This is a genomic window from Sphingopyxis sp. GW247-27LB (assembly GCF_002277025.1).
Classification (GTDB): domain Bacteria; phylum Pseudomonadota; class Alphaproteobacteria; order Sphingomonadales; family Sphingomonadaceae; genus Sphingopyxis.
The window spans coordinates 295,311-350,747 of sequence record NZ_NIWD01000015.1 but is presented as its reverse complement, the minus strand read 5'-3'; the positions used below and the strand labels follow the sequence as shown (position 1 = coordinate 350,747).

The 55,437-nt window shown below is 61.8% G+C and carries 61 protein-coding genes (2 of these 61 running past the window's edge); 25 read left to right on the top strand and 36 right to left on the bottom strand.

Annotated elements, in window-relative coordinates:
• Positions 1-365, bottom strand: the 5' portion of a protein-coding gene (locus CD928_RS20785) for a TolC family protein (protein ID WP_255247288.1). It extends 754 nt beyond the left edge of the window; 365 of the gene's 1,119 nt are visible here — the first part of the coding sequence; its start codon is at positions 363-365; its stop codon lies beyond the left edge, outside the window.
• Here CD928_RS20785 and CD928_RS23940 point away from each other — a divergent pair.
• Positions 271-498, top strand: a complete 228-nt coding sequence (locus CD928_RS23940; RefSeq protein WP_255247289.1) for a hypothetical protein — start codon at positions 271-273, stop codon at positions 496-498. The two genes, CD928_RS20785 and CD928_RS23940, sit on opposite strands and share 95 nt — an antisense overlap.
• A gap of 53 nt (positions 499-551) precedes the next feature.
• On the opposite strand, the gene CD928_RS20780 is transcribed toward CD928_RS23940, so the two are convergent.
• The 13 genes from CD928_RS20780 to CD928_RS20720 form a co-directional block, all read right to left on the bottom strand.
• Entirely contained in the window at positions 552-923 is a 372-nt protein-coding gene (locus CD928_RS20780; protein ID WP_095388991.1) for a hypothetical protein, read from the bottom strand.
• Positions 920-1,366, bottom strand: a complete 447-nt coding sequence (gene cueR / locus CD928_RS20775) for a Cu(I)-responsive transcriptional regulator (protein ID WP_095388990.1) — start codon at positions 1,364-1,366, stop codon at positions 920-922. Before cueR ends, CD928_RS20780 begins: the two co-directional genes overlap by 4 nt.
• The gene (locus CD928_RS20770; RefSeq protein WP_217983797.1) at positions 1,363-1,566 is read right to left on the bottom strand and encodes a DUF2933 domain-containing protein; all 204 of its coding nucleotides are present in this window, start codon (positions 1,564-1,566) and stop codon (positions 1,363-1,365) included. The genes cueR and CD928_RS20770 overlap by 4 nt, the downstream gene beginning before the upstream one ends.
• Complete coding sequence (locus CD928_RS20765; protein WP_255247281.1) at positions 1,563-3,848, bottom strand: heavy metal translocating P-type ATPase; 2,286 nt, start codon at positions 3,846-3,848, stop codon at positions 1,563-1,565. Before CD928_RS20765 ends, CD928_RS20770 begins: the two co-directional genes overlap by 4 nt.
• Before the next feature lie 458 nt (positions 3,849-4,306).
• Positions 4,307-5,197 (bottom strand): hypothetical protein, encoded by an 891-nt coding sequence (locus tag CD928_RS20760; RefSeq protein WP_141237219.1) that lies wholly within the window; start codon positions 5,195-5,197, stop codon positions 4,307-4,309.
• A 41-nt stretch (positions 5,198-5,238) separates the two neighbouring features.
• Positions 5,239-6,198, bottom strand: coding sequence for a beta-ketoacyl-ACP synthase III (locus tag CD928_RS20755; RefSeq protein ID WP_095388986.1), 960 nt, complete (start codon positions 6,196-6,198; stop codon positions 5,239-5,241).
• Positions 6,199-6,215: 17 nt separating this feature from the next.
• The gene (locus tag CD928_RS20750) at positions 6,216-6,407 is read right to left on the bottom strand and encodes a hypothetical protein (RefSeq protein WP_095388985.1); all 192 of its coding nucleotides are present in this window, start codon (positions 6,405-6,407) and stop codon (positions 6,216-6,218) included.
• A gap of 68 nt (positions 6,408-6,475) precedes the next feature.
• On the bottom strand, positions 6,476-7,612 hold the full coding sequence (gene zapE, locus CD928_RS20745) for a cell division protein ZapE (protein ID WP_255247280.1): 1,137 nt from the start codon (positions 7,610-7,612) through the stop codon (positions 6,476-6,478).
• A gap of 91 nt (positions 7,613-7,703) precedes the next feature.
• Positions 7,704-7,901, bottom strand: a complete 198-nt coding sequence (locus CD928_RS20740) for a hypothetical protein (protein ID WP_095388983.1) — start codon at positions 7,899-7,901, stop codon at positions 7,704-7,706.
• 144 nt (positions 7,902-8,045) lie between these two features.
• Positions 8,046-8,498, bottom strand: a complete 453-nt coding sequence (locus CD928_RS20735) for a GNAT family acetyltransferase (protein WP_095388982.1) — start codon at positions 8,496-8,498, stop codon at positions 8,046-8,048.
• Positions 8,495-8,932 carry a DUF983 domain-containing protein gene (locus CD928_RS20730; RefSeq protein ID WP_095388981.1) on the bottom strand — a complete coding sequence of 146 codons (438 nt, stop codon included), beginning with the start codon at positions 8,930-8,932 and terminating at the stop codon, positions 8,495-8,497. The genes CD928_RS20735 and CD928_RS20730 overlap by 4 nt, the downstream gene beginning before the upstream one ends.
• 46 nt (positions 8,933-8,978) lie before the next feature.
• Complete coding sequence (locus tag CD928_RS20725) at positions 8,979-10,577, bottom strand: phosphoenolpyruvate carboxykinase (RefSeq protein WP_095388980.1); 1,599 nt, start codon at positions 10,575-10,577, stop codon at positions 8,979-8,981.
• 52 nt (positions 10,578-10,629) lie between these two features.
• Entirely contained in the window at positions 10,630-10,809 is a 180-nt protein-coding gene (locus CD928_RS20720; protein ID WP_141237218.1) for a hypothetical protein, read from the bottom strand.
• A gap of 354 nt (positions 10,810-11,163) precedes the next feature.
• On the opposite strand from CD928_RS20720, the gene CD928_RS20715 reads away from it, so the two are divergent.
• From CD928_RS20715 to CD928_RS20690, 6 genes are all read left to right on the top strand, one after another.
• The gene (locus CD928_RS20715) at positions 11,164-11,484 is read left to right on the top strand and encodes a helix-turn-helix domain-containing protein (protein ID WP_095388978.1); all 321 of its coding nucleotides are present in this window, start codon (positions 11,164-11,166) and stop codon (positions 11,482-11,484) included.
• Positions 11,481-11,684 carry a hypothetical protein gene (locus CD928_RS20710; protein WP_095388977.1) on the top strand — a complete coding sequence of 68 codons (204 nt, stop codon included), beginning with the start codon at positions 11,481-11,483 and terminating at the stop codon, positions 11,682-11,684. The genes CD928_RS20715 and CD928_RS20710 overlap by 4 nt, the downstream gene beginning before the upstream one ends.
• A gap of 86 nt (positions 11,685-11,770) precedes the next feature.
• Positions 11,771-12,967 (top strand): beta-ketothiolase BktB, encoded by a 1,197-nt coding sequence (gene bktB, locus CD928_RS20705; RefSeq protein WP_095388976.1) that lies wholly within the window; start codon positions 11,771-11,773, stop codon positions 12,965-12,967.
• Between the two features lie 156 nt (positions 12,968-13,123).
• Positions 13,124-14,377 carry an acetyl-CoA C-acetyltransferase gene (locus CD928_RS20700; RefSeq protein ID WP_095388975.1) on the top strand — a complete coding sequence of 418 codons (1,254 nt, stop codon included), beginning with the start codon at positions 13,124-13,126 and terminating at the stop codon, positions 14,375-14,377.
• Between the two features lie 160 nt (positions 14,378-14,537).
• The gene (locus CD928_RS20695; protein WP_255247279.1) at positions 14,538-15,215 is read left to right on the top strand and encodes a DUF1275 family protein; all 678 of its coding nucleotides are present in this window, start codon (positions 14,538-14,540) and stop codon (positions 15,213-15,215) included.
• Positions 15,216-15,245: 30 nt separating this feature from the next.
• Entirely contained in the window at positions 15,246-15,551 is a 306-nt protein-coding gene (locus tag CD928_RS20690) for an alkylphosphonate utilization protein (RefSeq protein ID WP_095388974.1), read from the top strand.
• Between the two features lie 12 nt (positions 15,552-15,563).
• Here the strand turns inward: CD928_RS20690 and CD928_RS20685 are convergent, their stop codons facing one another.
• The 6 genes from CD928_RS20685 to sdhC form a co-directional block, all read right to left on the bottom strand.
• A complete protein-coding gene (locus CD928_RS20685; protein ID WP_095388973.1) occupies positions 15,564-17,810 on the bottom strand; it encodes an NADP-dependent malic enzyme in 2,247 nt (748 codons plus the stop codon).
• 284 nt (positions 17,811-18,094) lie between these two features.
• Positions 18,095-19,273: an acetyl-CoA acetyltransferase gene (locus CD928_RS20680; protein ID WP_095388972.1), complete on the bottom strand. Its 1,179-nt coding sequence runs from the start codon at positions 19,271-19,273 to the stop codon at positions 18,095-18,097.
• A gap of 507 nt (positions 19,274-19,780) precedes the next feature.
• On the bottom strand, positions 19,781-20,560 hold the full coding sequence (locus CD928_RS20675) for a succinate dehydrogenase iron-sulfur subunit (RefSeq protein WP_095388971.1): 780 nt from the start codon (positions 20,558-20,560) through the stop codon (positions 19,781-19,783).
• A gap of 38 nt (positions 20,561-20,598) precedes the next feature.
• Entirely contained in the window at positions 20,599-22,392 is a 1,794-nt protein-coding gene (sdhA, locus tag CD928_RS20670; protein WP_095388970.1) for a succinate dehydrogenase flavoprotein subunit, read from the bottom strand.
• Between the two features lie 20 nt (positions 22,393-22,412).
• Positions 22,413-22,796: a succinate dehydrogenase, hydrophobic membrane anchor protein gene (gene sdhD / locus CD928_RS20665; protein ID WP_095388969.1), complete on the bottom strand. Its 384-nt coding sequence runs from the start codon at positions 22,794-22,796 to the stop codon at positions 22,413-22,415.
• Positions 22,793-23,203, bottom strand: a complete 411-nt coding sequence (sdhC, locus tag CD928_RS20660; RefSeq protein WP_095388968.1) for a succinate dehydrogenase, cytochrome b556 subunit — start codon at positions 23,201-23,203, stop codon at positions 22,793-22,795. The genes sdhD and sdhC overlap by 4 nt, the downstream gene beginning before the upstream one ends.
• Positions 23,204-23,382: 179 nt before the next feature.
• Here sdhC and CD928_RS20655 point away from each other — a divergent pair, with 179 nt between their 5' ends.
• From CD928_RS20655 to CD928_RS23160, 8 genes are read left to right on the top strand one after another with little or no spacing between them, the layout of a single operon-like run.
• Positions 23,383-23,724 carry a helix-turn-helix domain-containing protein gene (locus tag CD928_RS20655; protein WP_369679315.1) on the top strand — a complete coding sequence of 114 codons (342 nt, stop codon included), beginning with the start codon at positions 23,383-23,385 and terminating at the stop codon, positions 23,722-23,724.
• A complete protein-coding gene (gene hyfB, locus CD928_RS20650) occupies positions 23,725-25,749 on the top strand; it encodes a hydrogenase 4 subunit B (RefSeq protein WP_095388966.1) in 2,025 nt (674 codons plus the stop codon).
• Complete coding sequence (locus CD928_RS20645) at positions 25,746-26,711, top strand: respiratory chain complex I subunit 1 family protein (protein WP_095388965.1); 966 nt, start codon at positions 25,746-25,748, stop codon at positions 26,709-26,711. The genes hyfB and CD928_RS20645 overlap by 4 nt, the downstream gene beginning before the upstream one ends.
• A 1-nt stretch (position 26,712) precedes the next feature.
• The gene (locus CD928_RS20640) at positions 26,713-27,375 is read left to right on the top strand and encodes a hydrogenase-4 component E (RefSeq protein ID WP_095388964.1); all 663 of its coding nucleotides are present in this window, start codon (positions 26,713-26,715) and stop codon (positions 27,373-27,375) included.
• Positions 27,376-27,380: 5 nt separating this feature from the next.
• A complete protein-coding gene (locus tag CD928_RS20635; RefSeq protein ID WP_095389084.1) occupies positions 27,381-28,820 on the top strand; it encodes a hydrogenase 4 subunit F in 1,440 nt (479 codons plus the stop codon).
• A 13-nt stretch (positions 28,821-28,833) separates the two neighbouring features.
• Positions 28,834-30,348 carry a nickel-dependent hydrogenase large subunit gene (locus tag CD928_RS20630; RefSeq protein WP_095388963.1) on the top strand — a complete coding sequence of 505 codons (1,515 nt, stop codon included), beginning with the start codon at positions 28,834-28,836 and terminating at the stop codon, positions 30,346-30,348.
• A gap of 8 nt (positions 30,349-30,356) precedes the next feature.
• Positions 30,357-30,893 carry an NADH-quinone oxidoreductase subunit B family protein gene (locus tag CD928_RS20625; RefSeq protein WP_095389083.1) on the top strand — a complete coding sequence of 179 codons (537 nt, stop codon included), beginning with the start codon at positions 30,357-30,359 and terminating at the stop codon, positions 30,891-30,893.
• A complete protein-coding gene (locus tag CD928_RS23160; protein ID WP_141237217.1) occupies positions 30,890-31,390 on the top strand; it encodes a hypothetical protein in 501 nt (166 codons plus the stop codon). The genes CD928_RS20625 and CD928_RS23160 overlap by 4 nt, the downstream gene beginning before the upstream one ends.
• Positions 31,391-31,451: 61 nt before the next feature.
• On the opposite strand, the gene CD928_RS20615 is transcribed toward CD928_RS23160, so the two are convergent.
• Complete coding sequence (locus CD928_RS20615) at positions 31,452-33,257, bottom strand: bifunctional diguanylate cyclase/phosphodiesterase (protein WP_217983795.1); 1,806 nt, start codon at positions 33,255-33,257, stop codon at positions 31,452-31,454.
• Positions 33,258-33,574: 317 nt separating this feature from the next.
• On the opposite strand from CD928_RS20615, the gene CD928_RS20610 reads away from it, so the two are divergent.
• Positions 33,575-33,805, top strand: coding sequence for a helix-turn-helix domain-containing protein (locus CD928_RS20610; protein WP_095388961.1), 231 nt, complete (start codon positions 33,575-33,577; stop codon positions 33,803-33,805).
• Between the two features lie 96 nt (positions 33,806-33,901).
• Here CD928_RS20610 and CD928_RS20605 read toward each other — a convergent pair whose 3' ends face one another.
• Both CD928_RS20605 and CD928_RS20600 read right to left on the bottom strand, forming a co-directional pair.
• Positions 33,902-35,098 (bottom strand): MFS transporter, encoded by a 1,197-nt coding sequence (locus CD928_RS20605; RefSeq protein WP_095388960.1) that lies wholly within the window; start codon positions 35,096-35,098, stop codon positions 33,902-33,904.
• Entirely contained in the window at positions 35,091-35,489 is a 399-nt protein-coding gene (locus CD928_RS20600) for a helix-turn-helix domain-containing protein (protein WP_095388959.1), read from the bottom strand. Before CD928_RS20600 ends, CD928_RS20605 begins: the two co-directional genes overlap by 8 nt.
• A 69-nt stretch (positions 35,490-35,558) precedes the next feature.
• On the opposite strand from CD928_RS20600, the gene CD928_RS20595 reads away from it, so the two are divergent.
• On the top strand, positions 35,559-36,206 hold the full coding sequence (locus CD928_RS20595) for a cation transporter (RefSeq protein WP_095388958.1): 648 nt from the start codon (positions 35,559-35,561) through the stop codon (positions 36,204-36,206).
• Between the two features lie 43 nt (positions 36,207-36,249).
• Here CD928_RS20595 and CD928_RS20590 read toward each other — a convergent pair whose 3' ends face one another.
• From CD928_RS20590 to CD928_RS20575, 4 genes are read right to left on the bottom strand one after another with little or no spacing between them, the layout of a single operon-like run.
• On the bottom strand, positions 36,250-36,603 hold the full coding sequence (locus CD928_RS20590; protein WP_095388957.1) for a DsrE/DsrF/TusD sulfur relay family protein: 354 nt from the start codon (positions 36,601-36,603) through the stop codon (positions 36,250-36,252).
• Between the two features lie 6 nt (positions 36,604-36,609).
• Positions 36,610-36,957, bottom strand: a complete 348-nt coding sequence (locus tag CD928_RS20585; RefSeq protein ID WP_095388956.1) for an SHOCT domain-containing protein — start codon at positions 36,955-36,957, stop codon at positions 36,610-36,612.
• 50 nt (positions 36,958-37,007) lie between these two features.
• Complete coding sequence (locus CD928_RS20580) at positions 37,008-38,309, bottom strand: MFS transporter (protein ID WP_095388955.1); 1,302 nt, start codon at positions 38,307-38,309, stop codon at positions 37,008-37,010.
• Between the two features lie 2 nt (positions 38,310-38,311).
• Positions 38,312-39,052 carry an MBL fold metallo-hydrolase gene (locus tag CD928_RS20575; RefSeq protein ID WP_095388954.1) on the bottom strand — a complete coding sequence of 247 codons (741 nt, stop codon included), beginning with the start codon at positions 39,050-39,052 and terminating at the stop codon, positions 38,312-38,314.
• Between the two features lie 83 nt (positions 39,053-39,135).
• On the opposite strand from CD928_RS20575, the gene CD928_RS20570 reads away from it, so the two are divergent.
• Positions 39,136-39,795 carry a metalloregulator ArsR/SmtB family transcription factor gene (locus CD928_RS20570; RefSeq protein WP_217983794.1) on the top strand — a complete coding sequence of 220 codons (660 nt, stop codon included), beginning with the start codon at positions 39,136-39,138 and terminating at the stop codon, positions 39,793-39,795.
• Positions 39,796-39,810: 15 nt separating this feature from the next.
• Here CD928_RS20570 and CD928_RS20565 read toward each other — a convergent pair whose 3' ends face one another.
• The 4 genes from CD928_RS20565 to CD928_RS20550 are packed head-to-tail and all read right to left on the bottom strand — an operon-like array spanning position 39,811 to position 42,547.
• Entirely contained in the window at positions 39,811-40,266 is a 456-nt protein-coding gene (locus CD928_RS20565) for a hypothetical protein (RefSeq protein ID WP_095388952.1), read from the bottom strand.
• Entirely contained in the window at positions 40,266-41,093 is an 828-nt protein-coding gene (locus CD928_RS20560) for an FAD:protein FMN transferase (RefSeq protein WP_095388951.1), read from the bottom strand. Before CD928_RS20560 ends, CD928_RS20565 begins: the two co-directional genes overlap by 1 nt.
• A complete protein-coding gene (locus tag CD928_RS20555) occupies positions 41,094-41,645 on the bottom strand; it encodes an FMN-binding protein (protein ID WP_095388950.1) in 552 nt (183 codons plus the stop codon).
• An 11-nt stretch (positions 41,646-41,656) separates the two neighbouring features.
• Complete coding sequence (locus CD928_RS20550; RefSeq protein ID WP_095388949.1) at positions 41,657-42,547, bottom strand: DUF6662 family protein; 891 nt, start codon at positions 42,545-42,547, stop codon at positions 41,657-41,659.
• Between the two features lie 250 nt (positions 42,548-42,797).
• Between CD928_RS20550 and CD928_RS20545 the strand changes: the two genes are divergently transcribed.
• Positions 42,798-44,873 (top strand): TonB-dependent siderophore receptor, encoded by a 2,076-nt coding sequence (locus CD928_RS20545; protein WP_095389081.1) that lies wholly within the window; start codon positions 42,798-42,800, stop codon positions 44,871-44,873.
• A gap of 537 nt (positions 44,874-45,410) precedes the next feature.
• On the opposite strand, the gene CD928_RS20540 is transcribed toward CD928_RS20545, so the two are convergent.
• The 5 genes from CD928_RS20540 to CD928_RS20520 are packed head-to-tail and all read right to left on the bottom strand — an operon-like array spanning position 45,411 to position 49,390.
• Positions 45,411-46,316 (bottom strand): copper resistance protein B, encoded by a 906-nt coding sequence (locus CD928_RS20540; protein WP_255247278.1) that lies wholly within the window; start codon positions 46,314-46,316, stop codon positions 45,411-45,413.
• A gap of 56 nt (positions 46,317-46,372) precedes the next feature.
• The gene (locus CD928_RS20535; RefSeq protein WP_095388948.1) at positions 46,373-48,067 is read right to left on the bottom strand and encodes a copper resistance system multicopper oxidase; all 1,695 of its coding nucleotides are present in this window, start codon (positions 48,065-48,067) and stop codon (positions 46,373-46,375) included.
• A gap of 51 nt (positions 48,068-48,118) precedes the next feature.
• Positions 48,119-48,679, bottom strand: coding sequence for an RNA polymerase sigma factor (locus CD928_RS20530; protein ID WP_095388947.1), 561 nt, complete (start codon positions 48,677-48,679; stop codon positions 48,119-48,121).
• Positions 48,679-49,119, bottom strand: coding sequence for a periplasmic heavy metal sensor (locus CD928_RS20525; protein WP_095388946.1), 441 nt, complete (start codon positions 49,117-49,119; stop codon positions 48,679-48,681). Before CD928_RS20525 ends, CD928_RS20530 begins: the two co-directional genes overlap by 1 nt.
• Positions 49,112-49,390, bottom strand: coding sequence for a hypothetical protein (locus tag CD928_RS20520; RefSeq protein WP_095388945.1), 279 nt, complete (start codon positions 49,388-49,390; stop codon positions 49,112-49,114). The genes CD928_RS20525 and CD928_RS20520 overlap by 8 nt, the downstream gene beginning before the upstream one ends.
• A 138-nt stretch (positions 49,391-49,528) precedes the next feature.
• Between CD928_RS20520 and copC the strand changes: the two genes are divergently transcribed.
• The 6 genes in view from copC to CD928_RS20490 are tightly spaced (at most 18 nt apart) and all read left to right on the top strand, a layout consistent with a single transcriptional unit that may run on beyond the window.
• The gene (gene copC, locus CD928_RS20515) at positions 49,529-49,924 is read left to right on the top strand and encodes a copper homeostasis periplasmic binding protein CopC (protein ID WP_095388944.1); all 396 of its coding nucleotides are present in this window, start codon (positions 49,529-49,531) and stop codon (positions 49,922-49,924) included.
• 1 nt (position 49,925) lies between these two features.
• A complete protein-coding gene (gene copD / locus CD928_RS20510) occupies positions 49,926-50,795 on the top strand; it encodes a copper homeostasis membrane protein CopD (protein ID WP_095388943.1) in 870 nt (289 codons plus the stop codon).
• A 17-nt stretch (positions 50,796-50,812) separates the two neighbouring features.
• Positions 50,813-52,975 (top strand): heavy metal translocating P-type ATPase, encoded by a 2,163-nt coding sequence (locus CD928_RS20505; protein WP_095388942.1) that lies wholly within the window; start codon positions 50,813-50,815, stop codon positions 52,973-52,975.
• Positions 52,975-53,844: a class I SAM-dependent methyltransferase gene (locus tag CD928_RS20500; RefSeq protein WP_095388941.1), complete on the top strand. Its 870-nt coding sequence runs from the start codon at positions 52,975-52,977 to the stop codon at positions 53,842-53,844. The genes CD928_RS20505 and CD928_RS20500 overlap by 1 nt, the downstream gene beginning before the upstream one ends.
• Positions 53,841-55,100, top strand: coding sequence for a methionine adenosyltransferase (locus CD928_RS20495; protein WP_095388940.1), 1,260 nt, complete (start codon positions 53,841-53,843; stop codon positions 55,098-55,100). The genes CD928_RS20500 and CD928_RS20495 overlap by 4 nt, the downstream gene beginning before the upstream one ends.
• An 18-nt stretch (positions 55,101-55,118) precedes the next feature.
• Positions 55,119-55,437, top strand: the beginning of a protein-coding gene (locus CD928_RS20490; RefSeq protein WP_095388939.1) for an MBL fold metallo-hydrolase RNA specificity domain-containing protein. Its footprint extends 1,121 nt past the window's final position; the window shows 319 of its 1,440 coding nt (coding positions 1-319); the start codon lies at positions 55,119-55,121; the stop codon falls past the right edge of the window.

The window sequence follows — 55,437 nt, the reverse complement described above, 5'->3', positions numbered from 1 at the left end:
TGCAGATCGCCCAGGCTTTCGTCGAGCCGCTGGAGCTGCGCAAGCCTCCGCTTGGCATAGTAAAGGTCGATCCAGGCCAGTGCGGTCTCGAGCCGGACATTCTGCGTCTCGATCGCGAGGTCGCCCTCGGCAATGCCGATATCGGCCTGGGCACGCGTGCGTTGCGCGCTGCGCTTGGCGGGATTGGGGAACGGCTGTTCGACCCCCACGCGCGCCATCGTCATGCTCTCGCGCGTGAAGCTGTAGGCAGGCGGACCGGAAACGGGGAAGTTGTCGAGGCCGAGGTTCAGCGTCGGATCGGGCAACCGGCCCGCGGCGACCGACGCCGAACGCCTCGCCTCGACCCCGGCTTCGCCCGCGCGGATCGAAGGCGCGTCGCGTGTGGCGCGCTCGATCGCGACGCTGAAGGTCAGCGGCTCGGCGAGTGCTGTGCCTGAAACGGCCGCGAGCAGCGCCGCCGGTAGTATCATTCGCATGATCGCGAAAATCCCTGGTTGAACTGCGCCAAGGTACGCCGCGAACCCGAGGGCTCGCGGACGCACCGCTAGGGTTCAGCCAAGGATTGCAGGCGGTTCGGGTTCCGGGCCGGTGTCGCGACCGACAAGTGGCATCGTCGATGCCTGTGGCGGCATCGACGCACGATATTCGCCCGGCAATGCGATCGGGAGCGGCGGTAGCAGCGCCAAAGCCACCCCGCAGCCCATCTTCGCCATGCAATCGGGTGTCATCCCCTGGCACGGATCTTCGGGCTGCGTCTGTTGTTTGGCGAGCGCCATCATCTCCGCACAATCCGCGCTCATCTGCGGGACGTTGGCCGTTTGGTCGGCCTTCATGACCGGCATGACATCCGCAAAGGCAGCTTCTTGGCCCAGGAGGCCAAGTAGTGCTCCAAGGAGCAGCAGTAAGGAGAGCCAGCGCTTCACGTTTCTGCTTTCGGCTTGCCGGCGCATTCTGTCAAATCTCGTTCCGGTCGCTTACGCGGTTCGGCGAGGCCTTCCAGGATCGGGCAATCTGGCCGCGCATCGCCGCTGCATCCATCGACCAGCTCAAGCAGGGTGCGGCGCATGGCTTCAAGCGCCGCCGACTTGCGCGCAAGATCCTCGGCATGTTCGAGAGCTATGGCCTTCACTTCGCTGCTCGCCCGCGCACGGTCGTCCCACAGTTCCAACAACGCGGAAATCTCATCGAGTGAAAAACCCAGATCGCGGGCATTGGCGATGAAACGCAGGCGCTCGACCGAGCGTGGGGGATAGTCTCGATAGCCGTTGTCGCGCCGGTCGGGCGGCGGCATCAGGCCGATGGCCTCGTAGTGGCGGATCATCCGCTGCGACACGCCCGTCGCCTTCGAGGCCTGGCCGCTGTTCATGGACGTTCCTCGCCCGATGACCGGTTATGGCCATGATGATGACCGCCGTGGAAGAAGTGCAGCAACGGACAGGCGAACAGGAAGGCGTAGGGAAGCAGGCCGAAGAGATGCTGGCGATGCTCGGGATAGAACAGATAGGCCGCGATCAGGGCTGCCGAGACAGCCGCCAGCAGCCAGGACCGTTTATTGGCCATGTTCATAGCGCAAGCCTCCTCAGGCGCAGGGAATTGCCGATCACGCTGACCGAGGACAGCGCCATCGCCGCCGCCGCGAAGATCGGCGAGAGCATAAGGCCGAACAGCGGGTAGAGCGCGCCAGCCGCCAACGGGATGCCCGCAACGTTGTAAGCAAAAGCGAAGAACAGGTTCTGCCGGATGTTCGCCATGGTCGCGTGGCTCAGGTGGCGGGCACGAGCGATGCCGTTCAAGTCGCCCTTGAGCAGCGTGATGCCCGCACTTTCGATGGCGACATCGGTGCCCGAGCCCATGGCGATGCCGACGTCGGCGGCGGCAAGTGCAGGGGCATCGTTCACGCCGTCTCCGGCCATGGCGACGATCCGGCCCTGCTCCCGCAGTCGCCTGACGATCTCGCTTTTGCGGTCGGGCAGGACATCGGCCTCGATATCGGCGATGCCCAACCGCCGGGCGATGGCCTCTGCCGTAACGCGATTGTCGCCGGTCAGCATGATGACGTGAATTCCCGCCTCGCCAAGCGCCTTGAGCGCGGCAGGCGTGGTCTCTTTCACCGGATCGGCAATGCCGATGGCGCCAGCCACCTTGCCATCAACGCCCAGGAATATCGCTGTCGCGCCCTCGGCGCGCAGGCGGTCGGCACGCTCCGCCAATGCCGTGGTCGCAATGCCTTGCTCGTCGAGGAAGCGGGCGTTGCCCGCGACAAGCCGGTGTCCATCAACCAGGCCGGTAATGCCCTTGCCGACGGGCTGATCGACCTCTCCCGGTTCACTGATCGCGAGCCCCCTGACCTCGGCCGCTTTGACTACGGCAAGGGCCAGCGGGTGTTCGCTGCTGCGTTCAAGGCTGGCTGCGAGGCGTAGAACCTCGTTCTCGTCGAACCCTTCAGCCGTCTCCATCGCAACCACGGCAGGCTTGCCTTCGGTAAGCGTCCCGGTCTTGTCGACGACGAGTGTGTCGACCTTTTCCATGCGCTCCAGGCTTTCCGCGTTCTTGATGAGGATACCGGCCTGTGCGCCGCGCCCGACCCCGACCATGATCGACATCGGCGTGGCGAGACCAAGCGCACAGGGGCAGGCGATGATCAGCACGGCGACCGCCGCGATCAGGCCGTAGCCCATCGCCGGAGACGGGCCGACCAGCGACCAGACGACAAAGGCGAGCGCCGCGACGGCGATAACGGCAGGAACGAACCATCCCGAAACCGTATCGGCAAGCCGCTGGATCGGTGCACGGCTGCGCTGTGCGTCGGCGACCATCTGGACGATGCGCGCCAGCATGGTGTCGCGGCCGATTCTATCGGCGCGCATGACAAGGCCGCCGGTCTGGTTGATCGTGCCGCCGATCAGCTTCGAGCTTGCTTCTTTGGTCACTGGCATGGACTCGCCGGTCACCATCGATTCATCGACCGTGCCGCGCCCTTCGAGCACCTCGCCGTCGACCGGCACCTTCTCGCCTGGGCGGACGCGCAGGGTGTCGCCGACCAGGACTTGGTCGAGAGTGATTTCCTCGTCGCTGCCATCAGGACGGACCCGGCGCGCCAGTCTGGGCGACAGGTCGAGCAGCGCCCGGATCGCGCCGCTGGTGGTTTCGCGGGCGCGCAGTTCGAGCAATTGGCCGAGCAGCACCAGCACGGTGATCACCGCCGCCGCCTCGAAATAGGCCGGGACTGCACCATGCGCCGTCTGAAACGCCATCGGAAAGACGCCGGGCGCGAGCGCGGCCACCATGCTGTAGGCCCAGGCAACGCCGGTCCCCATGGCGATGAGGGTGAACATGTTGAGATGGCGGCTCTTCAATGACGCCCAGCCACGCTTGAAAAACGGCCAGCCTGCCCAGAGCACCACAGGCGTTGCGAGCGCCATCTGCAGCCAGTTCGACAACCGAGGGTCGATAAACCGGTCGAGCCCCAGCAGGTGACCGCCCATTTCGAGCACGACGACGGGCAGCGTCAGGATGAGGCCGATGACCAAGCGCCGCCTCATGTCGGCATATTCCGGAGATGGGCCGTCGTTCAGCGTCGGGGTCGTCGGCTCCAGCGCCATACCGCAGATCGGGCAGCTTCCGGGCCCGGGTTGTTGGACTTCCGGATGCATCGGGCAAGTCCAGATCGCGCCTTCGGGCACCGGCTCGGTCCGATGCGGTGCATCGCTCGCATATCGCGCCGGATCGGCGTTGAACTTGGTGAGACAGCCAGCGCTGCAGAAGTAATGATGGACGCCGCCATGGGTGGCGACATGCGTTGTAGTCGCCGGGTCGACGCTCATTCCGCAAACGGGGTCGGTTACCATTCCTGATGCTGAGGTACCCGAATGAGCGCAGTGTGTGTGATCGTGGTGCGACTCGGCCATCTCTTGTGCTCCTCAAGTCGCACCTTCATCAACCTTGACATAATGTCATGGTCAAGTCTTTTCCAACCGGCAGTCCGAGAAGGTCCAGCGTGCCCAGACGGGCGATCAATGTGCGTTTGCGCGTGCAGGGAGGTTCCATCCGCCAGCAGTCGTCTTGCGGGAAACCGGTGGCCCGGGACCGATTTTCTGCAGTTCCCCTCAGAAAACGAGCACATTGTCAGCGCCGAGGTATCGCAGTTTGGATAGCCGCTTGGATTTGCTTGGTTTCACCCAATGAAGAGCATTTGGCACAGGGCGACCGGCAGCAACCAAACGGATCGGAAGATTGCCCAGGGTTTCCATCCATCATCGATGGATCAGCTTGGGCCACCTAGCGGGGCGCGGTCAGGGCTGGCAGATTACCAGAGCAGGGTTTCCACCAGATCTGCCAACGGCAATTGATGTTTGAACTGCAGATTTCCCGCCGTCACTCGCAGCTTTTCGCGGTCAAATTCTAAGCGCTCGTCCCTGAACGCAAAAACGACGAGATTCATTCCGGCTTCGACCGTCACCGTGATAACCTCACCAAAACATTCGCGGAGCCGATGCAGCATCGGCACGTGCTTCCCAGGGTAATTGCACAGATTGACGACGAAAATGCCGCCAGCGTTTAGCCGGGCACGGCAAGCGCGATAGAAATCCAGCGAACATAGCTGGGCAGGTTGCCCACTGCTGTCGAAGCCATCGACAAGCAGAATGTCGGTCGTCCGCTCGTCCTTTGCCACGAAGTCTGAACCGTCACCCCAGATTATCTCGAAGCGATCACTGCCGGGGGGCATGCAAAATTGGTCGGCGACGGCCAGGACATCCCAATCTACCTCGACCCCTCGGATCGAACTCTCGGGCAGAAATTTGTGACAATACTTCGCCAGTGAGCCTCCGCCGAGGCCGATAATCTCGATTGTTTTCGGGGACGGATTGAAAAGCAGGAAGCCCATCATGGCCTGAGTATATTCGAGCATAAGCCGGAATGGGTCGGTGATGCTCATGGCACTTTGAACATAGGCCCAGTTCGCCAGCAGGCTTCTGATGTCCCCCAGCTCGAATACCAGCGGCGCGACAAAGCCAGCTTCCTCGTGATGAAGCTGCGAGGGTGCCGCCTCGAACCGGGCGCTCCACCGATGATCGCGATCAATCCGGTCAATGTGATCGAGGAAGTCCTCGATTTCGGTGGCGCTACGATCCTCAACCACCATCGCGGCAGCTGAACTGTATGTATCGGTTGAGCTGCCGGAGTAGCTATCCGTCACGGTCTTGCCGCTCCTTTCATCCTCATGACAAATCAACAATTCTACCAAAGGATTGCGGCTGCACCCCAGGTCAATCCGCCCCCCATGGCTTCGAGAGCAACGAGATCACCCGGCTTGACCCGGCCGTCGCGGACGGCCTGATCAAGTGCCAGCGGGACCGATGCCGCCGACGTGTTGGCCTGCTGTTCAACGGTCACAACAATCCTCTCGGGACGCAGACCAAGCTTTTTCGCCGTGCCTTCCAGAATGCGCAGATTGGCCTGATGGGGCACGATCCAGTCGAAATCCTCGACGCGGACGCCAACGGCGAGAGCAATCTCCTCAAGGACTGCGGCGAGATTGACCACGGCGTGCCGATAGACCTCGCGCCCCTTCATGCGGACCTTGCCAACAGTGCCGGTGCTCGATGGCCCACCATCGACATGGAGTAGATCGCGATGCTGGCCATCAGCATGAAGGCGCGTTGCGAGGATGCCGCTGCCATCCGATTTTGACCGAAGGACTACGGCACCCGCACCATCGCCAAAGAGCACGCAGGTCGAACGGTCGTCCCAATCGAGCAGCCGCGTGAATGTCTCGGCACCGATGACGAGTGCAACCAGGTCGGGATCGCGGCAGAGCATGGCATCGGCGACCGAGAGCGCATAGAGGAAGCCTGAGCAGACCGCTTGCACGTCGAATGCAACGCAGTCGCCGATACCGAGATTGGCCTGAACCTGTACGGCAGTGGCGGGGAAAGTCTTGTCCGGCGTGGTCGTCGCCAGAACAATGAGCCCGACAGCTTCCGGTGCAATGCCGGCCGCTTCCAGAGCCCGCCGGGCCGCAATCGTGGCCAGATCGGATGTCATTTCGTCGTCTGCGGCTATATGGCGCGCCCGGATCCCGGTTCGCTCGACAATCCAGTCATCGCTGGTTGCGACTGTGTGCGCCAGTTCGTCGTTGCTGACGATGCGCTCGGGCAAATAGCTGCCTGTTCCGATGATCGCCGCACGCCGCGTCATATGTGCCACGTTCCGTTTCAGCGGCCGAGACGCCGTTCAAATAGCTGCGCCTTCTCGTACATCTCTTTCCACGCAGCAGCAGCGCGCATGGAGCGTTCCCTGACGCGCGGTAGAGAGGCTTCCTTGGCCTCTTCCAGGCAGGTGTTGAGCCGGTTCAGGTAGAAGTCACTGTTGCGGGCTGTCGGCTTGAGGAGTGGTTTTGCAGTCATGGCTTGCACTCTTTCGTTTTTGGATGATCGTGTTCGTGAATCGGTGATCGACGAGGTTGGTCGCGCAGCTACGCCGCTACCGTTTCGTCCCCGACGCCGTGGCCCCGGGCGAGGTATTCGTGCGACCCCATCTCGTTGAGACGCGAAACGGTCCGCTCGAACTCGAAGGCATCTTCCGTTGCGCAGTAGAGCGTGTCGGGATCGCGATCGGCGGAGGCGAGTAGTTTGACGCCATTCTCGTACAGCGTGTCGATCAAGGTCTTGAATCGGGCGGCTTCGGATTTCCGGTTCGCGTCAAGCACCGGGATGCCCACCAGAATGACGGTGTGATAGCGATGTGCCAGGGCCATGTAGTCGGGAATACCGCGCGGTTCCCCGCACAGACGCTTGAACGAGAATACCGCCACGCCCTTCAGCGATTTGGGCACGAACAGTTCCCGCCCGCCTTTGATCACCACGGTTTCGGACGGGACGTGGTCGCGGTCCTCGACCGGGAAATCGGTTAGCCGGAAGAACGCGCGGCTCAGGGCTTCGGTTGCCGCATCGCCGCTGGGTGCATGCCAGGTCTGGAAGCCGCCCAGACGCTGCATGCGATAGTCGGTTGGCCCGTCAAGGCTGAGGACGTCGAGCCGGTCTTTGAGCAGCGCAATAAACGGCAGGAAATGCTCCCGATTGAGCCCGTTCTTGTAGAGATCCTGAGGTGGCCGGTTGGAGGTTGCGACCACGGTTACGCCGTGGCCGATGATCCGGGTAAACAACCGGGACAGGATCATGGAATCAGCCGAGTTGGTGACGATCATCTCGTCGAATGCAATCAGCCGGGCCTCCGCAGCAATTGCCTCCGCGACCGGCAGGATCGGGTCGCCGGTCTCCTTCGCGCGCTCGACGCGCAACCGGTCGTGCACCTCCTGCATGAATTCATGGAAGTGGACCCGCCGTTTGTCGCTGATCTCAACGCAATCGAAGAACAGGTCCATCAGCATCGATTTGCCGCGCCCGACGCCGCCCCAGAGGTAGACACCCCGGACCGGCTCGGGTTTGCGCCGCGTGAAGCGAGCCATAAGACCAGGACGCTGGGCCTGCAATTCCAGTTGGGCGATCGCTTCGCCAAAGCGCATTGCGACCTGACGCTGGGCGTCGTCGAGGCGCAGCTGGCCCGTTGCAATGGCGTCCTCGTAACGCGCGATGACTTTGCTCTGTGGCAAGTACCTTGACTCCATGAATTGTGATGGACTGAAAACAGGGGATACCGGCCGACCAGGAATCCCAGTCGGCCGGTGCGACCCTCGGGCTCTGCTACTTTGCCCGAATAGTAACCTTGAGCTTTGCGCCGATTCCGTAGATGCTCGGCGTGTGAATGACGCTGGAGACGGCATAGGCCTTGCCTTCGATCTCGACATTGTCACCCGGTGTCGGAGCGAAACCAAAATGCATGTTTTCGAACATGGGGCCGACTTCATTGCTGCCAGCGAGGAACACATTTGCATCGACCATTGGCTGTTTCCTGAAATGCGCCAGCAAGGGCTGGCCTGAAATGAAAATCGCGCCTGACAACGCCGGGAGGCCGGCAACTCGATCGGAGCGCTGATGGGCCTCGAAAGGGGGCGTCAGTCTGTTTGCGCCCGGCTAACGAGCGGATCAGGGCGCTTCGGATTGCTGTTCGCGGTGACGCTTCGTGGCGGTGCGGCGATAGAAAAAGCGGAAGCTGTCTTCCTCGTAGCCGATCTTTTCGTAGAAGCGGGCCGCCGCTTCATTTTCGGAGCGGACCATGAGCTGGACTTTGGGCGCGCCGAACTGGCCGAGCCAGTCCTCGCAGTGCCAGATGAGCTTGCGCCCGACGCCCCAGCGTCGAAAATCGTTGTCAACGCCAAGATAGTAAATCCACCCGCGATGGCCGTCCCACCCGCACATCGCCGTTCCGATGAGATGACCTGCGGCAAAGGAAGCGATGATTGTCGAGGATGGGCCCTCAAGCGCCCGCCGGGCATCAGCTTCGGGATCGTTCCAAGGACGGCTCAGTCCGCAAGCCTCCCAAAACCTTACGGCTTCGCCGATCTCGGTCGTTGCTAGCGGGCGGAATTCTATTGTCATGACTCATCTGCTTCCGGAATTAATTCCGGGCGCTCCTTGCGGAACCCATGCATGCCGAACCACCACTGCAAGGCGATGATGGCACCCTTCGCAGGCTGGAGCAGGCCGATCATGAGAACCATGGCCAGTGGCAGGACTATTGCTAAGAGCGCAGCGGCTGAAAGACTTGAACTCCGGGTCAAAGCAATGATCAGCGGTGCCATCAGATGACCGGTCACGAAGATCGAGACATAGGCCGGAAAGTCATCGGCCTGCTGATGGGTCCAGTCCTGGCCGCAATGTGGGCAATGTGGGATCGGCTTGAGAAACCGCATGAACAGGCGCGCTTCGCCGCATCGTGCGCAGCGCCCTAGCAAGCCGCGCATGATTGCCGCCCAGCCAGAGGCAGGGAGGGCGATGCTGCCGGTCACCGATCCCGGCTCATAGGCGGGCATCGGCTTTGGCTTTTCCCGCAGTTTGTCAAAGGGTGAGTGCATGAAACTAGGCATCGAAAAACCCGGGAGGACCTGCCCGCCGGACGCTCTCGTCGACATGCGCGACGAACTGCGTGAAATTGCGCCGGAAGCGGTCGGCGAGACCTCGCGCGGCATGGTCGTAGTCATGCCCGTCGGCCCAGGTCGCGCGGGGATCGAGGATCTGTGTATCGACACCCTCGACCTCGACCGGAACCTCGAAACCGAAATTGGGATCGGTGCGGAACTGGGCATGCTTGAGCTTGCCTGACAGGGCTGCATTGAGGAGCGAACGGGTCACCTTGATCGGCATGCGCGAGCCGGTGCCATACTGGCCGCCGGTCCATCCGGTGTTGACCAGCCAGCAATCCACGCCCGCAGCGGCAATCCTTCTGCGCAGGAGATTGCCGTAGATGCTGGGGTGACGTGGCATGAAGGGGGCGCCAAAGCAGGTCGAGAATGTCGCCTCTGGTTCGGTGACGCCCATTTCAGTGCCCGCGACCTTGGCCGTGTAGCCCGACAGGAAGTGATACATCGCCTGTTCGGGGGTGAGCTTGGCGATCGGCGGCAGGACACCAAAAGCGTCCGCTGTCAGCATGATCAGGTTCTTGGGCACCGGACCCATGTTCTCGCAGGAGGCATTGGGGATGAAGTGGATTGGATAGGCGCCGCGGCTGTTCTCGGCGAGCGAGGCGTCGTCGAGGTCGAGCGCGCGCGTCTCGGGATGCATCACCACGTTTTCAAGGATCGTCCCGAACCGCTGCGTGGTGGCGTGGATCTCCGGCTCGGCCTCGGCTGAGAGCCGGATCATCTTGGCGTAGCAACCGCCCTCGAAGTTGAACACGGCAGTGTCCGACCAGCCATGTTCATCGTCACCAATCAGGGTGCGCGAGGCGTCGGCCGAAAGGGTCGTCTTGCCGGTGCCCGACAAGCCGAAGAAAATCGCGGTATCGCCATCGGGGCCGATGTTGGCCGAACAATGCATCGGCATGACACCCTGCTGCGGCAGGACAAAGTTGAGGACGGTAAAGACCGCCTTCTTGATCTCGCCTGCGTAGCCAGTGCCGCCAATCAGAATGACGCGCTGCATGAAATCGATGGCGATCACGGTCTCGGAGCGGCAGCCATGTCGCTCGGGATCCGCGCGAAAGCTGGGCAAGTCGATGATCGTGTAGTCGGCGCTGAAACGCTGGAGTTCGTCTGAGGTGGGGCGCACGAGCATGGTGCGCACGAAACTCGAATGCCAGGCAAGCTCGGTGACGATGCGAACGCCGACACGGTGTTCAGCCTGCGATCCGCCAAACAGGTCCTGAACGAAGACGTCGTCGAGCGTGGCAAGGTGCTTGAGGAAGTCCGCGTGGAGCTGCTCGAACGCTTCGCCATTCATCGGCTTGTTCGCTGAGCCCCACCAAACATCGTCCTTGGTCAGGACGTCGCGCACGATGAACTTGTCCTGGGCCGAACGCCCGGTGTGCTCGCCGGTTTCCACCACGAGCGCGCCATGTTCCGACATACGGCCTTCGCTGCGACGCAGCGCCAGCTCGACAAGCTGCGGCGTGTCGAGGTTTTCATGAAGCTGGCCACCTGCCTTGATGGCGATCTCCGGGTGTGTGAGCGTCAGGGTCATGGGATCAAAGGCCTCTTTCAGGGACTGGTGTGAGTTTTTGGGGCGCTGCGCTTCACCGGTCGGTTGCGAAAGTCTGCGAGCGATAGCGAAGCGACAGCTTGGGGCGATGGATACGGCCCTTTCCGGGCGGATCGTCCGCAAGTGCATGGCCATCGGGAACACTGTCCGGACGTTGCGGGTCCGCCTTGACGTGTTTGCTGGCCGGGGCCTGATTTTCCGGTTCATCAGCCATCGCATGCTCCTGCATCGGGCGCTGTTCCCTTCCGGTGTTCCCGCCCGTTGCCCTGGTCGATGACGCACGCGATTTCTGACATCAGGCCTGCAGCTTCGACGGGTTTCAGCTCAGCCTCGCAGAGCGAGCCGTCGGCGCGGTGGAATGTCACCACAACCCGGAAGTCGCTGGGATCGCGAGGGATCAGCCGGAGATGGGCGTTAACGCCGCTGACGGGCGAGCGCGTTGCACTCGCGCCGCCAACGAGGCTTTCCTCCCCAGGAACTGATTCAATGAATGGCATAAGGCATATATACAACACCAGCTTAAATTGTTAAGACTGATATTTGACGTATAAAACATCACGGAGTTCCTATGATCACGTCGCAGCAAATGCGGGCAGCGCGCGCCCTTCTCGGCCTCGACCAGCGCCAGCTGGCGGAACTGGCCGGGCTTTCCCTGCCGACCATCCAGCGCATGGAGTCATCGGACGGCCAGGTGCGCGGCGTCGTCGACACCTTGGTCAAGGTCATCACCGCCCTTGAGGGGGCAGGCATCGAACTGCTTGGCGAGAATGCGCCCAGCACCGGTGTCGGGAGAGGGGTGCGGTTATGCGAATCGACCGCCGGCAAGGCGCGCGGCCGGGTTCAGTCAATTCTCTATGACAAGGCGGAAGGCCAAGAGGCTGAGCGATGACGATAAAGCCCTATACGCCCAAACTGATCATGACCTTCCGTGAAGGCTACTCGGCGAGCACGTTCCGGGCCGACGTGGCCATGCTCGAGCGCGTCCATCTCGGCGGCAACTCCGGCAAGGTCTTCTATGCGGCAGACTTCGCCAATGCCCAGTCCCTCGCGGTCGGGTTGCTCGAAATGCCCAAACCGCTGTTGCACTGACATAAGCCGCCGACCCTCACCGAGGCCGTTGGCGCTTCCCCTATCCGCCCCCGTTCCCGGGCGTCTGGTGTCGAAAAGGAATCGTTTTGCACGACGTCGTAATCTTGTCGGGTGCGCGTACCGCCATTGGCGATTTTGGGGGTAGTCTCAAAGATGTTGCCCCTTGGGAGCTCGGACGCATCGTCATTGCCGAAGCGATAAAGCGGGCCGGGATCGAGCCCGCGGACGTCGGCCATGTCGTGCTTGGCCAGGTCATTCAGAGTGAACCGCGCGACGCGTATGTCTCACGCATTTCCGCGATCGCTGCCGGGATTCCCGACAAGACCCCGGCACTCACGCTCAACCGTCTGTGCGGATCGAGCGTTCAGGCCGTTATTTCTGCAGCGCAGATGATTGCTCTTGGCGAATGCGACATTGCGGTTGCCGGCGGGGTCGAAAGCATGAGCCAGTCGCCCTACGTCACAAAATCCATGCGTTGGGGTCGGCGCATGGGCGATGAAGCGATGATCGATGCGATGAACGCCATTCTCCACGATCCCTTCGGCGCTGGTCACATGGGTGTGACGGCCGAGAACATGGCTGATCGCTATGGTATAACGCGAGAGCAGCAGGATGCCTTGGCGGCCGAAAGCCATCGGCGCGGATCTGTTGCCCAGCGAGAAGACCGCTTTCGCGATCAGATCGTACCAGTCGAAGTTAAAAGCAGGAATGGCACTTACCTGTTCAAGGTTGACGAACATGTTCGACCCGATGTGTCAGAAGCAGCACTTGCAGGCCTGAAGCCTCTTTTCCGCAAAGATGGCGGCACGGTGACGGCCGGCAACGCTAGCGGCATCAACGATGCCGGAGCCGCGTTGGTTCTGGCGTCTGCTGCTGCTGCCGAGGCACGCGGTCTCACGCCGAGAGCCCGTGTGGTGGCCTGGGGGCATGCTGGTGTCGCGCCCGAGGTCATGGGCCTCGGGCCGGTTGAAGCGGTTCCCATCGCCCTCCAGCGCGCGGGCCTATCACTAGATCAGATCGAGGTGATCGAAGCGAATGAAGCTTTCGCGGCCCAAGCCTGTGCTGTTGCCAAGCTGCTCGATTTTCCGCCTGAGAAGGTCAATCCGAACGGTAGCGGGATCGGCCTTGGTCACCCGGTCGGCGCGACAGGTGCGATTATCACGATCAAGGCGCTCCATGAACTGGAACGCATCGGCGGACGCTATGGTCTGGTGACAATGTGCATCGGCGGCGGGCAGGGCATCGCGCTGATCATCGAACGTATGCCGCAAGCACATGGGTGAGAGGCAAAAGATGCCCGGCCTAGCTCAGACATGGTGTCGCTCCCCAATTGGTAGTGTCGAGAGGCTTGGAGAAGCACCGCCCTGACTCATGCGTCCGTCGGTTCCGGCGCGGATCGGCCTTTCAGCAAAAAACAATCTGAATCAGGAGCATCGCAAGTGAGCACAGCCTATATTATCGACGCCGTTCGGACACCTCGCGGCATAGGAAAGCCGGGCAAAGGTGCGCTTTTGCACTTTCACCCCCAGCATCTCGGAGCGACAGTGCTGAAAGCGCTTGCTGAGCGCAATGACCTCGAAACGTCTGAGGTTGATGATGTGATCATCTCGACCAGCAATCAGAAAGGCAAGCAGGGCGGCGATATTGGCCGGATGGCGGCGCTGCTGGCCGATTATGACCAAACGACCAGTGGCATGACACTCGACCGCTTCTGCGGCGGCGGAATTACGAGCGTAAATCTGGCAGCAGGCCAGATTATGTCCGGTTTGGCAGAATGTGTCGTGGCTGGCGGCATCGAAATGATGTCCTACCACGCTGAGCTTGCTGCCCAGGAGATGGCAGCCGGATATAGTCCATTGGGAATGGGATCGGGCAACCCCGCTCTTCAGAGAATACACCCCCAATCCCATCAAGGCGTTTGCGCTGATGCCATCGCAGCAATGGAGGGCATCAGCCGCCAAGACGTTGACGCGCTTGGATTGGAAAGCCAGCGGCGGGCCGATGCCGCTATCCGCGAGGGTCGCTTCGCCCAGAGCCTTATCAGCGTATTGAACGCGGACGGAACTGTTGCGCTGGACCATGATGAGTATCCACGCCCGGAAACTACGGCCGAGATCCTGGCGGGGCTCAAACCGAGCTTTGCGGCTGTCGCGGACTTTGCGCTGACTGACGGGGGACCCACATTCCGACAGCTCATAAATCAGAAATACCCGGACCTGACTTGGCAGGCAATTCACCATGCAGGTAACAGTTCAGGCGTAGTCGATGGTGCTTCCGCGATCCTGCTTGCCTCGCCTGACTATGCCGCGCGCAATGGCTGGAAGGCTCGTGCGCGCGTCGTGATGGCAGCAAACATGGGCGATTGCCCCACACTTATGCTGAACGCGCCCGTGCCCGCAGCAAGGCGTGTCTTGGAGAAAGCACGCCTGCGTATCGAAGATATCGATTTGTGGGAGGTCAATGAAGCGTTTGCCGTCGTGGCCGAGAAATTTATTCGAGACCTCAAGCTCGATCGTGAAAAGGTTAATGTCAATGGCGGTGCCTGTGCACTCGGACACCCCATCGGTGCGACAGGACCGATGTTGATCGGTACGGTCCTCGACGAACTGGAACGCCGAGACTTGAAGCGTGGACTTATCACGATGTGCGCCGCTGGCGGAATGGCCCCAGCTATCATTATTGAGCGCATCTGAATGCAACCGTGTGTTCTGGCGGCGGAAGGCCGCCGACCAACTTGGCGCATCACCCTCATAGGTATGTCATTACGATGGTCGAGCAGGTTCGCCGGAGCTATAGGTAAGCTTTGGAAGCGGGCAGGGTTTCGAACTGATTATCGAAGGTCTACCGAAGCACATGCGTAAGAGGCAAAGTATAACCGGACTCGATCAGGCAAGACGCGTCCCCAGTTCGCTGGAAGTTGGCAGGGCCGTGCGTGCACTCGTCCAGCTGGCGGCGCTTGCCGGCCTTGTTGATGCGGTCGGGGTTCTGGCTTTCGGGCACGTCGTCCTAACCTCCCCGGGCGCCAATCTTCAAGGAGGATATCCTCTCGCCTTGTTTGCGTGCGCTATGGTCCTGAGCTTTCTCGGCGGTATCGTCATGACCACGCTGAGCACCTACCGGATCACCCGGCTTCGGCGCATGGTCATCCTGCTGGCGACTGCACTTGCGCTCGCGGCAGCTTATGGCGCCTTCAGGGAAGGGAAAGCGTTTGCACTGGCCATCCTGCTCGCAATGGCAATGGGCGGAGTCCATTGCATATTCGATCGGGACAATCCGGAACTACCGGAAGCCTTGTCACCCTCCGGTCAGCTCGCTCGCTTTGGCGAAACCCTGGCCGGTGGCCGCGCCGGAACAAACCACCGCCAGATCGGCTTGCACGCATCCTTTTGGTTGGCCTTCGTGATGGGCGGCATCGCCGGAGCAAGCGCCTGGATGGCGCTCGATGGCGGCGCACTTGTGTTGGCGGCGTCAATCGCAGGGCTTCTGACCCTGCGGACATGGCTGATCGAGCGCGATCTCCTGGCAGCCTGACACGCCGATCAAATCTTTGAGGAAACCGCGATGAGCGACGACGAATATGTCTATGATGAAGAATCCGGCGAATGGATGCCGGCTGCCGAGCTTGCAGAACGCCGCAGTGCTGCGGGACAGATCGAGGTGCGAGATGCCGTTGGCAATCTTCTGGCCGATGGCGATCAGGTGACCTTGATCAAGGATCTTGAGGTCAAGGGCGCGGGCCAGACACTCAAGCGCGGCACTTTGATCAAGTCCATTCGCCTGACCGACGACCCCCAGGAGATCGACTGCCGCTACGAGGGGGTCAAGGGCTTGGTGCTTCGTGCGGAATTTGTCCGGAAACGCGCCTGAGCTGCGGAAATCTCAGCGCACGATCCCGGCGGCGGCCAAGACGCCCAGAGTGACCAAGTCTGACACTGTTGAGGTCATTCCTGCGATCTGCACGGGCTTTTCCATACCGACCAGAAACGGGCCGAGGGAATCGCCCTCAGCGAGTTCCTTGATCAGCTTGGCTGAGATGCTGGCCGATTGCAGACCCGGCATGATCAGGACATTGGCGGGTGCGGTCAGCCGGCTGAAGGGATAATAGCGCTTCATTTCATTGTTCAGCGCGACATCGGGGGACATCTCGCCTTCATATTCGAAGTCGGTGCCGCGGGTATCGAGGAGGGCAACCGCGTCGCGGGATGTTGCAAGCCATTCGCCCGGCGGGTTTCCAAAATTGGAATAGGACAAGAAGGCAACGCGCGGGTCGTGTCCCATCCGGCGGGCAATTTCAGCGGTTTGCACGGCGATATCGGCAAGGTCGGCCGCCGACGGACGTTCGTTCACGGTGGTGTCTGCAACAAAGACAGTCTTGTTGCGGCCGACAAGCACATGAAGGCCGAACGGTATGTGATCCTGGGCAGGGTCCAGCACGAGCCGGATCTGTTCCAGTGACTGCCTGAAATGCCGCGTCGTGCCAGTGATCATCGCCTCACCCTCGCCGAGCTCAAGCAGCAGCGCGCCGAACACATTGCGATCTCGATTTACGAGACGCACGCAGTCCCGGTAGAGATAGCCCTTGCGCTGGAGGCGGCTGTAAAGGTGCTCGATCATGTCGGGGATCAAGGGCGATACCCGTGCATTGTGGATCTCGAATTCTGCGGCATCGCAGCCCAGTCGTTGAAGCCCCTCGCGCACCCGGTCGTCATGGCCGACCAGGATCGACTTGCCGTAGCCTTCTTCCTGAAAGGCAATCGCAGCCCTCAGGACCGTGTCCTCCTCCGCTTCAGCAAAAATCATGCGAGTCGACTGTGAGCGAGCACGCTCATGGGCAGAGGCCAGCACAGCGGTGGTCGGGTTCAATCGTGCCCGCAGCGCCTGGCTATACGCGGCGAGGTCGGCAAGCGGTCGGCGGGCCACGCCCGTTTCCATCGCCGCCAGTGCGACGGCAGCTGGAACCGTTTCGATCAGGCGAGGATCGAATGGAGTGGGAATGATATATTCGGGACCGAAGCTGCCGGCGCGGCCACCATAGGCGACAGCCACCTCATCTGGAACGCGCCGACGCGCCAATTCGGCAATGGCTTTTGCAGCCGCTACCTTCATGGCGTCGTTGACCGTGGTTGCCCGCACATCGAGCGCTCCCCGGAAGATATAGGGAAAGCCCAGAACATTATTGATCTGGTTGGGATAGTCCGAACGGCCTGTCGCGATAATGGCGTCCTCACGAACGGATTTCACAATCTCGGGCTGGATTTCCGGTGACGGATTCGCCAGCGCGAAGATGATTGGACTTGGCGCCATCGAAGCGACCATTTCCGCCGTGACCGCCCCGGCAACCGACAGGCCGAGGAACAGATCCGCACCGTTCATCGCGTCGGCTAATGTCCTGGCTTTCGTTTCAGCGGCATGCGCCGACTTCCACTGGTTCATGCCTTCGCTGCGGCCTTGGTAGATCACACCCTTGCTGTCGCACATGACGACATGACGCACGCCGAGCGACTTGGCGAGTTCGGTACAGGCTATCGACGCCGCCCCCGCACCGTTCACGACCATTTTGATATCCTTGAGGTCGCGTCCGGTCAGAAAAGCGGCATTGATGATGCCTGCCGCAGCGATAATCGCCGTGCCGTGCTGGTCATCGTGGAAAACGGGAATGTTCATGCGCTCGCGCAGTGTCTGCTCGATGATGAAGCATTCGGGTGCCTTGATGTCCTCGAGATTGATCCCGCCGAAACTCGGCTCCATCAGCTCCACAGCGGAAATGAAGCGATCGACGTCTTCGGTCGCGAGTTCGAGATCGATGGAATCGACGTCGGCGAAGCGCTTGAACAGTACCGCCTTGCCTTCCATCACCGGCTTGGAAGCCAGTGCCCCGAGATTCCCGAGGCCTAGGATCGCAGTGCCGTTGGTAATGACGGCCACCAGGTTGCCTTTAGCGGTATAATCATACGCGGCGTCCGGGTTCGCGGCGATCGCATGGACGGGCGCCGCTACGCCGGGCGAATAAGCGAGCGCAAGATCGCGCTGTGTGGCCATGGGCTTGGTCGCGACAATCTCGATCTTGCCGGGGCGACCGGTGGAGTGAAAGGCCAGCGCCTCGCGATCAAGTGATGTATCGCCCATTTCATTTTTCCTTATCCATGGTCTGGCTGTGGCTCGTCCGCGCAATCAGGCGACGCGTCCCGGCATTACGAGTTTGCTAGCGGAGTTCTGCGCCGCGGAGCGAAGTCGTTACGGCCTGCGTCAAGGCACCGAATCCCCGTCGCGCATCTGGCGTTGCCGCTCGTGCGCAGCCAGCTCGGCGTTCCGCCGGTCATGCGCCCGCCCACCTGCGATCGTAGCGCCGACGAAGAGCATTAGGAGCAAGATGGAGATGACTATGATCGCACCGATGACCATGGCGGTGCCTACACTTTGAGCGGTTCGAGGATCGAGACATAGTTCGCCACCGCGCCGCCGCCCATGTTGAAGCAGGCACCGAGACTTGCGCCGGAGACCTGCATGTCCCCCGCACTCCCGGAAAGCTGGCGGGCCGCGATGACGTGCATCGACACACCCGTCGCGCCGACCGGGTGGCCCTTTGCCTTGAGTCCGCCCGACAGGTTGACGGGCAAGCGGCCTCCACGTTCGGTCTGCCCTTCGTGCACCAGCTGGATTGCTTCGCCTGGCTGACAAAGGCCCATAGCTTCAAGGCTCAGCAGTTCGGCTATCGTGAAGCAATCGTGGACTTCGGCGAAGTCCAGGTCATTCACGGAAATTCCAGCAGCGCGATAGGCTCGCTCGAACGCCAGGCGGGGCCCTTCGAAGCTGGCCAGATCCTTGCGGGCCATGGGAAGGAAGTCGTTGACCTGTTCGGCTGCACGAAATCCAATCGCACGCTCAAGTCCGCGTGCTACATCCGGATGGGCGATGATCACGGCAGCCGCACCATCGGAAATGAGCGAGCAATCGGTCACTTTGAGCGGCGCGGCGATAACGGGGTTGCGATCGGACGCCGTCAGGCAGAACTCAAGATCGATCTCCTTGCGCAGATGCGCAAGCGGGTTTGAAAGCGCGTTGCGATGGTTCTTGACCGCTATTCGTGCCATGGCTTCGGTCGGATCGCCATGCCGGTCGGCATAGGCCTTGGCGAATTGCGCGAATATCGCTGGGAACGAGAGATCGGCCTCTTCGGGCTGATAGCTGGCACCGGAAAGCGCCCGCGTAACGCCTGCCGTGTCTAGCCCGGTCATCTTCTCTGCCCCGACGACAAGCGCGACCTTGATCCGGCCGCTCTGGACTGCGTCCATTGCTGCATAGAGCGCAGCCGAACCCGAAGCGCAGGCATTCTCGCACCGCGTTGCCGGTTTGAAGCGCAACGCATCATGCGCGCCGAAAATCAGTGAGGAGCAAAACGCATCGGGAACCATGCCGGAGTTGAAATGGCCCAACCAGACGGCATCGATATCTCGCGGATCGATCCCCGCATGGCCAATTGCCTCCTTCGCTGCGGAGACGATAAGGCCCTCGATTGTCTCTCCGGTAAGTTTCCCGAACGGCGTATGCCCCCAACCAACGATGTTTGCCTGGATCTTGGTATTGGGCATCTGCAACCTCGCGTAACTATGGAAACAACCGCCTCCCGGGAAGGAAGCGTGTGTGGGTCATCCAGGGCCTTCCAGATCGAAGGCTATCCCGCTGGGGATCGCCACCTTGGAGGCAGCTCGTTTGCCGAGCGCCTTGCATGTTCTGAATATGCTTAGTGATGTATCATGTTATTACCTAATATGTGAAGATCGTATTTTGATGTATTAAACATCATTCATTGCTCAATCCGAGCAAGCGTGCTTGCCTTGGTTCTGGCGGATTGAGATGATGCAGTTGGGGAAAGCAGGGTGGGCCGAGTATGTTGAGACTGCGTCTCGAATATCGAGAAGTTTTGGCGAACGCTGGGTGATTAGAGATCCAGGCCGAATGGTTCGCCATTGTGCTGGACGGCTCGGAAACGCATGAGTGCTGCCGCGATCCGGTGGTAACTTCCTCGGATTTCCGCCGGTCTGCCAGTCGTGACAGCCTTGGGAGCCGCCTACGACCGCGACCTTCTAATCAGACGGTTAGCCTTGGCGCTCAATCATCATCGACTTGACTTGAGCGATGGCCTTGGCCGGATTGAGCCCCTTGGGGCATGCTTGTGCGCAGTTCATGATCGTGTGGCAACGGTAAAGACGGAAGGGGTCCTCAAGATTATCCAAGCGCTCGCCGGTCGCTTCGTCACGGCTGTCGGCAAGCCATCGATAGGCTTGAAGCAATGCGGCCGGACCGAGATATCGATCGCTGTTCCACCAGTAGCTGGGGCATGAGGTTGAGCAGCAGGCGCACAATATGCACTCATATAGACCATCCAGCTTTTCTCTATCGTCGCGGCTTTGCTTCCACTCCCTTTCTGGTTGCGGCGTTTCTGTCTGGAGCCAGGGTTTGATCTCTGCGTATTGCGCATAAAAATGCGTTAAGTCTGGAACGAGGTCCTTGACCACTTCCAAATGCGGCAGCGGATAAATTCGGATATCGCCCTTGATATCCGAAATACTTTTCGTGCAGGCGAGCGTATTGCTTCCATCGATATTCATTGCGCAGGATCCGCATACGCCCTCGCGGCAGGACCGTCGGAACGTCAATGTCTGGTCGATGTCGTTCTTGATCGTGATTAGAGCGTCAAGAACCATCGGCCCGCACAAGTCAAGATCGACATCGTAGCTGTCGATCCGTGGATTCTCGCTACTGTCCGGATCGTATCGGTAAACCCGAACTCTTCGCACTCTCGTAGCTGCGCGACTGGCAGGATAATTCTTGCCTTTGACTATTCTCGAGTTCTTCGGAAGTGTAAGCTGAACCATTGCAACTTCCCTACCATTCAGGACAACGACCTTATCTGTTAATATACGCGCGCCTTGGGCTCGATATATTGGATATCCTCAGTGAGCGTGAACGTATGAACTGGCCTGTAGTCCAGGCGGACATCCCCTGATCCATCCACCCATGCGAGGCTGTGCTTCATCCAGTTCTTGTCATCACGTTCGGGAAAATCCTCTCGCGCGTGCGCGCCTCGGCTCTCGGTTCGCGCGATCGCGGAGCCGACCAGGGCAGTGGCCTGCAACAGGAGGTTTTCGAACTCGAGCGTCTCGAGCAGATCCGAATTCCAGATCATCGAACGATCAGAAACCCCGATATCGGGAAGTGCATTCCACACCTCTTTCAGCTTTTGCTCGCCTTCTTTCAAAATCTCGCCAGTGCGAAACACCGTCGCGAATCTCTGCATGGTGTGTTGCATCTGCAGCCGAAGGCGCGGTGTAGGAGTTCGTCCTTTGGCGTGGCGATACTTGTCAAACCGGGCAATGCTCGCTTCGCCCGCATCTGCTGGCAATTCTGGCTGCGAGGCTCCTGCTGTGAGCGTTTCAGCGCATCGCAGAGCTGCCGCGCGCCCGAAGACGACAATATCGAGCAAGGAGTTGCAACCCAGGCGATTGGCGCCATGAACCGACACGCAAGCCGCCTCGCCTGCCGACATCAGGCCGGGGACGACAGCGTCTGGATCCCCGCCCGCGGCGCTGATGGCGTGGCCATGATAATTGGCGGGGATTCCGCCCATGCAGTAGTGCGCGGTTGGGAGCACCGGTATGGGTTGCCGTGTTACATCGACGCCGGAGAAAATCCGCGCGGATTCGGAAATGCCGGGGAGGCGTTCGTGCAACATCGCCGGAGAGAGGTGGTCAAGATGGAGGTAGATATGATCTTTGTTGACACCGACTCCGCGGCCCTCCCGGATTTCGACCGTCATCGCGCGAGAGACAACGTCGCGAGACGCAAGGTCCTTGGCCGAGGGGGCGTAGCGCTCCATGAACCGCTCGCCTTCGGAATTGACCAGATACCCCCCTTCGCCGCGTGCGCCTTCGGTGATCAGGCAGCCGGCGCCATAGATGCCGGTTGGGTGGAATTGCATGAATTCCATGTCTTGCAGCGGCAATCCGGCTCGCAGCACCATGCCGCCGCCATCGCCCGTGCATGTATGCGCCGAAGTGCAGGAGAAGTAGATTCTGCCATACCCGCCGGTCGCCAATATCACCTGTTGCGCGCGAAACCGGTGTAATGTCCCGTCCATTAGCGACCAAGCGGTGACACCCCGACATTCACCGTCCACCATGATGAGATCGAGCACGAAATATTCGATAAAAAACTCGGCGCCAAACCGTAACGCCTGTCCGTATAGTGTATGGATCAACGCATGGCCGGTGCGATCGGCGGCAGCACAGGCACGCGGGACGGGCCGCTCGCCAAAATTGCTCATATGGCCGCCAAAAGGCCGCTGATAAATCTCCCCGCTCTGCGTACGAGAAAATGGGAGGCCGGCATGCTCAAGTTCGAGAACGGTGGGCACGGCCTCACGGCACATATATTCTATGGCATCCTGGTCGCCGAGCCAGTCGGAACCCTTGACCGTATCGTACATATGCCACTGCCAATTGTCTTCGCCGAGATTGCCAAGGCTTGCGGCAATTCCGCCCTGCGCCGCGACGGTATGGCTTCGGGTCGGAAAGACTTTGCTGATACAAGCCGTTCTCAGACCAGCCTCGACGGCACCTTGAGTGGCACGCAGGCCAGCGCCTCCTGCACCGACTACGATCACATCGTAAGTATGATCCGTGAACTCATATGCTTTGGCGACGCTCATGCTACGACCACCTCGAAAAGTCAGGAGCCCAGGCCGACCCTGAGAACTCCATAAATGCATACGACACCGATCATTGCGGAAAACAGGGTATTCCCCGCAAGGCAGATCATTTTCACCGGAAGGCTGTGAATATAATCCTCGATTATCACCTGCATGCCAATGCGCATGTGGAATGCGCCAGATATGACAAGTAATACTAAAATGATGGCGACGAATGGATTGGCAACGTAGGCTCGAGCCACGCCATAGTCCGACCCAATGAGTGCGATCAGAAGCGCGAGGAACAACAGCGTCAGGGGAATGTTCGCGATAGCTGTTACGCGCTGCATCCAGAAATGAGCCGTGCCGCTGCGGGCGGCTCCAAGTCCGCGGGCGCGATGGCGTGGCGTCCGCATGCCGGTCATGGAAGAACGGCCCTGAGTGACTGCCCCGCAATCCAGGCGGCTACCGTAAGACCCGTCGACCCGATCAATGTGGCCCATGCGAGCCGACTAGCCGCCGGCAGATCAATCCAAAGGCCGATATCCCAGAGGAGATGGCGGATACCGCCGAGCATGTGGTGGAACAATGCCCATATGTAGCCAAACAAGATTATCCGCCCCAGCCAGGAGCCGAGGAAGTCTTGAAATACGGCATAGGAATTTGCGTTCGAGGCCAGGGCAATCAGCCACCAGGTGACCACCAACGTGCCCAGATAGAGGGCCACCCCGGTGAGGCGATGCGCAATGGACATCACCATGGGTATTGTTAGCCGATAAATCTGGAGGTGGGGGGACAAAGGTCTCGACCGCACACGGGATCTTACGCTCATTGAGGCCCTCCAACCTGCACATCGCTCGGCCTTTCACTCTGGCGATGACTCCGAACGCGATCGTTCTTGTCCGGAAAACCCTTCAATCAACGCTCAAAGGCTGATCTGATGCTTTGTGCTGCTTTATTCATGTATAAAATATCATAATGCAACCATTGCATATTAGTTGCGAGAATGCAATGATGATATGTGATAATTGCCACATTGGTTTGAAAGGACGCGTGATGATAGGGGCAGCCCAGTTGAGGGGCGCGCGGGCCTTGCTCGGCATCGATCGGCGACAGCTCGCTATGTTGTCAGGTATCTCGGTCCAAACCATTCAACGGATGGAAACGAGCGAGGATATCGTGCGCGGGAATGTCGATTCGCTGACCAGGCTGATCACCGCACTGAATGAGGCGGGGATCGAATTCATCGCGCCAGGTGCCATCAGCACAGCTGGCGGGCGCGGTGTTCGGTTGGCCGAGGAGGGAGCGAACAACCGGGCTGCCCGTACAGATAGCGATGCGCGGGCTGCCTGAATGAAAAATTGGTCGGCCCTTGACGTTACGCTGTGGTGCATATTGGCGCTGCTGATCACTGCCGTCGTCGCGATTGCGATCGGTCGTGCTCGGTGGGCCAGATGGCCTGTTTATGGCGCGAGTCTGACGATTTCAGGAACCGTGTGCGCTTACAGCCTCGTCCATTTGATCGCGCAACCGGCGGTTGCCTGGGCAACAGTCCTGCCGCTCGGCCTGCCATGGATCGGCGCCAACTTCCGGATCGATGCGCTTGCCGCATTTTTTCTCATCGTGATCAATCTCGGTGCTGCCGCTGCCAGCCTGTACGGACTCGGTTATGGCCGCCACGAGTCCGCGCCGGAACGCGTTCTGCCATTTTTCCCAGTGTTTCTCGCAGGCATGAACATGGTGCTGTTGGCGGCCGACGCCTTCACTTTCCTCCTCTCCTGGGAGTTCATGTCGCTGGCGTCGTGGGCGCTGGTCATGACGCACCACCAGGAGGAAGACAACCGGAAGGCAGGTTATGTCTATATCGTGATGGCAAGCTTCGGGACGCTGGCGCTTCTGCTCGCCTTCGGACTGATGGCAGGCCCCGAGGGGGGATATGCCTTCGCAACCATGCGTGCGCACGGCACCTCTCCTGGCCTTGCCGGACTGGTGCTGGCGCTGGCCTTGCTGGGCACCGGCTCCAAGGCGGGCCTCGTGCCGCTTCATGTCTGGCTGCCGCTGGCGCATCCGGCAGCTCCAAGCCATGTCTCGGCACTGATGAGCGGGGTGATGACCAAAGTCGCCATATACGGCTTCATCCGCATCACCTTCGACCTGCTCGGACCCGTCGCATGGTGGTGGGCCGTCCCGGTGTTGTTCGCCGGTGCCGTCACGGCAACGCTCGGCGTTCTCTCCGCGCTGATGCAAAATGATATCAAGCGTGTCCTGGCCTACAGCACCATCGAAAATATTGGGCTGATCTTTGTCGCGCTAGGGCTGGCGCTTGCGTTCCAGGGCAATGGCATGAAGGCGGCTGCGGCGCTCGCAATGACTGCGGCGCTGTTCCATGTCCTCAATCATTCGCTGTTCAAGAGCCTGCTGTTCTTCGGTGCCGGGGCCGTCCTCACTGCCACTGGTGAAAGACAGATGGAGCGGCTCGGTGGGCTGTTGAACCGGATGCCAATGACCGGCCTGCTTTTCCTGGTGGGTTCCGTCGCGATCTCGGCTTTGCCGCCGCTCAACGGTTTCGCATCGGAATGGCTGATGCTGCAAGCCATCCTGCTGAGCCCCGAGCTGCCGCAATGGGCGCTGAAGCTCCTTGTCCCGGCCGTCGGCGCCATGCTCGCGCTGGCCGCGGCCCTCGCCGCCGCGTGCTTCGTACGCGCCTTCGGCATTTCCTTCCTGGGCAGACCGAGGAGCGATGCCGCAACCGGCGCGCACGAAGTCGACCGCCTGTCGATTGTAGCCATGGCGATCCTGGCGGTTCTGTGCCTGCTCGCAGGGATCGTGCCGGCGGTTATCATTGATGCGGTCGCGCCGGTGGTTCAGGCCCTCACTGGAACGCGCATGCCGGTCCAGACCGACGTGGCCTGGCTGTCCATCGTGCCGATCGCCGAGAGCCGCAGCTCCTATAACGGCCTGCTGGTTTTCATCTTCATTGCCGCCTCTGCCTCGCTCGCGGCATTTGCCATCCACCGGCTGGCATCGGACAAGCTGCGCCGCGCTCCCGCATGGGACTGCGGTTTTCCCGACCAGAACCCGGCGACCCAATATACGGCGGACAGCTTTGCACAGCCGCTGCGCCGCGTGTTTGGTGGCTTCGCGTTCCGCGCCCAGGAAGACCTGCACATGCCGCTGCCCGGGGACGGCAGCCCGGCGCGCCTGACTGTGAGACTGCACGATCTCGTCTGGGAGTGGATCTATGAACCGGTCGTCCGTCTGGTGAATGTCCTGGCGGAGCGGCTGAACCACCTGCAGTTCCTCACCATACGCCGGTATCTGAGCCTGGTCTTCGGCTTGCTGGTGCTGCTCCTGCTTATCCTGGCGATACGGCCATGATCGAGACTTCCCTGATCGATGGCATCTCGATCCAGCTTTCGCAGATGCTGCTGGTCTTGGCGCTATCGCCGCTGCTGACCGGGCTGGTCCGCAAGATCAAGGCACGGCTGTTGCGGCGGCAGGGTCCGCCTCTGCTGCAGCCATATCGTGACCTGATCCGGCTTGTCCGCAAGGAAGCCATTGTCGCGGAGAGCGCGTCCTGGCTGTTCCGGATTGTTCCCTATATCGTTTTCGCGGCGACCTGGGTGGCGGCGGCACTGGTGCCGACGTTCGCAACCGGGCTGCTATTCAGCTGGTCGGCCGATCTCATTGTCATCATCGCGCTGCTGGGGAGCGCGCGCTTCTTTCTCGCGCTCGCGGGCATGGATGTCGGCACCAGCTTCGGAGGTATCGGATCGAGCCGCGAGGCGATGATCGCGACGCTGGCCGAACCGGCACTGATCATGATCGTCTTCACCTTGGCCCTGGTCGCCGGCTCGACTCAACTTTCCACCATCGCCGGCATCATGCTCTCGCCGGGCGTGGGTCTACGGGTCTCGCTGGGTATGGCGCTGATTGCTCTCGTTATCGTCGCTATCGCCGAGAATGCGCGTATCCCGGTCGATAACCCAGCCACGCATCTGGAACTCACCATGGTGCATGAAGCGATGGTGCTCGAATATTCGGGACGGCACCTCGCGCTCATCGAACTCGCCGCATCGCTCAAGCTGCTGCTCTATTTCTCGTTGATCGCCTGCGTATTCGTGCCCTGGGGCCTCGCCCCGGCGGGCGCGCCGCTCCATGTCCATCTGATCGGCGTGGCCGTCTATGTCGCCAAGCTTGGAGTCGCCGGCTTCCTGCTCGCGGCCTTCGAAACCATGATCGCGAAAATGCGGGTGTTCCGGGTACCGGATTTCCTTGGTGCCGCCTTCATGCTCGGATTCCTCGGCACGCTCCTGTTGTTCGTTTCGCGGAGTTTGTGACTTGGACAAATTTGCTTTCGATGTCGCACATTTCCTCGCGGGCAGCCTGGTTCTCGTCAGTCTGATGCTGCTTTATCAGGATCGCCTGTCCGCGCTGCTCAATGTCTTCGCGTTTCAGGCGATGGTGCTGGCGCTCTCGGTCGCCTGGCAGGCCTATGCGCAGGGTGCCCCGCACCTCTATCTGACGGCGGCCATCGCACTCTCGGTCAAGGCGATCATCATTCCGGTTGCGCTTCACCGGATGATCAGGCGCCTTGGCATCCACCGTGAAGTCGAAACAGCGATCAATATCGGTCCGACCATGCTGGCTGGACTGGGTCTGGTCGCGCTGTCGATGGTCGTCATCCTGCGCGTCACCGCCGCTGCCGACATGCTTGCCCGCGAGGATCTCGCTTTCGCCCTGTCCGTCGTGCTGCTCGGCCTGCTGATGATGGTGACGCGGCGCAATGCCGTCAGCCAGGTGGTCGGCTTCATGTCGCTCGAGAACGGCCTGATCCTCGCGGCTACCGGTGCCAAGGGTATGCCATTCGTCGTCGAAATCAGCGTCGCCTTCTCCGTCCTTATCGCCTTCATCGTCATTGGCATCTTCCTGTTCCGCATCCGGGAACGCTTCGATTCAGTCGATCTCGAAGCCCTGGACGACTTCCGGGGAGAGAGCCGTTGATCGCCATGCCAACGAGCGGTGAAGGGCTGATCCTGGCGATACCACTCGTCACCGCCGCCCTGCTGATCTTTATTTCCAACTACCGACTGTCCGCGCGCCTCAATGCTGCTTCGGCCTTCCTGACCCTGCTGGCGGCGCTGTCACTGTTCGTCCGCAAGCCGGCACCGGGCCCCTATTTGCTGGTCGATGACCTCAATATCGTCTTCGTCGTCCTCAATACCTTCGTCGGCTTCACCACCGCCGTGTTCAGCGCCAGCTATATTGCACATGAACTCGAGACCGGCCGCCTGACCAGGGCCCAGTTGCGCTTCTACCATGCGATGTACCAGATTCTGCTGTTTGCCATGAGCCTGTCGCTGCTGGCGAACAATATCGGGTTGATGTGGGTCGCTATCGAACTGGCCACGCTCACGACCGTGCTGATGGTCGGTATCTATCGGACGCATGAGGCGCTGGAGGCGGCGTGGAAATACTTCATTCTCGGCAGCGTCGGCATCGCGCTGGCATTGTTCGGGACGATCCTCGTCTACATGGCGGCCCGTCCTGTGGTGGGCGAAGGCCCCGACGGCATGGTCTGGACCATACTGATCGAGCATGCGGCGAAACTTGACCCGGCGCTGCTCAACCTCGCCTTCATCTTCCTGCTGCTGGGATATGGCACCAAGGTAGGGCTGGCGCCGCTGCATGCCTGGCTGCCCGATGCCCATGCCGAGGGTCCGACCCCAATCTCGGCCGTGCTTTCCGGCCTGCTGCTCAACGTCGCGCTGCATGCGGTGCTGCGCTTCAAGCTGCTGCTCGCGGCCAATCCCGGTGCCATCGCGCCGGGTCCGCTGCTGGTGACGATGGGCCTTGTCTCGCTGATCTTCGCGGGCTTCATGCTGTACCGGCGAAGGGACATCAAACGGCTGTTCGCTTATTCGTCGATCGAACACATGGGCATCATCGCCTTCGCGTTCGGCATGGGCGGCCCACTGGCCAATTTCGCCGGGCTGCTGCACATGACCATGCACAGCCTGACCAAGTCGGGAATATTCTTCGCCGTCGGCCATATCGCGCAGGCCAAGGACACGCAAAAAATAGCGGAAATTCGCGGACTGACCGTAAGCCATCCACTGCTGGGCTGGGGCCTGGTGGTCGGTGTTGCAGCCATCGCGGGGATGCCCCCGCTCGGCGTATTCATGAGTGAATTCCTGGTCGTCAGCTCGACCTTCGCCCGCGAGCCGCTACTCGCCATCCCCTTGGTGATCGGCCTACTGGTTGCATTTGGCGCGCTGTTGCTCAAGGTTCATGGATTGGCTTTCGGTGAGCCGACAGGCGTCAGCCACCCGGTCAAGGCGTCCTATCTGCCGATGATTGCCCATTTTGGACTGGTGCTTGTGGCGGGGCTGTACTTGCCCCCGCCATTGGTCGCCTGGTTCCAGCATGTTGCGGTTCTCCTCCATTGAACCGGGAGCGGAAATGCCAAGCTTGATCGAAGCCCTCGCCGGCGCCGCGCCGTCAAATGGCCACTATCCGTGGCCGCGCAGGGTTGTCGATGAACGGACATGGTCGGTGCTTGTCGGGCAGCTTGGGGAAGGCCGCTGGACGCTGGCCGGCCTGTGGGGCGATGCAGGTGCCGTCCACATGGCCTTGCTCGACACTGGCCGGGGCGAACTGGCCGTCGCGACCCTTGCCTGTCCTGACGGACGATTTCCGTCGATCGCCCGCCATCATGCGCCGGCGCACCGGCTCGAACGGACCATCAGCGAACTGTTCGGTCTCGAACCGGTTGGAGATCCTGACGACCGACGCTGGCTCGATCATGGTCGTTGGGGCGTTCGCCACCCGCTGGGCGCGTGCTCCGAAGCCGACGGAGAGGGTGCGTCATACGCCTTCCTCGCCGCCGAGGGCGAAGGCCTGCACCAGATTGCGGTCGGCCCGGTCCATGCCGGAACGATCGAACCGGGCCATTTCCGCTTCACCGCCAACGGTGAGACCGTCGTCCGCCTCGAGGAGCGGCTCGGGTATGCCCACAAGGGCGTTGAGTCGTTGATGGCAGGAGCCTCACTGGAACGCGCGGCGCACCTTGCCGCAAGAACATCGGGTGACAGCACGGTGGCTTATTCGATTGCATATTCACGCGCGGTCGAGGCGGCGCTCGGCATTGAGGTTCCCGAACGGGCCCATTGGTTGCGCGCGCTGATGGCGGAATTTGAGAGGATCGCCAACCACCTTGGCGATTTCGGTGCGGTGTGCAACGATGCCGCCTTCGCCTTGATGCACGCGCACACGGCTGTGCTGCGCGAGAGAGTGCTGCGGTTATCGAAAAGCTGTTTCGGGCACCGCCTCATGATGGACAAGATCATGCCAGGCGGCGTTGCGGTCGATCTCGATGGCTCGGGTGCGGAGGACATCCGGTCGCTGTTGGCGACGATCCGCGAGACATTTCCGCAGTTGATCGATCTCTACGATGAAACCGCCTCGTTGCAGGATCGAACTGTCGGTACGGGAACACTCACGCATGCGCTTGCGCACCAATACGGATGTGGCGGATATATTGGCCGGGCATCCGGTCGATCGTTCGATACGCGCCGCGATTTTGCCTATCCGCCTTATGACTCCCTGCGGTTTGACGTTCCGCTCTTCCAGGATGGCGACGTCAATGCGCGCGTTTGGGTCCGGATTCGCGAAGTCGAGCAGAGCCTTGGGCTGATCGACCAAATTCTCTCAGGCATGCCTCCCGGAGAAATCTCGGTCGCACCGAGGCCGACTGGCAAAATCAGCGAAGGCGTTTCCCTTGTCGAGGGCTTTCGCGGGGATATCCTGTGCTGGCTCCGTCTCGATTCGGGCGGTGCTGTTGCCCGTTGTCACCTGCGCGACCCGTCGTGGTTCCAGTGGCCGCTGCTCGAGGCCGTGATCGAAGGCAACATCGTTGCGGACTTCCCGCTCTGCAACAAGTCGTTCAACTGTTCCTATTCCGGGCACGACTTATAGGATTGAAGATGCGCAAGCTCCTGTTCGAAAGCCTGATCAAACCTGTGCTGACCGAGACGCAGCCAGATCCCGATCTGGCGATGTGTGCCGAGCTTGCCACCGCGTTGGGACAATCGGCGCGCCAGAGGCTCGGACGTAGCCTCGCCATTCGCGAGATCGATGCCGGTTCGTGTAACGGTTGCGAACTTGAGATTCATGCGCTCAATAACGCATTCTATGACATCGAACGCTTCGGCCTTCGCTTTGTCGCGTCTCCCCGCCATGCTGATGTACTCCTTGTAACCGGCCCGGTGACAAGGAATATGCGCGAAGCGCTCGAACGCACATATAATGCGACCCCCGCCCCCAAATGGGTGGTTGCCGTTGGAGATTGCGCAGCTGACGGTGGCTGCTTCGCTGGCAGCTATGCCGTGGTGGGTGGCGTGGCAGCTGTTGTACCGGTCGATTTGCATATCGGCGGATGCCCGCCATCCCCCGAAACACTGCTCAAGGGCCTTCTGGCACTTATTCAGGATGCTGCCCACGGCAGCGCCTCGTCGCCATGAAACGCCGGCGATCGTTGTTGTGGCTCTTGCAGGCCGGCACAGTTGCCGCGCGGCGCCAGCTATTGGCGGTCTTGATCGTGACGTCGCTTTTTGGACTTCTGTCCAAGTCCGGGCTCGCCGGTCCGCTGCTGACTCCAGGCAGTTCGGGCCGCCTCGAAGTCTCGCCGGCGCTGACATGGAGTTATCTGCTTTTGGCCGTGAATTCAGCCATTCTGCCCAAACACCTGATTGCAAGCACAGCTGCGCAAATACGCCTCATCACGCGACGACTCTCGCCAATGAATCCGAACAAGGAGGCAATAGAATTGTCCTCTATGCTCTGGTTGGCAGCCATCAGTGACGGCGTGCTCACAGTGACACCGCCGCCCGCGCTTTTGCTGACCGTCAGCGGATACTTCCGATGCTCGACAGCAGGGGCAATCGGCTGGGTTGCCTTGATGAGCATCGGCGTGGCTTTTTTCGGGGCGAACGGACTGGCTGCGCGGAAAATTGTGTAACCAGAATATATATTTCTGGAGGGGCTAATGGCCGGCAAAGTTCTCATTTCGGCGGCGGAACTCATGCCCGCCTTTTCAGGGTTTCTCGCTTCGATAGTAGCAGTGACGTTGCGGCATTCTTGTCGAGCGGCTTCGAAAAGAAGTAGCCCTGTCCCAGCGAGCAGCCAAGGCGGGCCAGTTGAGAGGCCTGCGCTTCGTTTTCAACTCCTTCGGCAACAACGGCGATGTCGAGCGCCCTGGCAGTATGGAGAAGCCCGCCGATCACGGCCGATCCGGCCCCCTCGGGTGCGAGCCGATCGACCAGGATATTGTCGATCTTGATCATGTCGACTGGCATGGTCAGCAAAGGCATGAGCAGGCCGCCGCCCGTGCCGAAATCATCGAGCGCGATACGAACGCCCCGATCGCGCAATGCCTGGATCGCGCCAATGACGGACTTGTCGCGAAGTGCCGGGTAGGCGCTTTCGGTGATTTCGATCACAAGGTGGTCAAGCGGCAATCCATGCAGCGAATGCGCCGCCTCGATCTGTTGTTCGAGCTTGCCGCCATGAAAATCGGCAAGGGAAACATTGATCCCGATGTGTTCGACGGGGACTGCCTTGTCGGACCAGTCACGGACATCCCGTGCGACGATCTCGAGCATCCGTTCTGTCAGTTCGCTGGCGATATGGATATCCGCGGTGGCTTCCCGAAACGCAGCTGCTGCAAGGATTCCGCCATTGCTCATCCGCAACCGGCACAATGCTTCCATCGCGACGATCCGGCGCGTGTCGAAGCGGACGACCGGTTGATAGTGGGCCTCGATCCGCGCATCGCGCAGGGCAGCATCGACATCCCGGATAGCGGAGATGCGGTGGATAATGCGCGTGTCGATGCCGGGCCAGTAGCGGACGAACCCACCGCGCCCGGTTTCCTTGGCATGATAGAGGGCAAAGTCGGCATTCTGCCTGACCGTCTCCGCGCTTCTGTCTCCCGGAGCGAGGACCGCGCCGCCCATCGTTGCTTTGGGGATCACGGCATGGCCGTTGCAGTCCAGCGGTTCGCCAAGCGCATCCAGTATCCCGGCGGCAAATGCGTCCAGATCGTGCAATGCGTCAGGCGACTGGACAAGGATTGCGAATTCATCGCCGCCGATGCGGAAGACCCGATCGGGCAAGGCAGCTGCCGCCATGCGCCCGGCGGCCGTCTGGATCAGCAGGTCGCCGGCGTGATGACCGAAACCATCGTTGACGACTTTCAGATTGTCGAGATCGACGATCAGAAGCGCCCAGTGCCCGGGACGGTCGCAATTGAGCCGCGCAAGCGTCTCGGCAAAGGCCGCGCGATTGGCCAGTGTCGTGAGCATATCCACGTTGGCCCGCCGCTCACGATCAAGAACCCGGTCATGCCGTTCGAGTGCGATGGAGCAAAGATGGATGCAGGAAGCGACGATTTGCCTTTCCTCGTCGGTGGGTGCGCGCGTTTCCCGGTAATAGAGGGCGAAGGTGCCGATCACACGCCCGTCCTCGCCGAAAATCGGTGTCGACCAGCAGGCACGCAGGCCGAGGGCAAGCGCACCATCCCTGAACTCGACCCAGCGCGGATCGGTCGCGATGTCGGCCACGGTCACCGGCTCGCGCAGCCAGGCCGCGCTGCCGCAAGAACCCACATCGGGGCCGATCATCAGGCCATCCAGTGCATCGCAGTAAGCCTGCGGCAGGCTCGGCGCGGAAAGGGGATGGAGAAGGCCATTGCGATCGACGGTCAGGACCGAACAGATGATGCCCGGGGCCAGCGTCTCGATCTCGATGCACAGCCGGTCGATGGTCGACTTGAGATCGGCCCCCTTGGCTGTCATTTCGAGAATCGTGTTGCGCAAGCCGAGCAAGTCTGTCCCTCTCCTTGTTAAGCGTTTCGGGCAGTCAGAATGACGAAGTAACAAGACAGCTATAGGTAATTGCGATTAAGTCTTTGCTAAATTGAGCCTATCCATCATCCCTATCTTGCAGATGTGCCGGGCAAACCTTGGCTTAACATTCGGTGGGATCGCATTTTGCGTGAGCCCCCTTGTATCATTTCCCAGCGAACAGTGGTCCGACCTGCAAATCCGAACAGTCGTTCGATGCAGAGGCATTTTGCACGCGCGAGGTTAAATGATACTTAAAACCCGTCGCCTTATAACCATCCAGGGAGGACTTATGCGGTGTGAAGCGCACGCATCCTGGTCTGCTCCGGAGCACAGTAGCGACCAATGTCCGTCGCTATCGTCTGGCGCGTGGCTTGAGCCAGCAGGATTTTGCTCACGAAATCGAGATGGACCGCACATATTATGGTGGTGTTGAGCGAGGCGAGCGCAACGTCTCGATCGACAATATCGAACGGATTGCGACGGGACTCGGGATCAGTCCCCATCTGCTTCTTCTCATGCCGGATTGAAAGGCTGCGCAGCGCTTCCTTCGGGCGGCCTCGGCGATCTTCTCACCACCCAGGAGAAACTTCGCGACTTCGCGCAGCCGCTCCGGCTTCGAACAGTCAATTCGGTGTCGGTGCCCGAGGGATTACAAGCGGCATCGGTCCTGTCAGGAAAAGCCCGATCATGGCGATTATCGCGAAGCCCGCACCTGCCAGGAATGTCGAACTCGCACCGAGCTTGTCCCACAGGAGGCCGGCCAGAAGGCTTGCCAGCAGCGTCGCCAGGCCGGTTGCGAGATTGAACAGACCGAATGCCGAACCTCTGATGTCGATCGGCGACCGATCCGCGACGAGCTTCGCCATCAGCCCCTGTGTCAAAGCCATGTGCAGGCCCCAAAGTGCAATTCCGGCGAATGCGCCGGTCAGGCCCGGCATCAGCGCAATCGCAAGATCGGCAATGATCAGGACAATCAGGCCCAGCCCAAGTAGGCTGCGTGCGTTATATCTGTCCGAAGCGATCCCGGCAGGGTAAGCCCCAAGGGCATAGACGACATTCATGACGACAAGCACCGCAGGGGCGAATGTCAGCGGCAAGCCTTCATCGGACGCCTTGAGGATCAGAAAAGCTTCGCTGAACCGGGCAAGCGTGAAAGCCACGCCGATCGCGACCACCGTCCAGAACGGGCGGCCGAGCCTCTTGAGATCGGTGATCCTGATTGGTGGCTGGCCGGTTTCGGAGTGCGCCGGTTGGCGCTGCTCGGTTACGCCGAAAATCACGCATAGCACCGCCAGCACGGCCGGTATTACGGCAATCCAGAATACCTGGCGCATGTCATCCGCAAATACTGCCATGAGTCCCATTGCCAGCAGGGGGCCGGCGAATGCCCCGACCGTATCGAGCGACTGGCGCAGGCCGAAGGCCCGCCCGCGGATGGCTTCGGGCGTGACATCGGCAACCAGCGCATCGCGCGGTGCGCCCCGCAATCCCTTGCCAATCCGGTCCGCAAAACGTGCGCCGAGTACCACCGGCGCCGAGCCCGCAAGGGCGAAGAAGGGCTTGCTCAAAGCACCCAGTCCATAGCCCAGAAGGATCAGCGGTTTGCGGCGGCCGATCCGGTCGGAGATGTAGCCTGAGAAAACCTTGCTGATCGAGGCGGTTGCTTCGGCGATGCCGTCGATCAGCCCGACCATGACGACGCTCACGCCCAGCGTGGTCGTCAGGAACAGGGGCAGCAGTGCGTGGATGATCTCGGACGAGAGGTCCATGAACAGGCTGACAAGGCCAAGCGCCCAGACGGTGCGGGGAACCCTATCCATGCGAATGCGGCGCCAGAGCTTCGATGATCTTGCAGTCGGCCACCGTGCCATGACTGCAGGTGTCGATCACGCGACCAAGTTCGCCGCGCAACGCCATAAGGTCGGCAATCTTGCGGTCGACCTCTGCCAGATGCATGCGGGCGATGCCGTCCACCGCTTCGCAGGACCGGGTCCTATCGTCCGAAAGCGCCAGCAGTTCGCGGACGGTCTCAATGGTGAAGCCCAGATCGCGGGCACGGCGGATGAAGGAAAGCCGTGCCAGGTGTTCGCCGCCATAGCTGCGGTAATTTCCCGAGGTCCGCGCGGGCGGCGCAAGAAGGCCGATCTTCTCGTAGTATCGAACCGTCTCGGCCCTTGTTCCAGTCGCGCTTGCGAGTTCACCGATCTTCATGGCTTGACCTTGTAGTTCCTACAGGGTGCATATGTAGGACCGACTCGAAACCTGTCGAGGAGGAAGTCGATGGCCGAGGGCTGCTGCGAAAGCGTTTGCGCAAGCACGAAAACATCCAACGATCCGCGCTGGCGACGGGCACTCTGGATCGCACTTGGCGTCAATGCGAGTATGTTTGCCGTCGAATTGCTGGCCGGTTCCGCAGCTCACAGCCGGGCGCTGCAGGCCGATGCGCTCGACTTCCTGGGCGATGGAGCGAACTACGCCATCGCCCTGCTGGTCGCGGGCATGGCTCTGGCGTGGCGTTCGCGTGCGGCGCTTGCCAAGGGTCTGACCCTGATGGGCTTCGGCGCCTGGGTTCTCGCGACAGCGGTTCAGGCCGCGATCACGGGCGCGACGCCCGAGCCGGAAACAATGGGCATCGTCGGCTTCATGGCGCTCGTCGCCAATGCCGGCGTGGCCTTGCTGCTCTATCGTTTCCGCACAGGCGACGCCAACATGCGCTCGGTGTGGATCTGCTCGCGTAACGATGCCATCGGCAACATCGCGGTGATGGCGGCGGCGCTCGGCGTGTTCGGGACTGGCGAGGCTTGGCCCGATCTGGTCGTAGCCGCAATATTGGCCTCGCTCGGCATCAGCGGCGGCTGGCAGATCGTTCGCCATGCCATGGAGGAACTGCGCCCGGTTCGGCATCCCTCGGCCGTTCGGCAGGAATAACCGGCGATCCACCCGGCGCGGATTGCCGGTCCATGGCGCACCCTCAGAACACGAGCACCTTGTCGGCGGCGAGCGTCTCAGCCGCAAGTTCCGCCATGGTGCTGCGCTGTGCGCCCGCCAACAGATCGGTGTCGGCAAGTCCGCGCGCATCCATGCAGGCGCCGCACAGCAGTATCCTCCCCTTGCCGGCGAGCACTCCTTTGAGCATGCGCTCGACATTGTAGTAGCCGTCCGGCGTCTTCTGGCCGGCCTTTGCCGCTGCGACGGCGTCGGCCATCAAGAATACCGTAACGCGTGTTTCCGGCTCGCTCTTGGGAAGCGCAAGGGCCAGTCGCAGGCCATTGTAGCACCGCTCGCTGCCGTAGGGCGGTTCGTTCAGGATGAGCAGGATCTGCATGGCGGCCTAATCACCCAGCGTTCGCCGGCGCTCCTCGAATTCCTCCTTGTCGATCTCGCCGCGGGCATAACGCTCGCGCAGGATATCGAGCGGCGTCTGGCCCGGGCTGGCGCTACCGCGCGATCCACCCAGCCAGCGGATCAGCAGCACCACGGCGGCGATAGGCAGCGCAAGGACGAGGATCATCATCAGCGGGCCGAAAATCATGCCGCTCCAGCCTCCACCCCAGCCCATCATATGCGGTCCCCAGCAAGCGTATCGACCGGCACCTGGCGACGCCTGGGCCCACGCGGTGGCGGGCATCAGGCACAGGGCGGTCCCGGCAGCGGCGAAACGGATTGAAAGTTTGCGCATGGTCTTCCTCCAGCATCGATGGATGCCATTTTCGGATTCCTGACACCCAATCATGTTACGGCAGATCGCGGTTCTCCGTCTTGTTCCAGATCAACAGGACTGCGCTCGCGCTGCTGCATGAGCCCGGCGACGACGGCGCCGGACAGAAGTGTCAGTGCGGCGATCGAACCGATGGCCCACGACAAGCCGAAGCGGTCGGCGATGAGCCCGGCGGCCAGCGCCCCGATCGCATAGCCAAGATCGCGCCAGAAGCGGTAGACACTGAGCGAACGGGCGCGCCATGTGGGATGCGAGGCGTCTGAGACCGCCGCGATCAGGCTTGGATAGACCATCGCCGTGCCGAGGCCGAGCAGCAGGCTGCCCATGAGCCACCATTGGAACTCGCGCGTGGCTGCGGTCAGGAACAGGCCGGCCGCCTGCACCCACATGCCAGCGACGATCAGACCCTTGCGGCCCCAGCGGTCGCTGAGCGGACCAGTGGCGACCTGCAGGATGCCCCAGGTCGCGGGATAGGCTGCCTTGAGCACGCCGATGCGTTCGACGCCAAGGCCGAACGAGGCGAAGAACAGCGGGAATATGCCCCAGCTCATCCCGTCGTTGAGGTTGTTGACGAGCCCGGCCTGCGAAGCGGCGAACAGGTTGCGGTCCTTGAAAGACGTCAGCGCGAAGACCTCGCGAAAGCCGATCGGTGCCGATTTCTCCGCATGGGCCGAAGCCTCCAACCGGACATGGTCGCGCGTGTCGCGCACCAGCAGTATCGACAGCGCCGCTCCGAAGATCGCGTAGCCGATGCCCAGCCAGATCGGCACCGGCCGCAGTCCGTATCGCGAAGCCAGATAGCCGGTAAGGAAGGCGGTGACGCCAACCGCGAGATAGCCCGCAAATTCGTTGAGCCCGACGGCGAGACCGCGCGACTTCGGCCCGACCAGATCGACCTTCATGATCACCGTCATCGACCAGGCGAGCCCCTGGTTGATGCCGAGAAGCGCGTTTGCCGCGATGATCCATTCCCAGCTTGGCGCCCAGATGATCATGAAGGGAACCGGCAAGCCGAACAGCCAGCCGAGCACGAGCACGCGCTTGCGGCCCCAGACGTCGGCAAGCTGGCCCGAGACGAGATTGGCGAAGGCTTTGACCACGCCGAAGCTGACGATGAACGAAGTGATGAGCGTCGTGGAGGCGAGATGAAACTCCTCCGCCCCGATCAGCGGCACCACCGTCCGCTCGATCCCGACCATGCCGCCGACAAAGGCATTGACCAGCACCAACAGGGCGAACTGCGGCCAGTTTTCCTTGAGGCCGAGGCGAATTGCTCGCTTCGGGCTTTCGCCGGGGATGGCCCGTTGAGGCATGGTCACAGTGCCGGGACGGCGAGACCGGCATTGACGGCCCGCAACCGGGCGGCCTCGGGAGGTGGCGGCGGAATTTCGGCAATCATCTGAGCGACGAATTCCTGCTCGTCGGTGATGGCAAAGGCGGCGTTGTGGCGCTTCTCGAAGCCGATCGTCGACCACGGCTTGCCGCTCAGCCGCCGCCCGCACACCGACCCGGCATAGGCGCCAGCCATTACCTCGACATGATCCGCCAACGACCTGAGCCGCGAGGCGCTACGGAACAGTTCGCGTGCGCCCTCCACGGCGCTGGTCGCCAGTTCGGTGCGTCCAAGGTCGCCGACCATCAGCGTGTGGCCAGTGAGGACAAACCAGGGCTCGTCGGTGCGCGTGTGGTCGGTGACGAGAAGGCAGATATGCTCGGGCGTATGACCAGGAGTGTGCAGGACCTCAGCCGTGACATTACCCAGCGGGAGTACCTCGCCGTCCGCCACGGCGCGGAAGGGAAAGCCGACCTCTGCCTTGGCGCCGAGCACGTATTCCGCCCCCGTTGCCTTGGCGAGTTCCTGCCCCGACGAGAGATGGTCGGCATGGACATGGGTATCGATCACGTAGTGGATCTGCATGCCGCCTTCTTCGGCCGCGCGCAGATAGGGCCCGATCTCGCCGACGGGATCGACCACCGCGCAGGTTGCCTTGCCGCCGCAGCCGAATAGATAGGATATGCCGACCGGATCGCGGTGGAGGAACTGGCGCAGGATCATGGGATTGCACTCCTGTCTGGAGTCCCGTAAGACTCATTCAATCATTCTGCTGAATGTTCTACTGAAACGAGGCAATGTCAAGCATGGGTCCCAAGCAGACGATTTACGAAAGCCTTGCCGAAGTGGCGCAGGCGCTTGGTCATGCGCACCGCCTGGAGCTGCTGGAACATCTCGCGCAAGGGGAGCGAAGCGTCGAACAGCTCTCCATCAGAGCGAGCCTGACATTCGCCAATACCTCACGCCATCTGCAGATCCTGCGGCGCGCCCGCCTCGTCGAGACCGAGCGGCGGGGCAAGCATGTGCTCTATCGCCTTGCCGGTGATACCGAAGTGTTGGCATTGACGCAGGCGCTTGGACGCCTCGGCGAGCGCAATGTCGCCGAGGTCGGCCGCGTCATGGCGGATTACTTCCACGCACGCGACGCGCTGGAACCTGTCTCTCGGGACGATCTCGTCTCACGGCTCAAGGACGGCCTCGTTACGGTCCTCGACGTGCGGCCCGTGGACGAGTTCGCGGCGGGGCATGTTCCCGGCGCGCTCAATATCCAGCTTGCCGAGCTGGAACAGCGCCTGGGCGAACTCCCTGCGGACCGTGAGGTCATTGCCTATTGCCGCGGCCCTTACTGCGTCCTCTCGTTCGAGGCCGCGGCACTGCTCAGGGCAAGGGGCTATTGCGTCCGCCGGCTCGAGGATGGCTATCCCGAATGGAAGGCGGCCGGCCTTCCAGTCGAGGCGGTCGGCTGAACAGGGTCCCGCGTATTATCGCGCCCGCTTGCGGCGCGCCCGCAGCCCGTTGATGTAGTGCCAGACGAAGATCGCCGGCAGTCCGATCCCGATCGTCCAGTGGATCAAGCTGGTCCAATCCCGCAGCGCCTCGCCGCCGACATAATAGAGCATGTATCCGCTCACGATCAGCACGGCGAAGACCAGGCACAGCGCGATGCCTGCGACGCGCTGGCGTTCATGCCCCCAACCTTTCGGAATATGTGCGACGAACATGCCGCCGATGCCGAGCAGGGCCGGGATCAATACGAGACCATGCAACTTCATCGTCAGAGGTTCGAGCGGGCTCATCTCGGGTCCGAATTCCCCTTGGCGCTGGCCGAAGTAATGCAGCAGCAGCCAGGCGCCACCGGTCAGCCACAGGCCCGCTCCGCTCAGCGAAAGAAGCCAGATCTGCCAGGTGGCAAGTTTTGCCGAGCGGCGATGGGGCATCAGTGACAGTTTCCGTTTGAGGGGGAAGCGAGGAGATAGCCGCCGTAGGTCGCCATGACCTGACCGGCCAACTCGGGATCGGCCATGGCGACCTTGGTCATCGCGTCGGCGAGAATGCAACGTGGCGCGACCACGCTGACCCGTCCGGTGGTGAGCACTGGACGGCCGCCCCGGCCGATATGCGGCGATTGCTCCTGCCCGCGAAACCGCCTGCGGTTCATGAGGTTGGCCGAACTCGCCATGGCGCAGTTGCGCGCCTGCACGGCGTGGCGGACGACGTCGTCGGCGTCGCGCAAGGCGACTGGCCAGTCACGGTCACCAAACACGCGCAAGTCGCCGCCGGCATTGACCAGCCCTTCGGCGACCCCGGCATCGGTCAGCGCCTCGATCGCGCGGTCCACCGCGTGCCCCTTGGCGATTCCGCCGAGATCGATCAGCACGCGGCGCGCAAGGCGGATGTGATGGTCATCGACCACCTCGATGTCCGCACTCGTGCCGGGAAAGGCGGCGAGCCGGGCGATGCCGGCGCGGGGCAGGAAGCCCGCGCGGACAAGCTGCCGCCCGGTCGTCACATCGAACAGGCCATCCGTCGCACGGAAGAGATCGAGGGCAAGACGCAGAACCCTGACCGTCTCGGCATCGACTTCGATCGCTTCGCCCGGTGTCGCCGCCCGCAGCCGGGCAAGGTCGCTCCCACCTTCGTGAAAGGACATTGCCCGGTGCACATGTTCCACCGCCGCGAAGCTACGGTCCGCGGCGGCCTCTTGGCCGACAGGAACCGTGATTTCGACAAAAGTGCCCAGTAATGGCCGGCAGCGGGTGATCATTCAGCCCGCATGCGCCAGTGCGACGCTATGCAGCGCCAGCAGCCGCTTCACCCCATCGGTGATGTTGCGGCAGGACAGCGTCGCGCCCGAGATGTTAGGAATGTCCTGGTTGAGCAGGAACGGATCAGTCAGTGCTTTGCCCCGGAAGCGGTCGCGCCAGCGCGGATCGCGCACCTGGCCGCCCTTGGTTTCGCGATAGCTCAGGATTTCAACCCCGAGGACATGACCATCTGGCGAGATCGCGGTGGCATAGGTGATGAACTCGTGCTTGCCGATCACCTCATCGACAATCACCCAGCCAAGCGTCGCGTTGCCGCTGAGCGCGCGCCAGATCCGGGGTTGGCTGGTTCGCTGTGGCGTGCCGGAAAGCCGCCTGATCTGGGTCAGTTGGGCCGGATTGAGCGTGACCGGAACGGCGACAAAGCTCTGTGCCTGCGGGATCAGCGCGTGCTGTGCCTGCTCGACCGAAAGATAATCGGCCGCCCAGGCTGGGGCGCTGACTACCGCCAGGACTGGAATTGCGGCAAGATGGGACCAGTTGCGATGTGACATGGCGGGATTCCCTAGAAATTCATGCCCAGCTTGAGGCGGAATTCGTTCCTGGTCTTCTCGATCAGGTGGAGGTTTCCGGTCTGTCCTTCATACCGCTCGCCGCCGCCCTTGATCTGGGGGAACCAGGTGAGCGTCGCCCAGAACTTCTCGCCGCCATAGTGGATCGTCGGCCCGGCGAACAGCGACCAGCGCTCTTGCCCGACTTCCGTCTCGTATTCCGAGGTGTACTGCATCTCGCCGCCGATGAACCAGTTGGGCGCGACGCGGTAGGTGAGGCCGGTGCCGGCTGAGAGCTCGATCTCCATCTCGGGCGTGGTCGGCCAGTCGAATCCTTCAGGCAGGTCGGCGATCGGGTATCGGGTTTCGTGACCGGCCTTGAGCCCGAGATTGCCGACCCAGACGATCTGCCCCTGACGGAAATATTTTTGGGCCGCGAGTACGACCTTGGCTTCATATTCAGTCTTGTCCTGGCCGCTGTGTGGATCGAGTTGCTTCCATTCGGCGGAGGTGACGACGGCCAGCCCGAAATTGTCGAGCGCGGGGCTCAGCACGTTGAACTTGGCCTTGACCTCAAGGCCGTTGAAGCGCGGCCCCTTGTCGATGGCGGCGGGAAGGTAGCCGTCGATCAGCAGGCCGTTCGCCTTGATGGTGAGGAATTTGGCGGCGGCCGACAGGGTGATCCGATCGGTCACGCCATATTCGCCCTCGATCTCGGTATCGACAGCCCGATAAGTGCCCTGCCCCTTGTCCGAGCGCAGCGTGTTGAACACGTAGATCTCGCCCGAACCCTTGGGCAGCGTCTCGGCGCCGGTGTTGTAGCCGAACAGGTTTTCATCGGCATAGGCAACTGACGGCAGAGCCAGGCAGCAAAGACCGAGAGACAAGGCAATTCGCGTTTTCATGTGCGCCCCCAAAAAGCGGTTACGATTCGACGAGGGGACTATCGCTATTGCGAACGCGTCGCAATAGCTTTATTTTCCGCTCATTCACGGCCTCCTTGATCTGGATCAATGCAATGTCGCGGCTTCGGCAATGGCCCGGACCTGCCAAACGCGTGGGACATTTGATCTTGATCAAACTTAATGCGAGTGACTTGCAATAGCGAACGTCGGCCGCTAGCTGACGCTACGAATCAGGTTCAGGGGGTTGATGATGAAATATGTTCTGTTGCTGTCGGTCGCTGCGCTGGCGTTCCCTGCTGTGGTCTCGGCCGAAGAAGCGGATGCTGAGGACGGCCGCACCATCATCGTGACGGGCAAGGCGGTTGGCTACAAAGCCGAGGACACTGCGACGGCAACCAAGACCGACACTCCCCTGCTGGATGTGCCCCAGTCGGTGTCAGTGGTGACGCGGGCACGAATCGAGGATCAGGCACTGCGCAGCATGGGCGATGTTCTGCGCTACGTTCCCGGGACGACCGTTGGCCAGGGTGAAGGCAATCGCGATCAGATCACGCTGCGCGGGCAGAACACCACCGCCGATTTCTTCCTCGATGGGGTTCGCGATGACGTCCAGTATTACCGCAGCCTCTACAACATCGAGCGTGTCGAGATTCTCAAGGGGCCTTTCGCCTTGATCTTTGGCCGCGGCGGCAGCGGCGGCATCATCAATCGCGTTCAGAAAGCACCGACCGCCGACGCCCTGCGTGCGTCGGCGACTGGCAGCGTCAACACCTTCGGCTCCTGGGATCTGGCTGCAGACGTGAATGCACCCATCAGTTCGAACGCCGCGTTCCGGGTGAACGCCTTCTACGAAGATCTGGACAACCACCGCGATTTCTTCGGTGGCGAACGCTATGCCATCAATCCCTATCTGGCGGTCGATCTGGGCCAGTGGAAGCTCGGCCTCTCCTACGAATATGTTAAAGACGATCGGGTTACCGATCGCGGCATTCCATCAGTCGCCACCATCGCCGGTGACCCCAACCGTCCCGTGAACGGGCAGCGCGACAGATTTGTCGGCACTCCCGGCGTGAACAGGGCTGGTCTTGAGGCCCACATCGTCAAGGCTCGTCTCGATGGCGATCTCGCAGAGAACCTCAAGTGGTCGACGACTATCGTCTATGGCGACTACGACAAGTATTACACCAACGTCTTTGCCAACGGCGCTGCCACGGCCGACAGCGGCACCGTCGTCCTGTCAAGCTACACCGACCCGACCAAACGCGAGAACTTCATTGCGCAGACCAATCTGGTCTGGGACTTCGCCTTCGGAGCCATCGGCAACAAGGTGCTGGCCGGCCTCGAATACGGCGACCAGCATTCGGCCAACCAGCGCCGGAACGGCACCTTGTCGAGCAGCACGTTCAATCTTGCCAACCCCGTCTATCCCACGGTCACTTTTGGTGCGCTGGCTCGCGATACCGTCTCCGATGTCCAGTTCTTCTCGGCATACGCGCAGGACCAGATATCGATCGGCGCCCACGTCGATGTGGTCGTCGGGCTACGGTACGACCGGTTCGAGATCAAGGGCACGGACCTGATCGGAACACCGCGTCCCTTCGCCCGCACCGACGAGAAGGTCAGCCCCCGTATCGGCCTGATCCTCAAGCCTCAGGAGAACATCTCCATTTACGGGAGTTACAGCCAGTCGTTCCTGCCGCGGTCGGGCGACCAGTTCCTGACCATGACGGCAAGCCAGGCCAATCTTGCTCCGGAAAAATTCACCAACTACGAAGTCGGCGCCAAGTGGGACATCCGCCCTGATCTGGGCGCCACGATCGCACTGTTCCAGCTCGACCGGACCAACGCCACAACGCCCGATCCGAACAATGTCACAGCTACGATCAATGTCGGCGAAACCCGCACCAAGGGGATTGAACTGGCGCTGACCGGGCGGATTCTTCCTGGCCTTCAGACCAGCGCCGCCTACACCTATCAGGATGCCAAACTGAAGGGGAACGGCTTTGTTCGTCTTGCCCAGGTTCCCGAGCATCAGGTGGCCTTGTGGAACCGCTATGATTTCAGTCCGTCCTTCGGCCTTGGTCTGGGCGTGATCCATCAGTCGAGCCAGTTTGCTGCCATCAGGACTGCCGCGAACACGACGCGGCTGCCAGGCTTCACCAGGGTGGACGCCGCGCTGTACTTCAAGCCGAGTGACCGGTTCGACCTCCAGCTGAATGTCGAAAATCTTTTCGATGAAACCTACTTCTCCGACGCGCACAACAATAACAACATCTCCACCGGTGCACCGATTAATGCGCGCCTGACTGCTCGCGTAAAGTTCTGAAGTCAGACCCTTAAGCGCATGATTGGTGGGACAGCGTCACTTCGAAGTGATGCTGTCCTGATCAGCGTCAAGCCCCGATACACGCATTGCATTGGCTCAGACTTCCTTGGCAACCTCATCTTCGACTGGGAGGACAAGATCTGGGCACGTCGAAATCGGCAGCGGGCAGCGATGTCCAGCGGATCGAGAGTTCGGCAAACGGCGATGGCCGCAGTTCCGAATTCTTCCTCGACCTCAAGGTCAGCCAGCGTATCATGCTGGGTAGGTGTGGGCATGGCCCTCGGGCTGGTGTGAGGTCCGGCAGGTTGGCCTGCTTCCACCGTACTCGGCCAGTTAGTTTTGCTGACCGTTATCCGATATATGTATGCATGCTTCGGACAAATGGGCCGTCAGCAGGCTGATCGCAGCCCGAGAGGGAAAGCAGCATCGCCGCGACAAGAAAAACGCGACCCTGTTGATCTTCTCGCATGCTGCACCCCTGACAGAAACCGGGCGCGCCGGTCGGTGCTGGTCCCGACCGTTCCCTTGCCGGCGCCGCTAGAACCAGAAGCGAACGCCAGCGACAGCTGCGCGGTCAATCGTATCACGTCCGTCGATCCGGGCGTAGTCAGCCGTTCTGCCGGTCTTCCAGGTCCAGTTCACGCCGATGTAAGGCGCGAACTCGCGGCTGATTTCGTAGCGCAGGCGCAGGCCGAGTTCCGCTTGGGCAAGGCCGCTTCCGATCTTGAGTTCGGGAATGTCCTGAGCAGACAGGTCGAACTCCACCCTGGGCTGAAGGATCAGCCGTTGGGTCAGGCGCTGGTCGTAACTGGCCTCAACGCGCCCGGTCACGTCGCCCTTGTGGGACAGGAACGCGGCAGCCGTAACGTGAAAGAAGTAAGGGGCGAGACCCTCGACTCCGACGACGGCGTGGGTCCGCGCAGGCTCGGGGCGGAAATCCTGGCGGGCACCGACCTGCAAATTCCACCATGGATCGAGCGCACGGCTGTAGAGAATCTGGAATTCGGCGTGTTCGATGCCCTCACCGAAGGTGCCTTCGCCCTTGCTGCGGAGCACGGCCCGGTTGAGATCGCCCACCCACGCCTCGCCTTCCCAGCGATAGCCGTCCTTGCCATCGCGCACCTGGTATTCGGCGAGATCAAACAGGACCTGCGTGTAGCTGGCCGAGCCATGTGCGCCCATGGCCGCCGCTTCCGCCGCTGCCATCTGCGCGGGACCGTAATAGCGGTCGGCGGGACGGTCGTGAGCAATGGGCGGCGGCTCGGCGCTTCCGGGCGACTGATCGGTGCCGACCGGTTCGCCATTGGCTGCAGTCAGGTTCTCCTGTGCAGGCAACTGGTGTCCGGCGTGATCGCTCGCCGGAGCTGGGCTCTGAGGAACGGGCGCTGGCGGCGCCGGCGTATAGCTCGTCCCATGCATCGAATGATCCACGGGACTGTCCATGGACTGTGCCATCGCGGGGGTGGCCAGGCCAGCGAGGAGAAGGGGAAGCGCCCTTTTCACTGGCCGTCTCCTTCCACCGGACGAACCTGGACGATGCGCATCATGCCCATGGCCATGTGCAGGAACAGGTGGCAGTGGAAAGCCCAGTCACCCGGAATCCCCGTGACGTCCCAGCTGACCTTGCCGCCGGGAAGCACGCTTACCGTATGCTTGCGGGGGCTGAATTCGCCATGCCCCGTCACCAGTTCGAAGTAGTGCCCGTGCAGGTGGATCGGATGCGCCATCATCGTATCGTTGACGAGGGTGATGCGGACGCGCTCGCCGGCGCGGATGGGCAAGGGTTCATGCGCCTCGGACAGCGTCTTGCCGTCCATCGACCACATGTAGCGCTCCATGTTGCCGGTCAGGTGCACCTCGATTTCCCGCGTTGGCGCGCGGACATCCGGATTACGCTCGATCGCCACGAGGTCGCGATAGGTCAGCACCCTGTGTCCGGCCTTGTCGAGGCCGATGCCCGGCTCGCCGGTCCGGTCCATCGGCATCGGACTGATCATTTCGACGCCGGGCCCCAGCTTCACCTGCGGGGCGTTCTTGCGGTCGCGCATGGACATGCTCTTCATGTCCATGCCTTCCATCTCCATGCCCATGTCCTTCATGGTGAGGAGCGGACGCTCGCGCAGCGCAGGTGGTTCAGCGCGCATGCCAGGGCGCGGAGCGAGTGTGGCGACAGCCATGCCCGACCGGTCGACGCTCTCGCCGACGATGGCGTAGGCGCGTTCCTCGGTGGGCGTCACCACGACATCGTAAGTCTCGCCTGGCGAAATCTGGAACTCTTCGACGGTGACGGGCCGAACGTTCTGGCCATCTGCCTGGACGACGCTTAGTTGCAACCCCGGTATGCGCACGTTGAACAGGGTCATCGCAGCGGCATTGATGTAGCGCAGCCGCACCCTTTCGCCAGGGCGGAACAGGCCGGTCCAGTTGTCCCCGGGGCCGTGGCCGTTCACGAGGTAAGTCAGCACCTCGCCGGTCACGTCGGAAATATCGCTCGGGTCCATCCGCATGCGCCCCCAGGCCACGCGTTCCGACAGGGGCTGGTCCTTTCCTGCGAGCAGGCTTTCCAGAGTCTGGCGCTGCCGGTTGTAGTAGCCGGGATCGAGCTTGAGGTTGCGCAGGATCCGCGCCGGATGGACGAAGCTGTGGTCGGACAGCACCACGACATGCTCGCGGTCGTACTGCACCGGATCAGGACCGGCGGGATCGACCACGATCGGACCGTAATGGCCCATCAGTTCCTGGAGGCCCGAATGGCTGTGATACCAGTACGTGCCGGCCTGATTGACCGGGAGCTCGTAAGTGAAGGTTGAGCGCGGCTTGATTTCCGGGAACGACACTCCCGGCACGCCGTCCATCTGGAACGGCACCAGAAGTCCGTGCCAGTGCAGCGAGGTTTCCTCGTCGAGGTCATTGACCACCCGGATGCGGACTGTCTGTCCTTCGCGCAAGCGCAGGAGCGGGGCGGGGACGGTTCCATTCATCGTGACGGCGCGCGCTGTGCGGCCCTCGATCCGGATTGTGTCTGTGGCGACTTTCAGTTCGATCTCGGGCCCGCTCAAGGTCTGCGGCGAGGCGATGAGCCCTGCCGACACCGGCTGCGCCCAGGCCGGTAACCACGCAGCGAGCGCCGCGCTTCCACCGAACAGCGCGCCGCCACGCAGGAGGCTGCGGCGATCCAGATCGAGAAAATGCATGAAGGATTCGTCCCTGACTTGCGTAACTTGACCTGATACGCGGACGAGGCTTCAGGCCCTCAGAATTTCCTGCAATTTCATGCGGGCCCGGTAGAGCCGAGTTTCCGCGGCCTTTTCGCTGATCTCGAGGACCTCGGCTGCTTCAGACTGGCTGAGGCCTTCGATCGTACGGAGCAGCAGCACTTCCTTCAACCTGGTCGGAAGGGTCGCAATCGCCGCCATGGTATGATTGAGTTCCTCCCTGTCCGCGAGCGCGGCGTCGGCCAATACGTGGCCATCGGCAACGTCACGGGCATCCTCCAGCGGCAAGGCAAAGGCGAAAGCCCGCCGCACCATGCGGCGGCGAGCAAGGTCACGTGACTTGTTGATCGCGATCCGGCTGATCCAGGTGCGGAACGGGCGCTGGGGATCATAGGACCTCAGCGCTGCAAATGCCGAGATGAAGCTCTGCTGGGTAACCTCGAGTGCGGTATCATCGTCACCGGTGTGGCTTCGCGCCAGGCGGAAGATCGCCTCGCGGTGGCGGCGCATGAGTTCGCCATAGGCTGTCTGTCGTCCGCCAAGCGCCAGCGCCGCGAGTTCGCCATCGCTGCATCCGGCAAGGTCGATCATCACCGCTCTCTGGCGGTGAGCGCCCTTGTCACGGCCTCATCGAAGCGGGCTGCTTGATTGGGCCGCAGCACGCCACGCATGGCAAAGATATGTTCGAGCGTGATCTTCTGGAGTTCGCCCATCGCGGTGTGCGACCGGTCGACCGCCGCCTGGACCTGCGGCCCGTAGCCGTGTTCCGCCTCGATCGCAGCGGCAAGCCGGGCATTGTCGCTACGCAGTTCGAGTTCCAGGGCCTGTTTTCGCGGCGCAAACGCGCGCTCGAACTTCTCAATCTGCGCTTCCTGCTGCGCGTCGAGTTTCAGTTCATGGTGCAGCAGGACGTGGATCTCGGATTCGACCGGCTTCTGAGGCAAAATCCACGCGCGACCGATGAACAGTCCGCCAAGCGCCGAGCCGAAGGCGAGCAGCGCGATCAGACCGAGACCGATCCGATTATTCATGCGCGCCATCCAGCAGGGTCGAAGGCGCCAGCACCGGCGGGACGCCCAGCGGGAACAACGAAGCAGCCTGCGCAGGCGTCGGGGGAAGCGCTGAGCCCAACAGACCGACTGACAGGGCAATGCCAAAGGCCATGCCGAATGCAGCCCTGGGCAGGGCGTGCCGGGCCGCCAGGGCGGCAAGACCATCGAATACTCCGGCGTCGATGGACGACAGCCGTGGGTCGGGCGGCAAATCCCGAACCCGGGCCAGCAGTTGATCCAATTCCGTCATGTCCGTCTCGCTGCGGTTGAACTTGTCAGGCTGATACGCTGCCGGCGTACTTTTCCCTCAAAAATATATCGGAGAATGTGAGGGCTATGCCGCCCTGCTGCGTAAACGGCAAGGAACTGCATAGCGAAGGACTCTTTCATGAAGCTTTACAAGACCCTTGCCAGCGCATTGGCCGCCGCGACGATCGGCATTTCCGCGCCGGTTTTGGCCCACCCTCGACTTGTAGCCGCGACACCGGCGCAATCGGCGAGCGTCAACCACGTTGACCGCATTGTCCTGACATTCAGCGAACCGCTGACGGCTGCCTTTTCCGGCTTCGATGTGGTCATGACCGCAATGCCCGGCATGGCTCCGGGTCATCAACACCAGCCGTTGAAGGTTGGCGGCATCATCGTAAGGGTTGGCCCCGACGGCAAATCGCTGGTTGGAACCTTGGCGCGCCGTCTCCCCCAGGGCAGCTATGACGTGAACTGGCGCGCCGTCTCCACCGACACGCACCGGATCACCGGGAAAATTTCCTTCACGGTCCGGTAGAGTGGAACCGGGGGCAATCCATCTCCTGCGCTGGGCGCTGTATACCGATCTGGGGCTGCTCTTTGGCATGCCGCTTTTCGCACTCTACAACCCCGGCGCGGAGCATGTCCCTCGCAAGCTCCTGTTGGTGCTGGCGATCGCTGGCATCGTCCTGACCCTTGCATCTCTTCAGCTGACTTCTGCCGCCATGGCCGGCGCATCGGCGGCGCAGATCGATCCACAATTGCTGGGCATGGTGGTCGGGCAAACCGGCTTCGGACGGGCGGCGCTCGTGCGCCTCATCCTGCTTTCCGCGCTCGCCGCAATTGCGTCGATCACCGCGAAGAACGGATGGCTCGCCACCATGCTTGGCGGCGGCGCGCTGCTGACGCTCGCATGGGCGGGGCATGGAAACTCGACCCCGCGACCAGGCGGCTCGATCCATCTTGCAGCCGGCCTTATCCACCTTCTTGCCGCGGGCACCTGGCTCGGGGCGTTGGCCATGTTCCTGCGATTGATTCCCCGAGATGTAGAAGTGTGCTATGCTGCACTCAGGCGCTTCTCGACGGTCGGCACGATCGCAGTGATCGCACTGGCAGCTTCCGGCCTGATCAACGTGGTCTACCAGATTGATCTCGATCAGAGAGGCTGGGGGCCGCCGAACGTATACGAGCGCCTGTTGCTACTGAAACTCGTTCTCTTCGGGGGGATGCTGGTGATGGCCTCGATCAATCGCTTCAAACTGACACCCAGGCTGGCGGCGCGGAGTGCCGCAACCGGCATCGCCGAATCCGGGCGGGCCTTGCGCACGAGCATTTCTGTCGAATTCACACTCGCCCTCGCCGTACTGGCATTGGTTGGCTGGCTCGGCACGCTCGATCCGGCATCTTGAAGGAAGGGCCAGGACCCATGCACGACCACAGTCTCCATCAGGCCGCCGACCAGGCCATTCCCGCCGGGGAGCGCGCGCGTGATCCCATTTGCGGCATGATGGTCGCGAAGGCGACTGCGCTGACATCGGAGCGTGCCGGCCGGACCTTCTATTTCTGCAGCCCGGCCTGCAAGCAGATCTTTGAGGATCCCGAGCGCGAATTGAAGTCAATGCGCACCCGCGTGGCGCTGGCGCTAACCGGCGTGCTCGCGCTGGCCGTCCTGCGCGCCGGCGCTTTCCTCGCGCTGGCCGCCGGCGCGACCATCGTCAGCTGGGCGCCAATCCCCGCGCTGCCCTGGTTCACCTGGGGCGTCTGGCTGTTCATTCTGGTGACGCCGGTGCAATTCATCGGCGGGTGGAGCTTCTACAAAGGCGCATGGGCGGCGCTGCGAAGCTGGTCGATCAACATGGACCTCCTGATCGCGCTCGGGACGACGGTCGCCTATTTCTACAGCGTCGCGGTGGTCTTTGCGCCCGATATCCTGCCGGTGAAGGTCGAAGAACGCGACGTCTACTTCGAAGTCTCCGCCGTGATCATCGCCTTCGTCCTGCTCGGACGATACATGGAGGAGATCATCAAGAAGCGCTCCTCGGCGGCAGTGCGCAAGCTGATGGATCTGCGGCCCGCGATCGCGCATGTCATCCGCGACGGCAAGGAAGAGGAAATTCCGGCCGAGGCAATCATGGCGGGCGAGATCGTCGTGCTGCGGCCGGGCGAGCGGATACCGACCGACGGCGAGGTGATCGAAGGCAGCTCCGCCGTCGATGAATCGATGCTCACCGGCGAATCCATGCCGGTCTCGAAAGAGCCGGGCGCGGGTGTTATCGGCGGTTCGCTCAACAAGAGCGGGATGCTGCGCTTCAAGGCGACCCGCGTCGGTAAGGATACGGCGCTTTCGCAGATCATCCGGCTGGTCGAGGAAGCGCAATCGAGTACCGCGCAGGTCCAGCGCATCGCCGACGAGGTCACGCGTTATTTCGTGCCTGCAGTAGTGATCGTTGCCTTCCTTGCTTTCTTCGGCTGGTGGATCGCTGGCAACTTCCCGCAGGGGCTACTCGCCTTCATCGCCGTGCTGATCATTTCATGCCCCTGCGCGCTGGGCGTAGCAACGCCGGCCGCCCTGATGGTCGGCGTGGGCAGAGGGGCGGATGCCGGTATCCTCATTCGCGGTGCCGAAGTGCTGGAGCGGGCGCGCAAGCTCAACGTGGTCGTCTTCGACAAGACCGGCACGCTGACCAAGGGTGAACCCAACGTCACCGATGTCGTGCCGCTCGGCAGCCTCGACGAGGCGGGGCTGTTGCGGCTCGCCGCGGCTGTCGAAGTTGGCTCCGAGCATCCCTTGGGCGAGGCGATTGTGCGCGGCGCGACAATGCGCAACCTCGAGCTTCCTGCCGTCACCAGTTTCGAGGGCATCGCCGGTCATGGCATCAGCGGGATGGCCGAAGGGCGCAAGATACTGCTCGGCAACCGCCGCCTCTTCGCGCGTGAGGGGATCGATGTCGCGCCCGCCGAGCAGACGATGGCTGCGCTCGAGCAAGGGGGCAAGACGGCCATGCTGGTCGGCTTCGACGGTGCGCTCGCCGGCATCGTCGCCGTCGCGGACACGCTCAAGCCCGAGGCGAAGGAGGCGGTCGCCGCGCTCAGGTCCGAAGGCATCGATGTCATCATGCTGTCTGGCGACAACAAGCGCACGGCGGAGGCGATCGGTCGTGAGCTGGGGATCGATCACATCATCGCCGAGGTCCTGCCGGGCGACAAGGCGGCGATGATCCGCGACCTGCAGACCAAGGGCAACATCGTAGCCATGGTCGGCGACGGGGTCAACGATGCACCCGCCCTGGCGACGGCGGACATCGGCATCGCCATTGGCTCGGGCTCGGACGTTGCCAAGGAAACCGGCGGCATCATCCTGATGCGCGACGATGTGCGGCAGGTCGTCTACGCCATCCGTCTGTCCCGCGCGACGCTGCGCAAGATCAAGCAGAACCTGTTCTGGGCCTTCATCTACAACAGCATCGGCATCCCGATTGCCGCGCTCGGATTCCTCAATCCGATCATCGCGGCGGCCGCCATGGCGCTAAGCTCGCTCTCGGTCGTGGCGAATTCGGCGCTGCTCAAGCGGGCGAGGCTCGACGTGTGATGGTCCGGCCCACCGAGCAGCGTGCGGTCCACTCGCACAATTGGAGCCTGCTCGGCCGGTGCTTCCTGTGGTGTCTGCTCGCTGCCCTTGTCGCGGTTCTGCTCTTCCGCCTGGGCGCGCCTATCATCCTGCTTCTGCTTTTCGTCGTCTGTCCGGTTGCTGCCGTATGGCTTTACGCCATGTCCGAGCGGCCACTCCCCGTTCCGCTTGATCCGTGTCCGGGAACGCGGGGACGAACGCTGAACTGGATCGCTCCCTGGTATGAGAAATGCTGTGCCCGGCTTGGCCTCGCTCACGCGTTTCGCGTGTGTCTGATCGAAGTCTCGGGAATTCGGGAAGGCGATCATGTTCTGGACATGGGCTGCGGGACGGGAAGGCTCGCTTGCCTTGCCGCCTACCGGGCCGGTGAAACGGGCCGCGTCTGCGGGATCGATGCAGCACCCGACATGATCAGGATTGCCCGCGAACAACCAATGCGAGCCGCCGTTCGGCCACGTTTCGAGCTGGCCATTGCCGAAGCGCTTCCGTTTCCTGACGCTAGCTTTGACGTTGTTCTTGCAAGTTTCCTGCTGAGCGCACTGCCGCCCGATCTCAAGCTCACCGCGCTCAAGGAAGCATCACGCGTTCTCAAGCCGGAAGGGCGCTTGGTTGTTGCCGAGATTGATCGCCCGGCCAGCCTCGTCGGGCGGATACTTGGAGCGACGCTCGGACTGAGCACAAAGTTGCGCAGCCACATCCATGGGAGGACAGACCAGATCTTGCAGTCGGGCGGTTTCGTGCCCCTTCGCGCTGCGAATTGGCGTTCAAGCATCGGAATCTGGAATTGCCGCAATGCCGTGTCTGCAAACCCGGAAGGGCCAAGGTCATGACTGTCGCGGTTACAACCATTGGCGAGGCAAGCGGCGATCTTCTGCCACTCGAGATCGTCGAGCGCAAAGGGCTCGGCCACCCGGATACGATCTGTGACCACCTGACCGAAGCGCTCAGTCAGGAACTCTCACGCAGCTATCGGGAGATTTATGGACACACGCTGCACTACAACGTCGACAAGGCCCTGCTGTGGGGCGGCAGTTCCGATCCCCGCTTCGGTGGAGGGCGCATCAGCCAGCCGATGGAAGTCTACCTGGCAGGTCGTGCGATTGTCGATGCGGCGGGCCGGCATCTGCCCCTCGACGACCTGGTCAAGGAGGTCGTGCGTAGGTGGTTCGCGCGTTACTTCCCGTTGCTCGATCTTGATCGCCACCTGCGCACCCATTGCCTCGTGCGGCCGGGCTCCGCCGATCTCGCTTCCCTGTTCGAACGCCACGGCGACGGAGCGCCGGCGATGGCCAACGACACCTCCATTGGCGTTGGCTTCGCGCCGCTCAGCAGCCTCGAACGCGTCGTGCTCGACGCCGAGCACAGGCTCGGTGAGATGGCCTGCGGCGACATTCCAGCGATCGGGCGCGACATCAAGATCATGGGAATACGCCAGGGGCGGAAAGCCAGGATCGTCGTTGCCTGCGCCCTGGTCGATCGTCATATTCCCGATCTGCAAGCCTATCTCTCGACCAAGGCCGATATTGCGGAAATCGTCAGGAGCGTTGCCTGCGCTGAAGATCTCGACGCTGACGTCCTGGTCAATACAGCCGACGACCCCGATGCCGGCAGCTTGTACCTCACTGTCCTCGGTACCTCGGCGGAATGCGGCGACGATGGGCAGGCCGGCCGCGGAAACCGCATCAACGGCCTGATTACGCCCTTCCGGCCGACCACAATAGAATCCGTTCCGGGCAAGAACGCCGTCTCTCACGTCGGCAAACTCTACAATATTGCGGCCGGACTCATCGCCGATCGTGTAGCGCGTCTCGATGGGGTCGCAGAGGCCCAATGTCTGCTTGTCAGCGAAATTGGGCACCCGGTGACCGAACCATTGACCGTCAATGTTCGATTGCGGCTGTCCGATGCGGGAAACGTGAAGGACTACCAGGCGGCCGTGTCTGCGATCGTCGAGCAGGAACTGGAACTTCTCGCGGGGACCGATCTGGCGCTTGCGAATGGATCGGTAGCAATCGGCAACTGGCCGCTGCGAAGAGCGGACAGCGATCCTCTTTCAAGTCGAAACACGCCCCACCGAAATTCCTGAGGAACACGAGGTTACGTCATGGCCAGCGATGTACAATCCAATGAGACACAGCAGCTAGGCGAGGAATTGCCGCAGCCCTCAGTGGGTTGGTCCGAGCCGCCTTCGATCCGGTTCCTGGGAGCGGCAGGGACAGTTACCGGTTCGCGCTACCTTGTCACCGCAGGGCAAGACCGCGTGCTCGTCGACTGTGGGCTGTTCCAGGGGCCTCGTGAACTGCGCGAGAGAAACTGGGTGGAGATTCCCCACGCGGCCGAGGCCGTGGATGCGGTGCTCCTGACCCACGCCCATCTCGATCACTCCGGCTATCTGCCCCGCCTCGTCCGCAACGGGTGGTCGG

Bases quoted from the DNA above. Each gene is read 5' to 3' on its own strand.
- cueR (WP_095388990.1), bottom strand. From the start codon at position 1,366: ATGAACAGCGGCCAGGCCTCGAAGGCGACGGGCGTGTCGCAGCGGATG.
- CD928_RS20770 (WP_217983797.1), bottom strand. From the start codon at position 1,566: ATGAACATGGCCAATAAACGGTCCTGGCTGCTGGCGGCTGTCTCGGCA.
- CD928_RS20765 (WP_255247281.1), bottom strand. From the start codon at position 3,848: ATGGTAACCGACCCCGTTTGCGGAATGAGCGTCGACCCGGCGACTACA.
- CD928_RS20755 (WP_095388986.1), bottom strand. From the start codon at position 6,198: ATGACGCGGCGTGCGGCGATCATCGGAACAGGCAGCTATTTGCCCGAG.
- CD928_RS20750 (WP_095388985.1), bottom strand. From the start codon at position 6,407: ATGACTGCAAAACCACTCCTCAAGCCGACAGCCCGCAACAGTGACTTC.
- CD928_RS20740 (WP_095388983.1), bottom strand. From the start codon at position 7,901: ATGGTCGATGCAAATGTGTTCCTCGCTGGCAGCAATGAAGTCGGCCCC.
- CD928_RS20735 (WP_095388982.1), bottom strand. From the start codon at position 8,498: ATGACAATAGAATTCCGCCCGCTAGCAACGACCGAGATCGGCGAAGCC.
- CD928_RS20730 (WP_095388981.1), bottom strand. From the start codon at position 8,932: ATGCCCGCCTATGAGCCGGGATCGGTGACCGGCAGCATCGCCCTCCCT.
- CD928_RS20725 (WP_095388980.1), bottom strand. From the start codon at position 10,577: ATGACCCTGACGCTCACACACCCGGAGATCGCCATCAAGGCAGGTGGC.
- CD928_RS20720 (WP_141237218.1), bottom strand. From the start codon at position 10,809: ATGGCTGATGAACCGGAAAATCAGGCCCCGGCCAGCAAACACGTCAAG.
- CD928_RS20715 (WP_095388978.1), top strand. From the start codon at position 11,164: ATGATCACGTCGCAGCAAATGCGGGCAGCGCGCGCCCTTCTCGGCCTC.
- CD928_RS20710 (WP_095388977.1), top strand. From the start codon at position 11,481: ATGACGATAAAGCCCTATACGCCCAAACTGATCATGACCTTCCGTGAA.
- CD928_RS20695 (WP_255247279.1), top strand. From the start codon at position 14,538: ATGCGTAAGAGGCAAAGTATAACCGGACTCGATCAGGCAAGACGCGTC.
- CD928_RS20690 (WP_095388974.1), top strand. From the start codon at position 15,246: ATGAGCGACGACGAATATGTCTATGATGAAGAATCCGGCGAATGGATG.
- CD928_RS20685 (WP_095388973.1), bottom strand. From the start codon at position 17,810: ATGGGCGATACATCACTTGATCGCGAGGCGCTGGCCTTTCACTCCACC.
- CD928_RS20680 (WP_095388972.1), bottom strand. From the start codon at position 19,273: ATGCCCAATACCAAGATCCAGGCAAACATCGTTGGTTGGGGGCATACG.
- CD928_RS20675 (WP_095388971.1), bottom strand. From the start codon at position 20,560: ATGGTTCAGCTTACACTTCCGAAGAACTCGAGAATAGTCAAAGGCAAG.
- sdhA (WP_095388970.1), bottom strand. From the start codon at position 22,392: ATGAGCGTCGCCAAAGCATATGAGTTCACGGATCATACTTACGATGTG.
- sdhD (WP_095388969.1), bottom strand. From the start codon at position 22,796: ATGACCGGCATGCGGACGCCACGCCATCGCGCCCGCGGACTTGGAGCC.
- sdhC (WP_095388968.1), bottom strand. From the start codon at position 23,203: ATGAGCGTAAGATCCCGTGTGCGGTCGAGACCTTTGTCCCCCCACCTC.
- CD928_RS20655 (WP_369679315.1), top strand. From the start codon at position 23,383: ATGATGATATGTGATAATTGCCACATTGGTTTGAAAGGACGCGTGATG.
- hyfB (WP_095388966.1), top strand. From the start codon at position 23,725: ATGAAAAATTGGTCGGCCCTTGACGTTACGCTGTGGTGCATATTGGCG.
- CD928_RS20645 (WP_095388965.1), top strand. From the start codon at position 25,746: ATGATCGAGACTTCCCTGATCGATGGCATCTCGATCCAGCTTTCGCAG.
- CD928_RS20635 (WP_095389084.1), top strand. From the start codon at position 27,381: ATGCCAACGAGCGGTGAAGGGCTGATCCTGGCGATACCACTCGTCACC.
- CD928_RS20630 (WP_095388963.1), top strand. From the start codon at position 28,834: ATGCCAAGCTTGATCGAAGCCCTCGCCGGCGCCGCGCCGTCAAATGGC.
- CD928_RS20625 (WP_095389083.1), top strand. From the start codon at position 30,357: ATGCGCAAGCTCCTGTTCGAAAGCCTGATCAAACCTGTGCTGACCGAG.
- CD928_RS23160 (WP_141237217.1), top strand. From the start codon at position 30,890: ATGAAACGCCGGCGATCGTTGTTGTGGCTCTTGCAGGCCGGCACAGTT.
- CD928_RS20605 (WP_095388960.1), bottom strand. From the start codon at position 35,098: ATGGATAGGGTTCCCCGCACCGTCTGGGCGCTTGGCCTTGTCAGCCTG.
- CD928_RS20600 (WP_095388959.1), bottom strand. From the start codon at position 35,489: ATGAAGATCGGTGAACTCGCAAGCGCGACTGGAACAAGGGCCGAGACG.
- CD928_RS20595 (WP_095388958.1), top strand. From the start codon at position 35,559: ATGGCCGAGGGCTGCTGCGAAAGCGTTTGCGCAAGCACGAAAACATCC.
- CD928_RS20590 (WP_095388957.1), bottom strand. From the start codon at position 36,603: ATGCAGATCCTGCTCATCCTGAACGAACCGCCCTACGGCAGCGAGCGG.
- CD928_RS20585 (WP_095388956.1), bottom strand. From the start codon at position 36,957: ATGCGCAAACTTTCAATCCGTTTCGCCGCTGCCGGGACCGCCCTGTGC.
- CD928_RS20580 (WP_095388955.1), bottom strand. From the start codon at position 38,309: ATGCCTCAACGGGCCATCCCCGGCGAAAGCCCGAAGCGAGCAATTCGC.
- CD928_RS20575 (WP_095388954.1), bottom strand. From the start codon at position 39,052: ATGATCCTGCGCCAGTTCCTCCACCGCGATCCGGTCGGCATATCCTAT.
- CD928_RS20570 (WP_217983794.1), top strand. From the start codon at position 39,136: ATGGGTCCCAAGCAGACGATTTACGAAAGCCTTGCCGAAGTGGCGCAG.
- CD928_RS20565 (WP_095388952.1), bottom strand. From the start codon at position 40,266: ATGCCCCATCGCCGCTCGGCAAAACTTGCCACCTGGCAGATCTGGCTT.
- CD928_RS20560 (WP_095388951.1), bottom strand. From the start codon at position 41,093: ATGATCACCCGCTGCCGGCCATTACTGGGCACTTTTGTCGAAATCACG.
- CD928_RS20555 (WP_095388950.1), bottom strand. From the start codon at position 41,645: ATGTCACATCGCAACTGGTCCCATCTTGCCGCAATTCCAGTCCTGGCG.
- CD928_RS20550 (WP_095388949.1), bottom strand. From the start codon at position 42,547: ATGAAAACGCGAATTGCCTTGTCTCTCGGTCTTTGCTGCCTGGCTCTG.
- CD928_RS20545 (WP_095389081.1), top strand. From the start codon at position 42,798: ATGAAATATGTTCTGTTGCTGTCGGTCGCTGCGCTGGCGTTCCCTGCT.
- CD928_RS20540 (WP_255247278.1), bottom strand. From the start codon at position 46,316: ATGGACAGTCCCGTGGATCATTCGATGCATGGGACGAGCTATACGCCG.
- CD928_RS20535 (WP_095388948.1), bottom strand. From the start codon at position 48,067: ATGCATTTTCTCGATCTGGATCGCCGCAGCCTCCTGCGTGGCGGCGCG.
- CD928_RS20530 (WP_095388947.1), bottom strand. From the start codon at position 48,679: ATGATCGACCTTGCCGGATGCAGCGATGGCGAACTCGCGGCGCTGGCG.
- CD928_RS20525 (WP_095388946.1), bottom strand. From the start codon at position 49,119: ATGAATAATCGGATCGGTCTCGGTCTGATCGCGCTGCTCGCCTTCGGC.
- CD928_RS20520 (WP_095388945.1), bottom strand. From the start codon at position 49,390: ATGACGGAATTGGATCAACTGCTGGCCCGGGTTCGGGATTTGCCGCCC.
- copC (WP_095388944.1), top strand. From the start codon at position 49,529: ATGAAGCTTTACAAGACCCTTGCCAGCGCATTGGCCGCCGCGACGATC.
- CD928_RS20505 (WP_095388942.1), top strand. From the start codon at position 50,813: ATGCACGACCACAGTCTCCATCAGGCCGCCGACCAGGCCATTCCCGCC.
- CD928_RS20500 (WP_095388941.1), top strand. From the start codon at position 52,975: ATGGTCCGGCCCACCGAGCAGCGTGCGGTCCACTCGCACAATTGGAGC.
- CD928_RS20495 (WP_095388940.1), top strand. From the start codon at position 53,841: ATGACTGTCGCGGTTACAACCATTGGCGAGGCAAGCGGCGATCTTCTG.